We start from the raw sequence: 52,757 nt of genomic DNA on the forward strand, positions 1-52,757 counted from the left end.
TAGTGTCCACAAGATTAGGCTTAACTTCTTTTGGTGGACCCTCTGCACACCTCGGTTACTTTCATACCGAGTATGTCGAGCGTAAAAAGTGGATGGATGAAAAGAGTTATGCTGATCTTGTCGCACTTTCTCAATTTTTACCTGGTCCCGCGTCCAGTCAGGTAGGTATCGGAGTCGGTGTCATGCGAGGTGGCGTTTTAGGTGGTATCATCTCATTTTTAGGATTCACCTTACCTTCAGTCATTGCACTAATTATTTTTGCTAGTCTTTTAACAACCTTCAATATTGCTGATGCAGCTTGGATTCAAGGCTTAAAAATTGTTGCAGTAGTCATCGTCTTACATGCAATACTTGGCATGGCTAAAAATTTAACGCCTGATTTAAGTCGAAAACTGATTGCGCTCTTAGCCGTTGTTATTATACTTATCTTTCCATCAGTTATTACACAAGTTGGCGTCATTCTAATTGCTGCACTGCTTGGATTTTTAATATTTAAGGACCATGAAGCTGATACGAAAAGAACTTTGTTCCCAGTTAACAAAACTTTTTCTATCATCTGTTTAAGTTTATTTTTTATATTGTTATTCTTACTACCCATGTTAAGAGAATTTACGGGAAATTATTGGGTATCTGTTTTTGACAGCTTTTATCGTGCTGGCTCCTTGGTTTTTGGAGGTGGTCACGTTGTTTTACCACTTCTAGAGCAAGAACTTGTACCAATGGGCTGGATTTCACAAGAGGCATTTTTAGCAGGCTATGCGGCAACTCAAGCAGTTCCAGGACCGCTTTTCACCTTCGCTTCATACCTCGGCACTGTTATGAATGGCTGGCTCGGTGGCTTATTTGCAACATTCGCAATATTCCTACCAGCATTTTTACTTATTTTAGGCAGCCTGCCCTTCTGGGATATGATAAGAAATCATGCTAAAACTAAAGGGGCTGTAATGGGGGTTAATGCAGCAGTGGTTGGTATTTTAATTGCTGCACTTTACACACCAATCTCAACTTCTGCCATTAATCAACCAGCAGATTTCGCCTTAGCTGCAATACTATTTGTCATGTTGAATTACTTAAAATCTCCACCTTGGCTCATTGTGGTTAGTGGTGCAATTGGTGGTATATTAATTTCTTTCTTATAAGGTAAGTCCCTGAATACCAATATTGGCATTCAGGGATTTTACATTCACTCTGGTGTCTTTGATTTATTCATACCAATCACAATATTGATATCAGTATGATCCACAATTTTATTTTGACTTCCATCAAAAGCTTCAATGATTCTCATATCAGCACTGTCTAGATTAAAATCGTGGATATCTAGATTTTCAATCATTCTATCTTTATTTACAGACTTAGGAATAATAACGATACCATTATCGAGGTGCCATCTAAGGATGACCTGTGCAACGGTTTTTTTATGCTTCTGTGCGATATCTTGTAATTCTTTTTCTTCTAAAATACCATGTTTAGCTTCTGCTAAAGGGCCCCATGACTCTACTTGAACGCCATATTCTTTCATCACCTTGATTGCTTCTTTTTGTTGTAAAAATGGATGTAGTTCTATTTGATTAATCTGAGGTACAATCTCATTATTCATAATCAAATCAACTAATCGTGCGGAATCAAAGTTTGAAACCCCAATCGCTTTAATTTTTCCTTGCTTATACAATGCTTCCATAGCACGGTATGAACCATAATAATCCCCGAATGGCTGATGAATTAAATATAAATCTAAATAATCGGTCCCTAAACGCTCTAGGGATTTCTCAAATGCCTTTAAAGTTGATTCATAACCTTGATCTTCCACCCATAATTTACTAGTAATAAATAAATCTTTACGATCAATACCTGATTTTTTAATTGCAGTACCAACACCACGTTCATTGCCATAGGTGGCTGCTGTATCAATGTGTCTATATCCAACTTCTATTGCATCTAGTACACACTTCTCAGTTTCTTCCGGTTCAATTTGAAAGACACCAAAACCTTCTATTGGCATCTCAACACCATTATTTAATGTCACGAATTCCATATTTTCTCCCACCTTGCTTATGTTTACTATTATTATACAATATTAAAGACCAAGTACTTTAAATTTTAAGAACTTGGTCATAATTATTTCATCCTATTCGTATATCTCGTCAGGAACAGTTATACCATCATCATCAAATTTTCCATAATCTTTATATATACCAGACATTTCTAAGTGTATTGCACCCTCACCATTCTGAGATGGTGCTGTAGAGATATAGGTTACTTGACTCAATTCATTTGTTTCCTTATCTAAAACACCAACGATGGCATTCACTTGTTCATCTTCAACACCATTATTGATTTCTGCTCCAAATATCTGACCAAATGTATCATGAATTTCCATATCATTTGAGATGTTATAAAGATAATAATAGTCATCATCTACTTTAACATCGAGTAGTTCCTGGTTTTCCATGAAGACATCATACATATTACTATATGTGGGATTATAAACGTCTTCTACATTCCCTTCTGTAGACAGATCATTCCATTTACTTCCATCATATTGGAAATAAATTTCTTCACTTGCATAAACAGATGGTTCTAAGTCCTCGCCATTATTCGCAACTTCAGAGTAAACTTCTAATTCATCTTCGACTTCATAAATTTCAGCAGTTGCTTTAACCGTTTCTTCCCTCTGTTCATCATCAGATTCACCGATTAAGCGTACCATTGCATCAAACTCTGAGTAATAAGAATAAATCTCGCTTTTATCTTTAAAGATTTCATCAATTTCAACATCCGTATCTTCAGCTTCTTCAAGTGCTGTTGATAAGCCTTGGTTATTTTCTTGAACAGAATTAATTTCTGCACCATCTTTACCTGTCAAAGTTTCTCCTTCAACTTTTCCAGTACTCGATGCATCAACACCACTTCGATTTTCGCTACTCTGTTCACCAACTTCAATTTCCTCACCTTCAGTAGGTTCTGTCACACCATCGTCGTAGTCGCCGTAATTATCAAACTTAGCAGCAACTTCGATTTGTAGTTCTATCCCTTCAGCTAAACCTTTGGCATTACTAATGTAGGTGAGGTCACTAACTTCATTTGAGTCTTTATCAACTATTGCAAGTACTGCATTATTTTGTGATTCCTCATCTGCATTTTGGAACTCGACTTCATAAATCGAACCAAATGTCTCATGAAGGACTTCTTCTTGACCGACATTAATTAAATAATAATTATCATCATCTTCAAAAATTTCTATGACATCCTCACTTTCCATTAATGCATCGTAAACGCTTGAATACGTACCGTAATATATTTCTTCTGCTTCAGCTTCACCTGTTATATCCGTCCATTTATCCTCAGTTATATAAAGTAAAGTGTCACTATCTGCATATGCATATGGGTAGATGAACTCATCTTCTTGATACCACTGACCTGAGTAAACTTGAAGTTCATCCTCTTCGTTGATTTCTGCAGTCAAACCAATTAAATCTGTATCAGCTGGCTCATCAGACTCAGCTTCAAATGCGTTAATCAACATGAAAGTTTCAGAATAATAGCTTGTGACTTCATCTTTCGGTTTTAAGACATCTTCAAGGTCTACATCCGCTTCCTCCGCATCTTCAAATGCCTCAATCGGTTCAGCATTATTTTCAAAAAGTGCTGTAATTTCCTTATCATCAGGACCAGTTAAGGTAGTTTCTGTCATTTCACTAGATACTTTTCTTGAACCGACGACTCCAGTTTCTTGGTCGGCTTCATCCTCAGCTTCCTCGTCTTCTTTAGAAGCTTCTGTTTCCTCACTTTCATCATCTTTGTTGTCTAGCTGTTGCACCAAAATGTTTGAAGTGTTATCACTGTCACCCTCTCCACCGAAAAACCAGAAACTAGATAGTAATAGAACCAAGTATTTAATGGCAAACATCCCCTTTTAATATTTTAAAAATACACTTTTATATTAAATAATCCCCTAAATTTCTATCTAACAAACCAGAATTATCACATTTTTGACATATTTCATTCATAATTGATTATATTCATTTAAAAAGACCCGTGTAGATGGTGTTCTACACTGGTCTTTATCCTACCAATTGGATGAATAGTATAATTTATATTTACTGTAGTCTATGAATTTTGCATGATAAAAATCATTAGCTGCTTGGTTTATATAAGAGTGATATAAACGATCGTAAGTCATTCGTCCAAAAAATGGACCAGCATAGGTGGGTAGAATTAAATTTGCTTTTTCTGGTGCATAACGTATTTCGTTTAACCTGATATAGACATCATTAATTATATCCATCGTAAGTTCTATGACCCCAGGATTTTCAATATTATAATTTGATTCAAAGTAACCCTGCAGTGCGTTAAATTTCCTATAATATGCATACTCAATTTGCTCTTTTGTCGTTCGATCTTCTAGTACTAAATACATATCTAATCCCATAGTATACTCCTTATATATAAGACATTTCTTTTAAGGAGATGTATTTACCATCTCCAATTATAATATGATCTAAAAAATCCACACCAATAAGGTCTCCACAATCTTTTAATCTTTTTGTTACTTCAATATCTTCCTTTGATGGAGTCGGATCTCCGCTGGGATGATTGTGCACACAAATAAACGCTGCAGCACTTCTTTTCACTGCTTCACGAAAGATTTCTCTTGGATGTACAATACTTGAATTCAAAGATCCTATAAATAAAGTTTTTTCTTCAATGACCATGTTTTTAGTCGTTAGAAATAGGACGATAAAATGCTCTTGATTATAGAACCTGACTTTTTCCATCAATATATCTGATACATCTTTAGGTGATCGAATAAATTTTTCTTCCTCTCTAGAATGTGTATGCATACGAATAGCAAGTTCTATAAATGAAAGTATTGTAATCGCCTTTACCTTGCCAATTCCTTTAATTGAGGTTAGTTCTTCATAAGTCAGTTCTCTTAATTCTCTAATAGAAGGTAAATCTTTAAGTATTTTTGCAGCTAAAGATAGACTTGATTCATTTTTATTACCTGTTGCAATGAGTATTGCGAGTAATTCCTGGTTAGTAAGTTTATCCGGACCATATAAGAGCAATCGCTCACGAGGTTTATCGGAATCATGCATTTCTCTAATCATTAATTCGCTGGTCATAGGTGTCCTCCAAAGTAAATATCATTGTAGTCAATATATAGGAAGAAAGTAATGATAAGGCTCGTCGCAATAAAAGGAACTAAAGGCACTTTTACAAGGCGTTTTTTAGAGATTAAATCTAATACAATAACGGCAATCCCACCGATAATATAGGTAAACAAAAAGGAAAAGATAAAAAAATCTAGAGGGGTAATTACAGTCAAGACAGAGAACAGCTGTATGTCACCATACCCAATCTTATCTTTTAAAATGAAATAAAAGATATGGAGTAAGCCAACGATTATCAAGTCAAGGAAAGGATCAAAGTTTATAAAATTCGTGAGGAACAAACCGGTAACTAACAATATTAAAAGCATGTGCAAGGGAATTAACATCGTTTCATAATCATATATTGAGAGTGGTATTAATATACTGACGAGTAAGTAATATAGAACTAAATTATCATAGGCTAATGGCGTAATAGTCGGCAATAAAAACAAACTGATCATTATAAGCTCAACAAAGAAATAGTTGATTGATATTTTTGTATTACATGCTTTACATCTCCCTCTGTTTATTAAAAAGCCGACAACTGGAATAAGATCTATTACGTTTAAAGTTCTGTCACATGAATCACATGAACTCCGTCTAGTTAAAAAGTTGATATGACTATTTTGAGTTAAAGCATACATAAAAGAAGCTAACACACCACCCATTGTCATGATTAAAAGCATAAATGTCCTCCTCTAATTGATTTAAATCCAATATATTCTCTATTTAAATTGTTGTAAAAAAGCAGTAATTCCAAAATTGTATGAAAAACACTACAGTTTCATTGTTTTATCTAAAAATCACGACAATTTTCTTAAAATTACAGACAAAAATAGAAATATTGTTATTTTTAAATATATTATTCAAATATAAAGAATTATTTGTCTATTCTAAAATCCAGTGATAGACTAAATTCATAAATATAAAGGAGGATATACAAATGAGTTTGAAAGACAAATTATTTAAAAAATTAGAAGAAAGTGAAGCAGCTATGATTGAAACAAGACGTCATCTGCATGCTAACCCAGAACTTTCTTTTAAAGAGGAAAACACTGCCAAGTATATTGAAGATTTTTATAAGGGTGAAGATGTTAAAGTTACGACCCATGTTGGAAACGGTTACGGCATCATCGTTGAAATAGAGGGTAATGGCCCTGGACAAACAATTGGACTACGTGCAGATTTTGACGCGCTACCTATACAAGAAGAAGCAGATGTTGAATTTAAATCGACAAATGATGGTGTCATGCATGCGTGTGGCCATGATGTACATACTGCTTACCTACTCTATTTAGGTAAGGCGTTAATCGAATTAAAAGATGAGTGGAAAGGCAAAATTAAGCTTATTCATCAACATGCTGAAGAAGTGCCACCAGGTGGTGCCAAAAGTATTGTGGAATCAGGTATTTTAGATGATCTAGATGAAGTTTACGGCATTCATATCTTCCCAATGTTAGAACTTGGTGAAATTGGTCTTATATCTGGTAATGCTATGGCAGGCCGCTCAAACTATGATCTTAAAATTCAAGGTTATGGTGGTCACGGTGCCATGCCACACACAACACATGATGCACTCGTTGCTGGTGCATATTTTGTCGCTGAGGCACAGACTATTGTCTCTAGACGCATGGATCCGATGGATAGTGTCGTCGTTTCTGTCACTGCCTTTGATGCACCAGGTGGTTATAATGTGATTCAAGATTCAGTCACCTTAAGAGGAACAGTCCGTTATCTAGATGAAAAGAATAAGGTACCTGCTTATGAGGCAATGAAGAAAATTGCTACAGGTATTGAAAGTTCATTTGATGTTACTTGTGAATTAGATTATGTCTATGACTATCCAGTGACTTATAATCATCCAAAAGAGACAGAGCAAGTCGAAGAAATTTTAAGTGAAAACGTCGGTGACTATTTCGATACAATTTCTCATCCTAAACCTTCAAGTGGTTCAGAAGACTTTTCATTCTATACTCAAAAAATACCAGGCACTTTCATCCAAGTCGGTGCCAAACCAGATGGTGTTGAACTAGAGGATGTTTATCCGAACCACCACCCTAAATTTAAGGTGCACGAGGGCTCACTCTTAATCAGTGCAAAAGTACTTGGTCAAGTTGTCTTAGATCGCTTAGAAAAATAAAACATATAGATAAACAAAGGGGCGTCTTAAATGACAGGAATGGATTTCGCTAATTCACCAGTTGTATGGACTTTTGCTGGTGCAATAATAGTCTTGGTAATATTTCAGGCAATCAAATTTTTATCCTTATCGAAAAAAGCAGCTCGAGATGTTGGTATTTCTGAAACAGATATTAAACGTGCAGTAAAGACTGGAAGTATAACAGCTATCGGACCTTCTATTGGTATTATTATCGTTGCTGTTTCCTTAATATCACTCATAGGTAATCCATTAACGATGATGAGAATTGGTGTGATTGGCTCTGCACCAATCGAAAGTATGGGTGCGCAGCTATCCGCGCAATCTGCAGGTGTGACCTTAGCAGGTGATGGTTTCTCTCCCGAGATTTTTAACCTTGTAGTATGGACCTTATGTATCGGTGGCGCCGGTTGGATGATCTTTACTTTCTTTGCGACACCATACTTAAGTAGGATTCAGACTAAGTTAACTTCAAAACCCAAAGGGGAATATCTGATGGGGATTGTGGCAAGTGGTGCAATGATTGCAGTTTTCGGTTCTCTAACAGGAGCTGAAATGATTAAAGGCGCACCATATATATTCACTGCAATTGTAGCAATTATCTCATCGTTAACATTTAACTATATTGCCAATAAAAAAGGAATTAACTGGCTAAAAGAATGGTCATTAGGATTCTCTATCCTCATTAGTTTAGTCGCAGTTTACTTCTTTATATAAATGGAGGTTAATCATGCAGGAATTTAGAAATGCCTCACATAAATGGGGAAAAATCACATTAGGCATTGCAATTTTAATATCATTTGCATTGCCTATATATATATCTTTTGTGATGGGTTATCATCCAGGTTTCTCATTAATATTAAATAGTTTTCTTGCCTATGCTGCGGTCGTTGCAATTGTATGGTTCCTAGAACCAATTATGTACTTCCCTGTTCTCGGGGTTTCTGGTACCTACGTTGCTTTCTTTACAGGTAATATTTCAAATATGTGTTTACCTGCAGTTGCATCATGTCAGGAAGCTGTCGGTGTAAAACCAGGTACAGATGAAGGAGAGATTATTGGTACTCTAGGTATAAGTGCCGCCTCTCTTGTAAATAAGATTATTTTGATTCCAGTTATACTAGGTGGACTTTGGCTACTAACTGTCATTCCAGAAAGTGTTCAAGAAGTCTTTCCATTTGTCCTACCAGCAATTTTCGGGGCTGTACTTGCTCAATTCGCTGGTAAGTTTCCACTCTATGGTGTACTCGCATTAGTTATTGGAATTCTTATTAATGCGGCCCCCATTCCACTATTTACGAAAAATGTACTCTGCATTATTATATTAGTCGGGATCATGCTCTTAATAGGGAAAATTAGGAACAAAGATAACACTGCAAGTGAATAAATAAATAATAGATGGTGATAAGTGATCTGACTAGTGCTCACTTATCACCACTTTTGTTTGTTTTGGTGATAAGTCCTTTGAATTGTGCTCATTTATCACCGCTTTAATCCTTTTCGGTGATAAGTCTTTTAAAAAGTCCCCCTTTATATTCATTCCTATAATTTTTGTTACATCTGCACAAAAAATATTGTTATTTTTTTCACATAAAGTCTTTCCAAAAAGTATAATCCAGTATAGAATACTAAGTGAATTAAACATTGTGAAAAAAATAACAATATGAGGAGGAAACACAATGAACCTTTGGGAAGTTATCGTCTTAACATTTACTGATATGGGCTTCTTAAGTGCCATCGCATCAACTATTCTTATTATTTTACTTGGATTTTTCTGTAGAAAGCGAGGCATTTTCAATGAGAATGTCGGTAAGACGTTATCAAAAATTGTCTTAACTGTTGGTCTACCTACCCTAGCCTTTACGGCATTTATGACAGACATTGATGGCGAGCAACTCGCACAAGGCTTAAACGTTTTAATCTGGGGAATATTAATGTATATCGTATTAATGTTTGCAATGAAACCATTCTATGCAAAATTTACTGGAGACCGTAAAACGACTTTAGAAGTATTATCTATTTTTGGATCAACAACATTCTTCGGGATTCCGATTGTCAGTGCAATACTCGGTCCTATCGGTGTAATCTATGCAAATATCTTTAACATTGGATACCGTATTTTCCTATATTCTTATGCATATATCCGTATGAGCGGCTTAAAAATGGAGCTTAGAAACTTAAAAACAATGTTCTTAAACCCAATTGTTATTGCAACATTCTTAGGTCTTGCAATCTGGCTTTTACAAGACTACTTACCACAAGTTACAGTTGCAGCAACTGAAACTGCAAGGGAAGTTGCATTCTTAAGAATTGACCAAACACTACCTTGGTTGTATGCACCAATGGAATACTTAGCACGTCTCGCATCACCACTCGCCTGGTTATCAATCGGGGCAACTTTAGCTGAAATTAATATTTCACAAGCTGCAAAATCTAAAGCTTCTTGGTACTACGCAGGTGTTAAAACAATTGCAGTGCCTGCCATTAACTTAGCAGTATTCTTTTTAACAACTCTAACTGGCATTTTAGTGTTCGATATTGATGCAGTTACAACAATGATTGTAATGATGGCAACCCCTGCTGCTACAGTAGCAGTCGCCTATGCAATTAACTTTGAAAAAGAAGCAATACTCGCATCTAACGCTTCACTTTTATCTACACTAGCGGCAGTTATAATGATACCAACTTGGTTGGTAGTATTAAACATCATTGGTAACTTAGGCATATTTTAAAATCTAAAATTAGAAAGGAATTTATATAATGATAAAACTAATCGCATACGGTGTTAGACCGAATGAAGTTGAATATTTTAAGCAATTAAATAAATATAATTTCGAATTAACTCTAATCGAGGCGCTATTAACTGATGATAACTTAGACACAGTAAAGGGACACGATTCTGTACTCCTAAGAGCAAACTGTAAAGGTGACCGTCAAGCCCTAGAATTTATGAAAAACAAAGGCATCAACTACGTCTTCACAAGAACTGTTGGGTACTCTCACATAGATTTAGATGCTGCAAGAGACTTAAATATCAAGGTCGCAAGAGTACCGAGATATTCACCTAATGCTATTGCAGAACTTGCTGTTATGTTAGCGATGAATTTACTTAGAAATCTTCCGTTCACACTAGATCGTACCAAAGAAAAAGACTTAAGAGTCGTACCAGAAATGTTTAGTAGAGAAATTAGAAACTGTACAGTTGGCGTATATGGAACTGGAAAAATAGGTCTAACAGAAGCAAAATTATTCAAGGGCTTAGGGGCTAAAGTCTTCGGTTTTGATCTATATCCTAGTGAAGCAGCAAAAGAAGTCGTCGAATTTGTTTCAGCTGAAGAATTGCTTAAAAATAACGATATCGTCAGTATGCACATTCCACATATTCCAAATGAAAATGATGGTATGATTAATGAAGATTTCATCAGTCAGATGAAAGACGATGCAATCTTAATTAATACAGCACGCGGGGAACTCCAGGATAATGAAGCGATTATAAAAGCAATTAAAAATGATACACTTCGTGGGTTCGGAACAGATGTTATGCCAAATGAACAAGATGTCTTCTTTAAGAAATTCACTGATGAAAATCCGCTTCCTGATAAAAGCGTTGAGGATTTACTTGCACTCTTCCCTAGAGTACTCGTCACACCACATATCGGTTCAAACACTGACGAAGCCCTATCTAATATGATTGAAACTAGCTTTGAAAACTTCTATGAAGTCATAGAAACAGGACAATGTGATAACTTAGTTTAATATTTAAGAAAAGAGTGGCTAGATTCTTAATGAACCTAGCCACTCTTTATCTTTACAGATTTTAATTTTCACTGTTGTAGTCAACTAATTTTTCAACATCTGAAACAATTTCTTCTAATGGGAATTGATTATCTCCAGAATCAACACCAGCGTAGTCTTTAAGTATCGTTCCATCTTCATCGATTAAGTAAAATGATGTACCGTGTGTAACTTGGTTACTACCTTCTGGTGGTGGTGCAACGATAGTCTTAAAGTTATCTTCAGCAAAACCTCTGATGAAGTCGTAATCATAATCCGTTAAAAATTGCCATTCTGTACTTTCTGGTATATCGTACCAGCTCGAATACTCTGTTAATACATCAGGTTGATCGGTTTCAGGATCTACCGTAAAGCTCATTACTCCATAGTCTTCAATGCCTTTTTCTTCAAGTGCATTTGTTACATCTGTCATATTTTGAGTCATCGGCGGACATACTGTAGCACAGTTTGTGAACATAAAATTCATCAGCCAAACTTTTCCATCCATGTCTTCACGTGTGAAGGTCTCATCGTCCTGATTCGTCACTTCAAAATCCTGAATTTCATCGCCATAGCGGCTCATTGGTTCAATCGCACCTGAAGTACAAGCCGATAAGATTAATAAGACCGGTAAGATGACTAGTAACCACTTTTTCAAGTGACTCCCTCCTCAGTTTCATATCTAAATTAATTTTATCAGAATTCTAGAATACAAGAGGGTCAATTTTACTATATTTATGACTTTTCATTGACTATAAGCTTGTGATAGATACTGTACTCTTCCCATTTTCCGGACTGACCGTTAAAATGTTCTCCATTCTATCTTTAAGTTCTTCAACATGTGAAATAATACCGATTGTTTTGCCTGACGTTTGGAGGTCTATTAATGTTGTTATCGCAACCTCTAAAGTTTCCTGGTCTAAAGTACCAAAGCCTTCATCAATGAGCATAGTGTCCAGTTGAATACCACCAGACTCTTGTTGGAGTGCTTCGTTTAGAGCAAGTGCAAGAACAAGAGATGCTTGGAAAGTTTCCCCGCCAGAAAGTGTGTTTATATTACGTTCTTGGTTATTGTAGTAATCAAACACTTCAATATCTAAGCCACTATAACGATTCGTCCGCTTCGTACTTCTTTGTAATTTATAACGATGATTGGTCATCTTCAGTAAACGAATATTGGCAATATCTAGAATACGATCTAGGTAATAAATTAAGACATAACGCTCTAATGACACCTTCTGGCCTTTTTTTCCTTGAATTGCTTCTGTCAGTTCTACTAATTTCATATAGAACTCATAAGATTGACGATGTTCAGTGATTAAGTCAGACAGTTTCACTTTAATATCTTCGTTTTGCTGACGCTTGGTCCTGACTTCTGCATAAAATTCTCTTGCCCGACTTAAGGAATCATCCGCTTCTTTTAAGGCGGCCTGATCTCCTTCAATATTGATAGAATCCTTACTTGTCAGTACGCTTTCAACTTCTTTGATGTAGGCTTGTAAGGTCATTTTCTGATCGTCATACTGCTTGACCTCTCGCCTTTTATCTTCAATATTTGGATTATGAACAAGGTCGTATAATTCCTCTTCTTCGTTAAAATCACTTGAGGTTAGGAAATTATTAATAGTGGTGGAGAGTTTATCTTGTTCGATTTGGTACTTCACTTTTTCTTTTTCATTTGATTCAATCTTAGACTTAGCTAATTTTAAACTTGAAGAAAGCTGGTTGACCTCATCCTTCACCTCAGCGTAATTTTTCTGATAGGCATTTAGCGTTTCATACTCACTATCCATATGATTTTTAAAGGATTCATAGTCTTCAAAATCTGTGACTTCAGTGAATTCAGCTTTCTTATTTTGTTCGTTTTTTAAGTCAGCTTCTTTTTGAGAAAGAGATTTTGTCAATTGATCTTCCTCTTCTTTTAAGCCGGCAACTTCTTGACTTAAGGCTTCTTTCTCTTTAAGTTTCTCTTCAATCGTTTCCACTTGATTGACTAGCTTCTCTTTGTCAGCACTTAATTTATCTCTTTCTTCTTTAAACACACTTGAATCATGGTATTCACTTGAATTTAATAATTCTTCAATGACATCGAGACGATTAACGAAAGACTGATTCTCTTTTTCTATCGCCTTTAAGCGTTCGCTGAGTGCATTAAACTCTTCCTTATGCTGCTGAGTGAACTCACCGTGCTCAGGCAATTCGATGACGGTCTGCTCACAGACTGGGCAAGTCAATCCAACTTCTAAGTGACTAACCAGGTGATTGATGACAGACAAGGTGTCTTCATCATAATTTTCAAGCTTTGCTGAAAAACTTGCGAGCTCATTTTTACGCTCCTCAATTTCCTTATTATTATCACTTAGTTTGGCTTCAATATCTTGCCTCTCTTTAACCAAGGCTTCAGATTTTTCAGCCTGTCTCACCTTATTCTCTATAGCTTCAAGTTTATGACCATTGTCAGTCAACACACTCTTAGATTCAAAAAAGTCAGCTTCTTTATAGCTAATCTGTTCTATCACATCATTTTTCTTTCTAATTTTCTCTTGATGAATTTTAATCTCTTCGTATCTTGCCTGAACATCTTTAGTCAACCGCTCTATAACATCGTTTAGGTTTCGGTAGGTATCAGTTAAAAACCTTTCATGCTTATAATAGACCTTTTCTCTATCATTAATTTCAGGTCTTTCTCGTTCTATACTTTCAAGCGTCTCAGTCTTAGTATTCAATGTATCCGTAATATTCGCTTGAACACTAACCGCTTCATTCAATGCTTCCTTATTTTCACTTATCGCTGTCTCAAGCTCTTTTTTTCTTAATAGTTCATATTTGATTTTAGACGTCTCATCAAACTGTTTAACTGTCTGACGATTTTTTTCGATAAAGTCCGACTGTTCAACTAAAGTAGTCAATTGTCCTTTATAATTGTTTAGACGGTCAATTTGTTCATTATGTTTAATTTTTTCTTGCAGACGTCTTGATAGCTCATCTGCCTCTTCTTTTCTTTTAGTACCGAGTGTTCTTAATTCTTCGAGTTTTTTATCGTATGAATAGATGACCCCGTCGACATAGTCCACAACCATATCGTAATTCGGAAATTCAGTGACCTCATCAATATCAATTTCTTCAGTGTTTATATATTTAATCAGCTCAGAAATTCGAGTATCAAGGTGGGCTGCTGCACTCGAGCGTTCCTTTAACTCATCTCTAAGATTATTCTCAAAATCTAAGAAGCGTTCTGTTTGAAAGAGTGTTCTTAATATGTCTTGTTTTTCCTGACTTGTTGAGACCAGTAGTTCCTTAAATTCACCTTGAGGTAAAATTAAGATTTTTCTAAACTGAGCTTTTGTTAATTTTACAATATCTTCGATTGCATCCCTCACATCAGTTAAGGATGATGCGATGATTTGCCCTTGGTCATCATATAAGACAGCCTTCGGTGGTGTGGCTGATTTGTTACCTGGTTTTTGATACTTAAGGACACGCTCTACTGTATAGGCGCGGTCTTTAACTTCAAATTTCAGACTTACTTCACACGGCGCATCGTCTGGTGCGAATTGGCTTCTTAGAGATTCCTCATCCCGACCTGTCGTTGATGCTGAACCATAGAGGGCCGTAACAATCGCATCAAAGATCATCGTTTTACCAGAACCTGTTCGTCCGCTGATTAAAAACAACCTATCGTTTAGACTATGAAAATCGACAACTTCTTTTTCAAAAGGGCCGAAATATTTCATTGATAATTTACTCAGTTTCATTGTCTTCACCTGCAAAGTGTTGATCGAACATGTCCTTATCAAAGTCAGTCATTGTTCGGTCTAATGTGTGTTCTATAAATGATTCATAAATTTCAATATCAGAAGTTGTAGAAATATCCACCGCTTCAAGGTCACTTGCCACGTCTTCAATTAATGGTTTTAACTCTAAAGTGTTCGGATATAGTAGCTTAATTTTACTCATCGGCTCATTGACATAAGACATATTGGATAGCTCAAACTTAAAATAGGCTTGGTCATCGTCGAAAGTCACTTTTTGCTTGATTAAATCCTCATAATCTCCACTGTAAACCTTCACTTCATGTAGCGGTTTTATGGGTGCGAAGGTCACTTCTTTTTTCTTAGTGTCAATAATTCTATAGCCCTTCGGCTGATTCGTTTCAGAAAATGAGTACTTCAGTAAAGACCCACTATAAAATGCAGTCCCATGATCCACTGCAAAAGGATGGTGTAAGTGACCGAGTAAGGTGTAGTCAAAATCACTAAAGACATCCGCACTCACTGCCTCACTCAGCCCCATAGATAAAGGTCTCTCAGAGTCACTTTCTATACTTCCATTTAGATATAAATGGCCAACTAAAACATTTGTCTGTTCTTTATTCATATGTTTATTAATTTCTTTTACGATATTTTCATATGCATCTTGATGAGTTTGGATCGTATCATCATTAAAATACACTCGTGCTTCTAGCACTTCAACATGCGGTACAAGATAAAAATCAACATCGTCAATTGTCACAGGCTCAGCAACCTTAGAAAGGTCTGTATTTATATAAAAATCAGTTGCTTTAAACCACTCACTACCGTAATTGATTCTTTCACGGCTGTCATGATTTCCTGATATAACGATAAGATTTTTGCCGAGTTCTATATTTATTTTATATAGCGTATCGTTAGCTAGCTTTAAAGCACTTTGTGAAGGGTTTACACGATCAAATATATCACCAGCAACGACAACAGTATCAATTTGATTGTCTTCGATTGCTACTTGTAGTTGGTCTAATATATAACGCTGGTCATCTATTAAATCTAAACCATTCATTTTTCTACCGATATGCCAGTCCCCAGTATGTAATATTCGCATGATGGTCACCTCTTACAGTCATTATACATATTTATATGTTTAAACGATATGAAGATATATAAAAAACCACACTCAATATATTATTGAGTGTGGCGTCGTTTATTTGAGACTTTGAATCGTAATAATTAAATCATCCAATTTGTTTTCCACTCTGTGGAGTAAAAAGAATGTAATGACCGCAGGGAAGCCCAAATCACTGACGAATGGTAACCAATCCATTATTTAAGGACTGTTGTTGCAGTGTTTACAATTTTAGCTGAATATAGAGAAACTGGAATGCCTTGATTTGGACGTAGGATATCTTCATCAATAATCTTTTGTGCCTCAGCTTCAACCTCTGCAGCCGTAATACCTTCTTTAGGGTTATTAATCGTTAATGTAAAACGTTTGTCTTCGTTAGTGGTAAATACTAATACTAATTTTTCAGTCATTTTAATTTCTCCTTTTTATTTTTTAGACTACATGTGTGATAACTTTTTCAATGTTGTAATAAGATTCTCCTGTTAAACTTTCATAGACTGCAGCTAAGGCATTCAAATTCGCATCTGTACCATCAGTGTTCAGGTTGTTCAAACTTCTTGATTTTGTCACATCTTTACCCGACTCATCTGTGACAAAATGAAACATTTTAAGGCTCATGTTCTTTATCATGTCTTCACCTCCCTTCACTCTATATATCGTCACAAATTATTAAATGGACAAAAAGATTTTAAAGACGGTATAATGTGAGATAAGTGAGAGGTGAAGAAGATGTCATTTGATGTTTTTATGATTCTAATCGCAATCTGGACCTTTATCATGTTGGGTTTAATGACCATTGGTGGATTTTTCATGTTCCGAAAGTTTCTTCGCAGAATGCCAAAAGGTGACGGATACTCAGAATTAGATTGGCAGGACTATTATATTGAACAGGCGCTTCCCTTATGGAATGAAGATGCTAAAGCCTTGTTGAATGAATTAGTCAGTCCAGTTCCAGAGCTCTTTAGAGATGTCGCTAAAGAAAGAATTGCGGGTAGGATTTCTAAGATTGCACTAGATGAGAAAGTTAAAACAATAGAACTCGATCAGATCATGAAGGGTTATATTATTGCAACACCTAAAAAAGACCATAAGTTCATGAAGAAAAAATTAAAGCAACTTGATATAGATTACACACCGTACTTAGATCTCTTTGAATATGCAGATGATGAGAAACAGAAGTTCTCTATATTCGAACAGACAGAAAAAATTAACAGCAGACCCTCATAGGGCCTGCTGTTTTTTGAATTTCATTAATTTCATTAACATGGATAACCGCCACAATAGAATCATTACAAAGGCAAGTAAGAAAAACATGCCGCCCATTTCTCCTGGTGTCGTGGACAGTGAAAATATATATTTTAAAGCAATTCTTAGAATTAATAATGACATTAAAATAATTGGAAAAGCTTTTGTCGTTCTCACATATAGATCATCAGCCTTAACTTCATACTTCGTCGTCCATATAATAACAATAGAAAATAAGAGACCGATTAAAACTGACTCAAAGATATGAAGTGGTGATAATCTAAAGTATGGGAAGACAAACATTAATGCACCAGTTGACATTGCAACAGGTGGAATCAGTATCTTCTTCATTGTCAATGGCGTCTTACTTGCCTTTTGGCGAATGACAATGACTAAGATACCCATCACGACTGCACCTAACGATGCAATCATGAACAATGTATCTTCAATTGATTTTAAAAATTCTAGCATCTTAGAATCCTTGGAATTCTCCAAAGAATGGCTGTAACCAAATGATAATTTGAGTTAGACCATCAAAATATAACAAGATTCCCATTAAGATCATGATGACGCCACCAATTTTCATAATCTTACCAGAATACTTGAGCATCCATCTCGTCTTAGATACAAAGAAACTTAAGACAAAGAATGGAATACCAAAACCAACACAATAAACGAGCATTAACATCAAAGCATTGTTAGGCTCAGTTGCACTCATGGCGAATATTGCACCAATAATTGGACCATTACATGGTGTCCAACCTGCACCAAAAGCCATACCAATTAATATAGACCCGATAAATCCTGACGGTCTATTTTTAAATTCCACCTTGTGGTTTTTCATTAGGAAATCAAACTTTAAGACGCCGGTAATCACTAGACCGAAAACGACGATAAGTATTGCGCCAATTTGTCTAATGAGATTTCCGTACTCAACTAAGTATCCACCTAAAAATGATGTTCCAAATCCTAAGGCAATATAGATTAAGCTAAATCCTATTAAGAAAAACAATGTATGTAAAATGGCTCTTCCATTGAATTGCTGTTTCTCAACCTCGTTATAGCTCATTCCGGTAATATACGACACAAATGCAGGAAATACCGGCAGTACACAAGGGGACACAAAGCTTAGCACACCAGCACCAAAGGCGAGGAAGAATGTTACTTCTGAACCCATTAAAAATACCCCCATTCAGAAATATTATATCAAATCTAAAGGGGGTGATGAATGCTTATTCGAGCTTATTTATGACAAATTATTGTTGACTGTTTTGTAATTGATACATTTTAAAGTAAATACCATTTAATTTCACCAGTTCATCATGGTTGCCTCTTTCAACTATTTCCCCCTTGTTTAAAACAAGTATCTCATCAGCATCTTGAATTGTAGAAAGTCGGTGGGCAATCGCCAAGGTCGTTCGTCCCGTGCGCATCTTTTGAAGAGATGTTTGTATGACGGTTTCTGTCGTTGAGTCAATGTTCGCTGTTGCTTCATCCAATATTAATATTTTTGGTTCCTTAGCCATGGTACGTGCAAAGGCCAGTAATTGACGTTCCCCACTAGAAAAGTCAGTACCTTTCTCCGTGACCTTTTCATCATAGCGGTTCGGTAGCTTATTAATGAAACTATCAGCATTAACAAAATCTGCTGCCCATTGAACTTTATCTATAGTCATTTGACTATCATACAATTCTATATTTGAACGTACTGTCCCGTAAAAGATAAAGGGATCTTGTAAGACGAGACCGATGTTATTCTTCATGTCTTGTTTGTCGAATGATTTAATCGATGTGCCATCAATTGAAATTTCACCTTGATTAAATTCATAAAAGCGCATGATTAAATTAATAATCGAACTTTTACCAGAGCCCGTATGACCGACGAGTGCAGTTGTCGTCCCTTTTGGAACGGTGAAAGTTATATCTTTTAACACATCATTCTTACCATCATAAGAGAATGTCACATTTTTAAACTCGACCACGCCATCAGTAATTTGTCCTGTTCCCTCATTATTTTGAGCGGGTTCTAGTCTGTCATCATCCATTAAGGTAAATACCCTACTCGCTGCAACAAGTGCCTGCTGGAAAATATTTAAACTCATACTCACCTGATTAATCGGTTCAAAAAAGCGTTCCATATACTGAATAAAGGCAAATATTACACCAGCTGTAACAGATGTTTCAAAACTTAGAAAACCAAAATAAGTCAAAATGACAATGATTGATAGAATATAAATCATATCGATGGCTGGTCTTAATAGAAGCCCATCGAGCTTTATGTTTTGCATATTATATTTATAGTGAGATTCATTGATTGCTTCAAACTCCTGTTGTAAACGTGCTTCCTGATTAAATACTTGAATGATCTTCATACCTTCTATTGATTCTGCAATCTTCGCATTCATATCACTTAAAAGTGCTCTAGCATGCGAGAAATATTTAGCAGAATATTTTCTATAGACGAGTAAAATCAAGATGATTAATGGCATAAAAATTAGTGCAATAAATGCGAGCTTTACATCTAATATAAACATCATCACAAAAGATGAAACGACCATAAACAATGCCATTAGGAATGTTCCAAGTACATTGGTAAACATATCAACGATGGCCTGGGTATCGTTGGTTAATCTAGAAACCACACTACCTGACGGCACTTTATCGAAATACTTCATACCAAGGTTACCGACCTTTTCAAACGTATCAATTCTCAGTTGTTGTATAACTTTTAAGGCCAGTTTTTGCAAATAGTAGATTTGAGCGTAGGTTGTGACGATTGCAATGAGGTTTACCATAATAAAGGCAATAATCAGCCACATTATATCCGCTTCAGGAAAATATGATAATGTTAAATAATTATCAATAAAAATCATGACCAAATAAGGGGTCATTACACCCATGACTGTGGATGTCACGAGCATTAATACACAAAGTGCGATTAATCCTTTAAATGGAAGTGTATACTTTAGTAGTCTTAACAAGACTCTCAGCTGATCTTTGAGTGTTAATGTAAGGATTTCAGTTTGTGCTTCCATTAATCTCTCCCCCCTTCTAGAGAGTCATTTAGCGCATCATTTAAACTTTCTTTTAATGACTGGGCACGGAAGGTTTCTTGATACCAACCATTGTTCTGCATCAGAGCTTCATGATTGCCGCGTTCAGCAATGTGTCCATCCTCCATGACTAATATTAAATCTGCATCTCTGACTGCACTCATCCGGTGGGCAGTAATAATATTTGTCTTATCACTTCTTACCTTCTTAATATTAGCTAAAATCGCCTTTTCAGTTTCCGCATCGACTGCAGATAAGGAATCATCAAGGATTAAAATATCAGGTGATTGAATCAGTGCTCTCGCAATTGAAATTCTTTGTTTCTGACCTCCGGACAAGGACACACCACGTTCACCAACGATGGTTTCGTAACCGTTGTGAAAATCCATAATATCATTGTGAATATATGCTAAATCTGCTGCCTTATGGATCGTCTTATCGTTTAATGTTGGATCAGTAAAGGCAATATTATTTCTTATGGTTGTTGAGAATAAGAAATTATCTTGTGGTACATAACCAAACTTCTCTCTTAAGCTAGAAATCTCAATATCTTTAATATTGACGCCACCTATAGAAATAAGACTATCTGAGTCGGTATCATATTCTCTTAGTAAAAGTCTGATAATCGCACTCTTTCCAGACCCCGTTCTACCGACTATCCCTAAAGTTTGACCCGGCTTTAATGTGAAGGATATATCCGTTAAAGCACTGTCATCAGACCCATCGAACTTAAATTGATCAATATCAAATACGATGTCGCCCTTAGGTAGCTGACGCGTAGTAAAATTCGTTCCTATGCCACTTTTTGTTTGAAGCACCTCTTCGATTCTGTCGTAAGAAGCTTTTCCACGTTCCATTAGATTAAAGAACCAACCGAGTGCTAAAAGCGGCCAAATCATCATACCTAAGTAAGTTGTAAAAGTGACTAATTGACCGAGACTAATTTCTTCATTGATTACCATCCTCGCCCCGAAAAATATGGATAGGAAATAAGAAATTGCAATAATTAAAGTAATCGTTGGATCAAATAATGCATCTACTTTCGCAACTTTTAAGTTTTTATTTACCACATCTTCAGATAAGTCTTCAAAGTCTTTCAAATCATCTTTTTCATATCCGAATGTTTTAATCACTTTGACACCCGCGACAGATTCCTGACTTTTATCGTTCAGTGAAGAAAAAGCAGCTTGTGCCACTCTGAATAAACGGCTTAATACTGAACCATAGTAACTCGTTAGTATGACCATAAAGGGAAGTGGAATCAAAGCAATTAAGGTCAATTTAGGACTCACTGTCACTGCCATTGTGACTAAGACTGCAGTGCCCATAATAATTGAGTCCGCTATGGTTAATATGCCTTGACCTGCGGTCATTTGAACAGCATTAATATCATTTGTTGCATGTGCCATTAAGTCACCCGTACGTCTTTTACCAAAAAATGTCGGAGACATATCAGAATACTTTTTGAATAAGGTCTTTCTTAACAATTTTCCCAGTCTATTTGCCGCACCAAAAATCATGACCCGCCAGAAAAATCTAAATATGTATGCGAGTATTGCAACTAACAGCAATATACCGGAGAACATGAACAATGTATTTACTGTGAGCGTCTCCATTGTAATACCATCTATAAAGCGACCGATAATCTGAGGTGGTACCAGTTCTAATAAAGCGACTAAAATCAGCATCAATAAGCCTATCAAATAACTTTTTTTCTCACTTGAAAAAAACCACCATAAATCCTTGAATACTCTCATGAAAACCATCCCCTTTTTAACCCCAATATCACTTCAAATTTTACCATATATTTCGGATTATGAAATAATACTTGAGATGGATATTCTGTATTTTGCCAACCTTATTAAAGTGGACCTTCGTCAAGGTCACTAAATCAGAATACGTGCCGTCGTTTCTCTATCCCAGCACAGCTAATGCTTGAAACAAAAAATCCCACCTGGTAATCACCAAGTGGGAAAAACTTTAATATGAAATGCTTGCACCTGGTCCAAATGGAATACCAAATAGATACCAAACAACAAACAAGATAATCCAAGTAATTAAGAAAATAATTGAGTATGGAAGCATGAGCGACACAACTGTACCAATACCGTTGTTCTTACCATATCGTTGTGCGAAAGCGACAATTAATGGGAAGAACGGCATGAGTGGTGAAACAACATTCGTAGTTGAGTCTCCAATTCTATATGCGGCTTGACTCACTTCCGGAGCGATACCAAGCTGCATAAACATCGGCACAAAAATCGGCGCCATAATTGCCCATTTAGCAGAGTCTGCAGCGATTACGATGTCAATAATTGCAGAGACCAAGATAAATGTAACAAGCACAGGAATCACACCAATATCCATGCTTTCTAAAAGTTGTGCACCATTAACAGCAATAACTGTACCTAAATTCGAATAAGTAAAGAGTGCAACAAACTGTGCGGCAAAAAATATCAAGACAATAAAGCCTGCCATAGTCGAAATAGATGAATCCATTAGCTGTACTGCGTCTTTATCGTTTCTAATCGTCTTATTAATAAAACCGTAAACCAAACCTGGTATTAAGAATACTAACATCATAATGAAAATGATACTTGATATGAACGGTGAACCGATTATGCCGCCGTCATCACCACGTAAAGGTGAATTAGGGAAGGCAACAAGTGCAAGTATTCCGATTATAGTTAACACTGCAGCTACATTCGCCCATCTTAATGCTTTAGTTTCTCTACTTGTAAGATAATCATCTGGGCTATTTTGATCTTTATCAAAATTATAAGCACCTAATCTTGGTTCAATTACTTTATCTGTAATAATTGTACCTAAAATTACAACTAAGAAAGTCGATGCAAACATAAAATACCAGTTATCAGTCGCTTCAACAATATATGAAGTATCTAAAATTGCTGCCGCTTCTGTTGTAATTCCTGCTAAAAGCGGATCATTTGTACCGATGAGTAAGTTTGCTGAATAGCCGCCTGCAACACCTGCAAAGGCTGCTGCAAGTCCTGCTAATGGATGACGTCTAAACCCTAGGAAGATGATTGCTCCAAGTGGCACTAAAACAACATAACCTACACTTGCTGCAACGTTGGACATTACACCCATAAAAACAACAATTGGTGTGATAAATATCTTAGGTGCTTTCGTTACGACATTAGTCATTAAGGCACTTATGTAACCACTTTTCTCAGCTACTCCAACACCTAACATAGCCACAAGTACAGGACCTAAAGCGACGAAAGTCGTAAAGTTCTCAACAACACTAGTAAAAATATAGCGAATGCCATCAGTGGTTAGTAGACTAACGACTTCAACATTAAGTTTCTCTTGATTTCCAGTTTCAGGATTTACACCTGTATACGATACAGTGACTCCAAATAGATAAGCAATATGAGAAATAATAATTACGAGTAATGTAAAAATTAAAAATATAGTAACAGGATGCGGTAACTTATTTCCCCCATATTCAATCCAATCTAAAATAGAGCGTTTTTCTTTAAGTGAATTATTCATAGAAAGCTCCTCATTATTAGAATACTAAATTATTATACACAGGGCACTTACTTTTCGCTACTAAGTAATACTATGTTAATTGTTGAATACGTTTTCTAGAGTTAAATAGGTATACTATTCTCAATAACAAAAACTCTCGACGACCTGTTCGGTTATCGAGAGTCTTGTTACACTTTTTAATTAAATGATACATTATCAAAGTGAATTCGACCTGTCGGATCAATCTCCACCCCACTCACTTCTGTGCTATTATAACCAACAGCAAATTGAGCATGGAAAAGATATGATGCTGGAACTTCTTCGACTAAGATTTCTTCGACTTCAGTATAAACTTCTTGGCGGGCAGCTTCATCGACTTCAGCACGGCCAGCGTCTAATAATTCATCGACCTCATCGTTTGCATAGAATGAACGGTTCCCTGCAGCACCAATATTCTTAGAGTGGAACAAGGCATATAGACCATAGTCCGCATCCCCTGTAACAGTCGTCCATCCTAGGATGAACATATCGTGATCACCATTTGCTAAGGTCTCAAGATATGCACCCCACTCAAATTGCTCAACTTGAACATCGATATTGAGCTCTGAAAGTTTGTTTTGGATATAAACAGCTGTATCAATAATTTGCTGATCATCATTTACCCAAAGCGTTGTTGAGAATCCATCTGCCACATCTGTTTCAGCTAGTAGTTCTTTCGCTTTTTCTAAATCAAATTCAACACCTTCAAGGTCTTCATTATAGCCCCATACATCAGGCGCCAATGGTCCTTTCGCTGGAATTCCCATACCATCATACACACCGGCTACGATTTCTTCACGGTCAATAGCGTATGAAATTGCTTGTCTTACTTTTGGATCATTGAAAGGCTCTTTCTCTGTATTAAATCCTAAGTATGACATACGTACTGAATCTTTAATTTCTAAAGCTGTGTCTGATCCATTTTCAACACGGTCTACGTTTGAAGAATCAATATCTGTCGCTATTTGAATACCACCTGTTTCTAATTCTGCAATTCTAGAACCAGTTTCAGGAATGACTCTAAACTCAACAGTTTCAAAGTAACGATCGCCACCTTGGAAGTCGTCAAAGCGCTCAAGTGTTACTGAATCTCCTGCACTACGTGATACAAATTGCATATGGTTAGTACCGTTAGGTTCAGAACCAATTACAGTACCTAAGTGCTCACCTAAGTCATCCTTAATTTCTTCATATGCGTCACTTCCACTATCACGTGCTTCATAATACTCTTCTAAACTCATATCATTTCCAGCCGCATCTAGGGCTGCTTGATAATCACTATCGATTAATTCTTTAGGCATAATTCCCGCAGTACTATGTGCTAAGTGGCTAGCTAATGGTGCAAATGGAATTGTGGTATGTATATTGATTTCATAATCATTGACTACTTCAATTTCATCAATCATTTCATACAAGAATAAAACCGGTGAAGCAAGTGCTTCATCCCTCACTCTGTCAAAAGTAGCAACTACATCTTCAGCAGTAAAGTCTTCACCACCATGGAAAGTTGTCCCTTCACGTAATTTGAAATTCCATGTTGTTTCATCGACTTGTTCAAATTCTGTTGCGAGCCCTGGTTGTAATTCCATATTCACATCTTGATTTAATAATCTTTCATAGATATTTGTTCTTACCTGACTTGATGCAGAGTCGTTAGAACCATGTAAATCTAGCGATACAACATCCGCCAATGTCCCTACAGTTAAATCACCCGTGTTTCCACCTTCAGCCCCTTCTTCACCGCTTGCTGCTTCATCTACATTTTCATCACTCGAACATGCTGATAAAATAAACAAGAAAGCGATTACAAAAAACGCCAAAAACTTTTGCTTATTCATTGCTGTTTTCCCCCTTTTGCTTGATAATCTATTATATGCATGTTTATTACCAATTTTCAATATATTTGTAAAATTCACAGAAGTAAATATAATAGAATGAAAGAAGCCCTGAAATCCATACGGATTTCAGGGCTTCTTTTACTCATGAGCCTACTCACTCATTTTAATTTACTTTTTTGTGCCTTTTTTTGCTTGTTCAGATGATTTATTCATCATGCTCAACATCTGATTAATTTTCTTCTGAGATGGTTTTTGTCCCATTTGCATCATCATGATTCTGAGCATGTCTTCATTAATAGGAGGGTTCTTCTCCAAATAATCCATCATGTATTTTCTAGAGATCCAAAATCCTAATGCAAAACCACCAATGAGGGCTACAATTACAATTAGTATCCATATCCAAGTCGCCAAAATGCTCACCTCTTTCCCGTGTAAACCACTATTTAGTTTACAATATCAAACATCTAAATTCAATGTTTATTTGTCACGGATAATGCGAGCTAAGTTATCGACTGTGAATCCGTAACGTTCTACAACTTCACCGCCAGGTGCACTCGCACCAAAAGTATCAATCGTCAGTAGTTTTCCTTTGATACCAACAAATCTATGCCAACCATGACTTGCAGCCATTTCAACTGCTGTACGATTTTCAATATTTGTATTTAGAACTGACTCAATATAAGCTTCGTCTTGTTGTAAGAATGCTTGAACATTAGGTATAGATGCTACTTTAATATTCATGCCTTCTTCTTTAAGTTGTTTCGCTGTATTAACAGCTAAGGCCACTTCACTACCAGTCGCAAAGACAATCCCATCATCTCCACCATCATAGACGAGATAGCCACCTTTTTGAACACCTTCAGATACAGCTTCACTTGATACATCTAACACTTCGATATCTTGACGTGTTAACACCAATGCTGTCGGTGTATCTTCTGATTCCAATGCAACTTTCCATGCTTCACGTGTTTCATTGCCATCAGCTGGACGAATCACGTTTAAGTTTGGAATTGCACGTAAGCCTGCCAACTGTTCGATAGGTTCATGGGTTGGTCCATCTTCCCCTACAGCAATTGAATCATGTGTTAATACATAAGTTACAGGTAATTTCATTAAGGCACTTAAACGTACCGCTGGTTTTAAGTAATCAGAAAATACGAAGAATGTACCGCCGTATGGATAAACGCCACCATGCGCAGCCATACCATTTAAGGCAGCCGCCATTGCAAACTCTCTCACACCAAACCAAACATTACGCCCAGCGTAATTGTCTTTTGAGTAGTCTGTTGCATCCTTAACATTTGTTTTGTTACTACCTGCTAAGTCCGCTGCACCACCGAAGAAAGTTGGGATTGATTTAGACAATGCTTGAATCATATCTCCAGAATTACCACGTGTTGCCTTTTTACTTCCTGCTTCATAAGTTGGTAGTTCATCACTGTAGCCTTCTGGAAGCTTACGGTGAATTGCATCCATAAATTGTTGATGAAGATCACTATTTTCATTCTTAAAGTTATCCACTAATGAATTCCATGCGTCTTCTTTTTCCTGACCTCGAGCAGCTAACGTCTCCTTGAAACGTTCGTAAACACTGTCATCAGCGACAAATGTTTGTGTGTGATCTAGGCCGTATGCTTCAAATGCACCACGACGCTCATCTTCACCAAGTGGCGCCCCGTGTGAATCTGACTTACCAGACTTCGTCGGTGCCCCGTAGCCAATGACAGTTTTCACTTCAATTAATGAAGGTTGATTTGTTGTTTTAGCCTGTTCAATAGCACGGTCAATTTCATCTAAATCATTACCATCATTGACTCGGATATAGTCCCAGTTGTAAGCTTTGAAACGCTCAGCTACGTTCTCTGAGAAACTCTTGTCTAAATCACCATCTAAGGAAATATCATTAGAATCATAAAGGACGATTAATTTACCTAAACCTAGGTGACCAGCTAGAGAAGCAGCCTCATGAGAGATCCCTTCCATTAAATCACCATCAGATGCAAGTACATATGTATAGTGATCAACAAGTCCATTATTATCCTCAGAATTAAATGTTGCAGCTAAATGAGTTTCTGCCATCGCCATACCGACACTCATTGCAAAACCTTGACCAAGTGGGCCAGTCGTTACCTCAACACCTTCTGTATGTTTAAATTCAGGGTGTCCTGGCGTTTTAGATTCATACTGTCTGAACTCTTTTAAGTCATCCATTTCTAGAATACCCGATAAGTGTAATAAGCTGTAAATCAACATTGAACCATGACCAGCACTTAACACAAAGCGGTCTCTGTTAAACCAATTTACATTTTTAGGGTTGAAGTTCAAGTGCTTCTGCCATAATACGTAAGCCATTGGTGCCGCACCCATAGGTAAACCGGGGTGACCTGAATTTGCCTTCTCAATTGCATCAATGCTTAAAGATCTAATGGTATTTATTGCGAGTAAATCCGTCTTATCAAATGACATATCATTTGTCTCCTTTATCACTATCATTGTTTTTTTGTGCTTTTATATCTTTGACCTTTTGGGGCGTAACATCATTACCCTCAGGATCAATGACCTTAGTACTTTCAATGTGATTTCTAAAAGAATTTCTAAAGTTTGATAGATATTCTTTTCTCAATTTAGTCAGCTCTCGCATTTCAGATTCAGAAATATTATTTTCCTTTTTCTTTCTTGCAAGTGAATTGAGGTTTTTAATCTTGTCATCATCTAACATAAGCGTCATCCTTTCTCATATAATTTACCACAAAAAGAGTGCAGAAACCAAACGGTCCTGCACTCTTTTTGAGAATAAACTCACAATATATCTATTTTACACTCGAAACCTCATAATTCATGAAGTGTTCTGTCATTCGATTTGCCAATAGACCTGTATGAACCACACCACTCACGAGTTCTTCCTCTAAGATATTTTCATTTGCTTCAGACACCAAAGTGTTCGCTTCTTGTTCGCTATCCATTTCATTTACAACTTCTGTACTCGCTGTAGTTTCAGAAGAATAAACGTTCTCTCCCTCTACTTGTTCCGTATTAGTAAAACTATATAAAAGCACTAGACTCAACGTCACGGTAAACAATCCCATCAATGATTTCAATTCTTTAATTGTCATTTACATTCTCTCCTTCGAACAAATGTTTGTATTAATAATATAACAGAACACTTGTTCTTAGTCAACAATTATACGAACAAATGTTTGTAAGCGTACTTACAATATGGTAAAATTTAATTAACATAAGGTTGGAGGTAAAATGATGAAAGATTTAACAGAGAGACAAAAAGATATATTTCAGTTTATAAAAAGAAACGTTAACGATAAGGGATATCCACCAAGCGTTAGAGAGATTGGTAATGCAGTAGGTCTACAATCCAGCTCAACCGTGCATGGCCATCTCGCTAAACTAGAAAGTAAGGGCTACATTAAACGTGATCCTACCAAACCACGTGCGATTGAAATCGTGCAAGAATCAGATGTAAATGAATCTCCGGTTATTCACGTGCCTGTCCTTGGTAAGGTCACAGCTGGTTTACCGATAACAGCCGTGGAAAATGTTGAAGAATACTTCCCCCTCCCAGAACATTTTACTGCCAACCATAATAGTGAAATCTTCTTATTAAATGTTGTTGGTGATAGTATGATTGAAGCTGGCATACATGATGGTGACAGAGTCATTGTTCGCAAGCAAAACATTGCACATAACGGTGAAATTATTGTTGCCATGACTGATGAAGATGAAGCAACAGTTAAACGTTTCTATAAGGAAAAAGGGTACTATCGTTTACAACCTGAAAATTCTACAATGGAACCAATATTCCTTGATAATGTGAGTGTCTTAGGCAAAGTGGTTGGTTTATTTAGAGAATTTATTTAACAAAAAACACTCAGAATCTTAAAGAAAAGATTCTGAGTGTTTCTCTATACATTATTTATTATTGTAAAAAGTTTTCAGTATAAAAAGGCACTTGTTCCTGATCATACTCAATCCCTATGCCCACTGATGTGAACTTATCATTTAAAATATTCACTCTGTGAGATGGTGAGTTTAAAAGACTGTGGTGAGCGAATATTGGAGAAGTATGTCCTGTTGCGATATTTTCACCAGCATAGGTATACCTCACATTTTCTCTTTCCAACCTTTCCTTTAGACCATTTCCATCAGGATTATCATGATCAAAGAACTTACGTTCCGCCATGTCTACACTGTGATAGTAAGCAACATTATCCACTTCGGCATTTCTATCTAACATGCCATAGCCGTATTCATAACGTGTAGCATTTAAGAGATAATAGTGCATGAGTTCATTATCTTCTATTGATGGATGGTTATACAGTTCACTGATATCAATAATCTCGTCCTTATGTAAGACAAGCATACCATTGGCTTGATAGCCTTCATGAATATCATAAAAGAAGTAGACATAGTAATTTCCGACATCAAAGACATCATATTCTTCATTTTCTACTTTCAGTCGTTTCCACTGCTTTCTAACATACTCCACCGGTTCACCGTAAGTTTCTCTGGCCTTTTCTCGAGTCATCTTGTCTATACTCATCTTGCCGAGTGATACGTTTGGTGAATTAGTATATCCACCAGTCAGTTCTCCGTCTCTTACGAGTAACATGTGAAAAGCACCAGGCTCATTTTTAATCACAAAAACACCTTCGTACTCGGAGTTTAAAACAGTTTCCCCTTCTGTCGTCACTGAAGAACCTAAGGAATAATCAATGTTGGTTTCTTGACTACCATAAACCTTTTCAATCTTCGTCGTATCATAACTGGGTATGAAGTGGCCTTCAAACCAATGACTGAAGTAATCTTCGTTCAACCCATTTCTAAAATCATAAGATTGAATGACTGGTACGATAAAAACCACTACCAAATATAAAATTACTAATCCAAGTGCGCGTCGTATCCAATTCATTCAAACTATTCCCCTCTAAATACTGACGTATAAATTATCGATGAGACGTGCTTTAGAAAATTGTACCGCTATGAATATGATAACATCACTGTCAATTTCATTAAGTTCACCAAGATTATCAGCCCTGTAGATTGCTAAATCATCAATTGACCCACTCGTATTTTGTTCGATATGGATCTTAATCAATGATTGGATTTTATCGACATTGGTTTCACCGTCTTTAATTTTCAGACTCGCCATCTTTAATGCTTGGTAAATGTTCGGTGCTTCTTGATATTCCGTTGCTGTTAAATTCACATTTCTTGAACTTCTTGCAAGTCCACTCTCTTCTCTTTTTGTTGGAACGTCTTGAATTTTAACTGGCACATTAAAATCTTGAACATAACGTTTGATAATCATAAGTTGCTGGCGGTCCTTCTCTCCAAAAAACGCCATAGCTGGTTGAATAATATTAAACAACTTACTCACTACAGTGACGACACCTTCAAAATGACCCGGACGTTTTACACCATCAAGTAGATTTGCCATTGATTTAATACCGATGTTAAATTCCATTTCACATGGGTACATCACCTTTTCACTAGGTGCAAAGACAAGATCCACGCCGTAGCTTTCACATAAAGCTAAGTCTCCTTTTAAATCTTTGGGATAGCTTTCAAAATCTTCATCTGGTCCAAACTGTAAAGGATTTAAAAAGATACTGACGACAACGATATCACAAGCTTCTTTGGCAGCTTGGATTAAGGCTCCGTGTCCTTCATGTAGTGCGCCCATTGTCGGAACAAGGCCAACAGTCTGACCCTTATATTCACTTAAAATTTCTCTAGTTTCGTCAATCATTACACTGTGTTTCACGCTTCGTACACCCGCTTCTTATAAGTGGTTTCTTCATCTGGGAAAGTGCCATTCTTTACTTCATCTCGGTAGGCTTTTAAGCCGGACACCGCTGGTTCTGTTAGATTACCAAATTTTTTAACAAACTTCGGTAATCTGTCTGACCCATACTGAAGTAAGTCATGGTAGACAAGTACTTGTCCATCTGTGTCAACACCTGCACCGATACCAATAGTCGGTATTCTGACTGCCTCTGTCACTCTTTTAGCAAGATCGCTCGGAATCGCTTCTAAAACCATCATTGATACACCAATTGACTCTAAAGTTTTCGCATCTTCTATTAATTGTTCAGCCTGATCTGTATCTCCAGCCTGCATTTTAAAGCCAGTAATACCGACATGTTGCGGCGTTAAACCTAGGTGTCCACATACCGGTATGCCTGCCTTAATTAGACCTTCAATAACATCAACACGCGCCGAACCTTCTAATTTAAGCATGTTCGCATTCGATTCCTGGTATAGCTGTATACCATTACTAATCGCTTGATTAACATCACCATGATAAGATCCAAAAGGCATGTCTGCAATAATATATGTGTCATTTGCACCACGGCGTGCTGCCTTAGTATGGTGAATCATGTCAGCTAAGGTCACCTTAACAGGAGAATCATAACCAAGCACTACCATGCCTAGTGAATCTCCAACAAGTATAATATCGACACCAGCCGCCTCACAAGACTTAGCTGAAGGATAGTCATAGGCAGTTACCATGACAATTTTGTCATCGTGCTTCATGTTGATTAAGTCCGCAGTCGATTTCATAGTTTCCCTACTTTCTGAAATTAGTTATACTTAATTTTACCACATAATCACCGGAAACAAAGAACGGAGTGACCGTATGAAAATAGGTATAATCGGTGCTGGCGCTGTCGGAGCTATCATCGCAACTGAGCTATCAAATCTAGATGTCGAATTAAAACTAATGGCAAGATCTAACCGTGATGGCTTAACTATAAAAACTGGTGAAACCGTGCAGTATCACAAGATACCAGTTTATGATATTGACACAGTCGACGACAAATTCGATTTAATATTTATTGCCTCAAAGACCCCCGCCTTAAAAGATTTACAAGATAAAATCCCGACGCTCATGCATGAGGATACTGAGATTGTGTTCGCCTTGAATGGTATGGGTTATGACAATATGTTTTCACATGGTGCTCCAGCTGTTGTGTATATTAGCGGCCAACAAAAAGAAGATTACATCGAACACTTCTTAAATAAAAAGTTGCTTATTGAAAATAAACAATATAAAGCGCTTGATACACTCATTGAACAGATGCAGGAGAATCCTTCAGTCGAACTTCAAATAGTAAAGACTGAAGACTTTAAGCGAATAAGATATGAAAAACTCATTGTCAATACAGGCGTTAACACTGTCACTGCACTCAGTCAAAACACTGCTCGTATATTTAAAGACCAGTCTGTCGTTATGTTTACAAGACAACTCTTAAATGAAGCAATCGATATTGTTAACAATTGTAATCCGGATGGTGTCACCATTGATGAGAATTTTATCGACACGGCAATGAATATGTATTTAGGCTATCCAGCTCATATGGGCACGAGTATGTATTACGATGTCATCCAAGACAAGCCAACTGAATTTCAATATATTCAAGGATTTTTAATGACACTAAAGGGAAATTGTCCAATCCATACACCTATTTTAGATACTGTAACATTGTTACTAAAAGCTTATGAAATTAGGGACAATTAAAAAGTACACTTGGCTATGTCAAACCAAGTGTACTCTATTTAACTTCTCGCTTTTTTCTTCGGTCTATAATAAAAGAACCAGATTAAGAAGGAGATACCTGCTACAGCTATAATGACATATGCGATATTTGAATACACATCCATTACGCTAACGATGTCCTCCCAGTTTTCACCCACTGAAGCACCGAGATATACAAGAACGGTATTCCAAATCAGCGTCCCAACTGTTGTCAAAATTAGAAAAAGTGGCATAGACATTTTACTCATCCCTGCAGGAATGGAAATGAGGCTTCTTATCAGTGGAACGAAGCGACAGAAAAATACAGTCCAACCACCATACTTACCGAACCAATTATAAGATTTTTCAATGTCATTTTCTGTCACACGTAGCCACTTACCATATCTTAGGACAATACGCTTCATTCGGTCTTTGCCGAGGATACTCCCTAGATAGTAAAGGACAATAGCCCCACCAACTGAACCCACAGTCGAGGCGATGATGACGCCAAAAATCGACATTTCGGTATGCGCTGTCATAAAGCCACCAAAAGTCAGGATGACTTCTGATGGGATTGGTGGAAAAATATTCTCTAGAGCAATCAAAAAGACAATCGCAAAATAGCCAAACTGATTAATTAAATCTTCTAAAATACTCTGCATTTATTTAATGTCCTCATTCTTTATTTAATCATGTCCCGCAATATGTTTTAAAGTTCGGATCGATATCATCATCACCAGGTGCATCTGTATATTTGCCCCCGATTTTATCATTATAAGGTTTAGACACTGCCTTAAGCAATTGCTTAACCTCACCGTAATGTCCTTCTATTGCTTGATCTAATGCTTCTTGAACGATGTGATTTCTAGGTACCATACTCGGGTTTCTTTTATTCATTACTAGCTCGATCTCATCTTGCTTAGCAGTTTGACTTTTCTTTCTAGCCTGATATTTTTCAAACCATAAAATAAAGTCACTATCATCAAACATAGGTAAAAGATGATAATTTGTAAGATAAAAATCACGAAACGTTCGAGTATAATCTGCCTTATGTTTAAACATAAGCTCTAGAAAATCATTGATTAGACTCTGATCATAAACATCCTCATGGTTCATATCCAAAATCCCTAACTTCTCACCCATTAAAGAAATATACTTTCTATTGTAGTACTGTGGGAAATGATTTAAGGCATTTTGTGCAAGCTTAACCGCTTCTTCTTGTTCATCTGCTAATACCGGAATTAAAGATTCCCCGAGCTTACTTAAATTCCACTGAGCAATTGAAGGTTGGTTTTTATAACGATAGCGACCGTTTGTATCAATAGATGAGAAATAGGTATCTGGATCATAAGTGTCTAAAAAGGCACAGGGACCGTAATCTAAAGTCTCACCTGCTATCGACATATTGTCAGTGTTCATCACACCATGAATAAAGCCGAGCGCTTGCCATTCTGCTACGAGTTCCGCTTGTTTTCTTATGACATGATCATAGAACAACACGTAGCGTTTAGGTGCTTCAATATCTTTTAAATATGGGTAATGACGATCAATGGCAAAATCAATTAAAGTCGTCAACTTATCTCTAGACTGATGGTATGCAAACTCAAAAGTTCCGACCCTTAAATGAGATTCTGCGACCCGAGTCAAAATTCCGCTTTTAACGATGGACTGACGTTGTAAATATTCTCCTGTTTCAACGACGGCAAGTGCACGCGTTGTTGAAACACCAACATTCGCCATGTATTCACTGATGATATATTCTCTTAGCATTGAATCGACGGGTGCACGTCCGTCCCCATTCCTAGAGAACTTGGTCGCCCCAGATCCCTTTAGAACAATATCCATTTTTTCATCTTCAGGTGTATTATGCTCACCTAAGAGGACGTTTCTGCCGTCACCCAACATATTCAGTACACCAAATTGGTGGCCCATGTAACTTTGAGCAATCGGTGTTGTTTCATCAGGTAGATGGTTGCCAGAGAAAAATTCTGCATCATCACTTAAAGCCTCATCCTCAAGCTTTAATAGCTTGGCAAGGTGTTTATTAAATAAGATCATTTTAGGCGCTTCACATTCTTCAGGTTCATAAGGTGCCCAAAAGGTACGTGGTAATGTTTTGTAGTCATTGCTAAAGTTCAAGCCTTTATACATAGGAAACCTCCTAATATTTCTATAGTAGACAAGTATACTATAAAATGATTTTATTTTTGTAAAATTCAGCTACGGATAATTGAATTTTGTTATAATATATGTGTAATAATATAGTAACATTTTAAATTATATTGGAGTTGGAATCATGTCAAACGGATTAAGAAGAGCGTCTTGGAAGTATGCTTTTGCCTATACTGGTATCGTTGTTGGTGCTGGTTTTGCAACTGGCCAAGAAGTACTTCAGTTTTTTTCAAGCTATGGCTTAATTAGTATTATCGGCGTCATACTAACAGGACTCATTGTAATGTTTATTGGACGCCAAGCAGCAAAACTTGGTTATTCTACAAATGCTGAATCACACGTCCTACCGCTTAACACCTTATTTGGTGTCAAACTTGGTAAGGTCGTAGACATCATCCTTGCATTCTTTCTCTATGGTTTAGCCGTTGTAATGATTGCAGGTAGTGGTGCAACTTTCAATGAAGGTTTTGGCCTCAACCCGCAAGTGGGTGCGATTTTCTTAATTATTGTTGCCTTCGTCACCTTACTAATGGATTTCGATAAGATTATCTCAATTATCGGTTCTATTACTCCTGTATTAGTCATCGCTTTATTTATTATTGCAATCTACAATATATTTAACCCTATGGTGCCTTTTTCTGAAGTGAATCAATATAATGATACTAGCCACACACCAACACGTAGCTGGTGGTTTGATGCAATAACTTATTCAGGCTTTACACTAGCGACAGCCTTCAGTTTTTTATCCATAATGGGTTCAGAAAGTGCACGTCAATCCATCGTAAGACGCGGCGCAATATACGGTGGACTCTTAATCACTTTCATTATGCTCTTGATTAATTTTGGTATATTATCTATTATGCCAGCAGCATATGATGTTTCCTTACCGACAATGCAGATGGCGAATAATCTATCACCGTGGATCGGTACAGCATATTCTATTATTATTATCTTACTAATCTTTAACTCAGTAGTCGGTTTCTTATATCCATTCTTAAGTCGATTTACTAAACCACAATCTGGGAAATATAAGATACTCTTGATATCATCGTTAGTAATTGGTTATCTAGCGACATATGTGGGATTCGTAGAACTTGTTAATATCATCTATCCATTGTTTGGTTACGTTGGATTGACCATTGGAATTATGTTAACTGTAAGATGGATCTTCTTAAAACGTAAAGCTTATCATTTAGCTGAAAAAATCTCAGATGAAGACTAAAATAAATCACTCTATAGTTTGTATATTCGTAAACTATAGAGTGATATTTATATATATATGTATTTTTACAACTATACTATGTTTATTAGTCGCTTAGTTGTTTATATAAGTTATGTAAACAAGATAATAGGAGTTGTGAGAATGTCAAACGGAAAGAACAGAGCGTCATGGCGAATTGGATTCGCCTATGCCGGTATCGTTGTCGGTGCCGGATTTTCAACAGGACAAGAAGTCCTGCAATTCTTCGCCAGCCATGGATTGATCAGTATTGTCAGTATCATCATGGCTGCATTTATATTAATGTTTGTCAGCCGTCAGGCTGCAAAACTTGGCTATAGACTCGATGCAGAGTCACATGAAGGGCCAGTTAAAGCTTTATTCGGTAGGCGATTCGGATTAATTATCGACTACACTTTAGTCTTCTTTTTATATGGAATTGCAGTCGTAATGATTGCCGGTAGTGGTGCTACCTTTAATCAAGCATTTGGTATCTCACCTGATATCGGAGTCTTAATATTGATCGTCATAACTGCAGGAACCTTACTTCTTAATTTCGACAAGATCGTCAATATAATCGGAGGTATTACGCCCCTATTGATCATCGCTGTCGTTATTATTACAACCTATAATATTTTAAATCCAACAGTACCTTATTCTGAAGTTAATAATTATGTTGATCCAACACGTGCACCGTCAAAATTTTGGTGGTTCGATTCAATCACATACGCTGGATTAGCTTTCGCAGTCGCGTTTAGCTTTTTATCGATTATGGGCGCTGGTGCTGCCAAACACGCTATCGCAAGACGTGGGGCAATCTATGGCGGTCTGATCACCCTCTTATTAATGGTACTCGTTAATGTTGGTGTACTCTCCATTATGCCAGATGCCAATGAAGTCCCATTACCAGCAATGTTAATGGCAGAAAATATGGCACCCTGGTTAGGAACAGTATACTCCATCATAATCATACTGTTGATATTTAATTCAGTCGTAGGTTTAATGTACCCGTTCCTTTCAAGATTCACCGAGCCCTACTCAGGCAAGTACAAAATGCTCCTAGTTGTGTCACTCATTGGAGCCTTCTTAATTTCTAAAGTCGGTTTCGTCGAGCTCGTCAACATCGTTTACCCAATACTCGGCTACATCGGGCTCGCCATTTCGCTTGCCCTGTTGATTCGCTGGCTTATCAACAAGAACACTAAGAAAAAACTACTCTAATGATTTTCTGGCTTGGTGCCGACCCGAGGAGGGTCGGTTTTTTGTTGTGTTTTTTGGGGGGTGAACGATGCTCCGCTTCGTTTTTATTTCGAAGCGGAGCTACAGCCATACATTAAGCCACCACCTCAACACCAGCCATATACCTACACAAAAAAGCCAACGACCAAGCGGTCGTTGGCAATCAACTAATAATATTATAGTTTAATTCTTGTACCTGCTTTACCTTCTAGGGCAAGGACAGCTTCATCTAGTGAGCAGATGATACCTTCTTTACCTTCGTGTTTAGCGAAGGCAATAGCTGCTTCAATTTTAGGAAGCATTGAACCGGCAGGGAATTGTCCTTCTGCAACGTATTGTTCTGCTTCTGCAACTGTGATTTCTACTAGTTTTTGTTCGTTTTCTTTGCCGAAGTTGATGTAGACGTTTGGTACGTCTGTAAGCATCATGAATACGTCAGCATCAGTTTGTTCTGAAAGTTTTAAACCAGAACGGTCTTTATCGATTACGGCTTCAACACCGTTGATTTGACCTTTTTCGTCACGGTAGATTGGAATACCGCCACCGCCTGATGATACGACGATTGATGTTTCAATAAGAGATTTAATTTCGTCCACACCATGGATGACTTTAGGTTCTGGTGAAGGTACAACACGACGGAATCCGCGTCCAGCATCTTCTGCCATTTGGTAACCTTTTTCTTCTGTTAAGCGTTTAGCTTCTTCTTCGTCGAAGAATACACCTACTGGTTTTGTTGGGTTTTCAAATGCTGGATCATCTTTGTCTACTTCTACCATAGTCAGTAGAGTCACAACGTTTGTATTGTCTCCACCTTGGATTAAACGGTTTTTCAATGCTGATTCCATCATATAACCGATCATACCTTGAGATTCAGCGTTGTTAACGAAGATTGGCATTGCAGGAATTTCTTCTTTTGCCGCTTCGTTTTGAGCGATGATGTTTCCGACTTGTGGTCCGTTACCGTGAGTGACTACGATTTTGTGACCTGCTTCTGAAATTTCAACCATACGGTTTGCCGCATTAATTACGTTTTGGTATTGGTTTTCAAATGTTGCTTCTTGTTTTGGTTGTAAGATGGCGTTACCACCTAAAGCTAAAACTACTTTTTTACCCATTATTTCATCTCCTATTTAATGTCATATAGATTCCGTAGAGTGTGTCATGGCCAGAAGAAGATCCTAAAGCCACTAACGCCTCAACGGCTTCCTTACTTGGGTTCTCACCAAGTGCGGTAATCTTCGAAGAAAATATACCTTTTAGAGCGAGCTTAATAAAATTTTCACTGACTATAGTCGTCACCGTCTCCGATAGATATGAAGCTAAGGAATTTTTATGCACTTCACTGATAAAGGGATCAAGTGCATCCACGTATAAAATACCTGTAATCATATCATCACCAGATGGTGTTAATCCAGATCCTCTTCCCACTAAGTATTTAAGGGGGAAGCTTGAGTTTTCATCAGCCAATGCGTCTAATATCTCACTCATTTTTTCAGGATAAAAATCACTATCATTAAATTTTTCAAAATCAAAGTCGATCACTACTTTTTTTATAGCAGTAGTGTCTCCGGCTTCAACCTTGTCATATTTAACTAAGTCAGTCTGATTCAACATAATCATAAAATCTTTATGGTCAATACCACGTTGGCTCACCTTGACTATATGACCAACAGACAAAAATTCCTTAGCATAATGCATGGTGTTTTTATCGATTGTGACACCGAATGGAAAATATCCATTTTTAGTCGTTCCAACGAAGATTAAGTCGTTAGATTCATTAACAATATTAAAACCATTGTTGAAAATACTATGCACACGCATGTGATTGTTCTGATTTAATAAGTCAAGTGCGATCGATCCGACCGCACTTGCTTGGTATATCATTAAGCTTCAAAACCTAATTTCTTGGCATAAGCTGTGATTGCTTTTTCGAAACATTCGATTGGAGGGTTTACTGTACCCGCACCAATTTGTCCAAAACCAGCAACTTTGTGTGCAATACCTGTGTTGATTACAGGAAGGATTCCACTTTCAACAACTTTACGTGCATCGATTCCGGTTGGTGCACCTTTGAAGTCCCAAGTAGGAATGATGAAGTTAGGGTTTTCTTGTTGAGTGATCTCAGCCATGTTGTTTGAAGTTTCAAGTGCGTCATTGAAACCACCTGAACCGACGAAACGTGTAACTGCTGGAGCAGCGATCATTGACATACCACCAACACCGATTGTTTCAGTAATTGCTGAGTCACCGATATCTGTGTTTGCATCTTCAGCTGAGTAACCAGTGAAGTATAGACCTTGTGGTGTGTTTACTGGCGCAGTGAACCACTCGTCACCCATACCAGCGATACGGATACCGAAGTTTTCACCGTTACGGCACATTGCTGTAACGATTGTTCCGTGTTCGATTGTACGTGCAGCATCTGTCATTGCTTTACCCGTAGCCATCGCAATGTTTAAGAAGAATTGATCAGTATCAGCTAAGAACTGCATAACTGCTTCTCTGTCTTCTAGAGATACATCTTCTAATGATGTGATTGCTGGTGCAACTTCTTTTAAGAATGCTAATGAAGCTGCAATGTTTCTTTGGTGGAATTCGTCACCCATTGCAATTGCTTTAGAAACTAGAACGTTAACGTTAAGTCCTTCGTCCATAGTTTTAAGTGCTTTAGATAAAACTGGAGCTAGGACATCTTTCATCCAGTGTAAACGGCTGATAACTTGGTCGTTGAACGCACCGAAGCGTAGTACCGCACCGATACCTTCGTTCATTGTGCAGTATGCTTCGTTACCGTGTTCTTTGTTTACAACGACTACAAGTGGCATGTTCATTGAAGTGATACCACCCATTGGACCAACAGCGTTTACATGGTGACACGGAATGAAAGTGATTTTGTCATTTTCTAATAATTCACGTGCACCTGCTTCGTCTTTTGCCCATCCTTCAAAAAGGATTGCACCGACACAAGAACCTTGCATAGGATCAGTCATGTTTTCATACTTGATTGGTGGTCCAGCGTGTAAAAGAACGTGTTCTTTTAATTCTGGGATTACCGTGTGTGCAGGCACAACATCAGTTAAGAAAGGTGCTGCACCAATCATTTTTTGAACGACTGCTTTATTTGCTTCTTCGATACTTTGGTAAGCCATTATACATTCTCTCCTTCATAATTGTTTAAGAATTGAAGTACTTTCATAAGCTTCTCATCTCCACCAGCAACTGGGCGCCAGTTGAATTGAACAACTTCTGCTCCACTGTTTTCAACAGCTTCTGTAAAGCTTTTCAGACCGATGTTGATTACGCTTGGGTTGTTTGAAATTAGGCTCATCATTTTTTCATCTACTGATAAGTCTTCTGAACCTTTGTCAAAGTTCTTAGTTTCAAGTATTGGCTGTTCAACTTTACCACCAACAAGTTCAATAGCAGTACGAACCATTTGGTCGTTAGTATCACAAAGAACTGCACCAGCTTCTTCTAAGATTTGACGTTGTTTATCGTAACCTTGAGCATCTTTGTCAGTACCTACAACAGTTGCAAGTACTACAAGTGAACGCTCTTCTGATTTAGCTTTGTCAGTGATACGTTTAATAGTCGGAGCAAGTTCAGAAGCCATGTCAGCATGAGAACCATAACCAATAACGTTGTCTAACATAATAACAGCTGTATCTTCACTGTCAGCAGATGTTTCTAATTTTTCAATACGTTTTTCAGGGTCGATCATTGGGTGAGGTTTACCTTGAGTGTACATATCATCACCTAGGTCAATCACCTCGTGTGAAGTAGATTTATAAGTGAATCCTTCATCTTTAACTTCTTCTTCACCAAGTGAATGTCTAATCATCATTGCCGCTTCACTTGCTAGCGTACCACCTGAGTAGTATGCTTTGATTCCTTTTTGGTTCGCATCAAAGTCTACAGATAAGCCTTCAATTATAGATGGTTTGAAGTCAACTGTTTCACCATTTGAAAGTTGTACAGACGCAACTGCCGCTTCTTCAAGTGTATAAGCATGATAAATTGCATCCTCTTGATATTCTGGTTTCGCACCTAAGAATAGAGCAACAACTGGTTTGTCGATTGAACGTAATACGCTCTCAACTTTTTCTTGTACTTCTTTAGCTGGTGGCTTAGAAATTACAGTAATGACCTTAACTTTAGGGTCTTGGTTAAGTGCTTTAATGCTATCTAGCATAGTAATCGCACCAACTTCTGTTGAAAGGTCACGTCCACCAGTACCGATCGCATTTGTAACACCTTTGCCCATACGGTCAACGATTGTTGTTACTTCTTGGATACCTGTACCAGATGCACCAACAACACCAATGTCACCTTGTGCAACAGTGTTTGTAAATGCTAATGGCACGCTATGGATAATACCAGTACCACAGTCAGGACCCATTACAAAAAGACCTTTTTCATGAGCGAGTTCTTTAAGACGAACTTCGTCTTCTTTAGGTACGTTATCTGAGAACATGAATACGTGAAGACCGTTACGTAAAGCATTTTCTGCTTCCATCGCAGCGTATGTACCAGGGATGGAAATTAATGCAAGGTTAGGATTGTTTGCAAGTTCTAAAGCACGTTTCCAGTTATGAGCTTCTGAAGATTTTTGACTGTCGTCAGAACCGCTACCACCAGCAAGTTCAGTTTCAACTTCTTGGTCAACTTCATCAACTTTAGACTCATCGTCAGTATCGATAACAATAACAATGTCATTTGCACTTGCATCTTCTAATTCAGGTGTACCTAAACCAGATCCTTTGAAAATGTCTTTGTTAGCAGGTGTCCCCATCATTACTGATGCTTTGTTGACACCTTCCATAGCACTAAGTTTTTGACTTAAAAGCATAAGCACGATGGAATCTTGATAAGTGTTTCCCTTAATAATTGTATATAACATCATAAACCTCCATTAATATTTATTCTGCAAATCTATTTTTACCGTGATAACGATCAAAGTGAATGTTGTCACTCACGAGATAATCATATATATCATCAACAATTTCAATGCCATCTTCATCATATTTTTCGGCACGTTGTTTTCCGCGTTCTCCTGGGAAGTTAACTTCAGAGAATCCTGGTGCAGGTGACTGCTCTTTTAGTTCATCTAGCATTGTAGATAATTGTTTTTTGAAAGCTGTCACATCTGTGAAGTACGCCGGATTAATGACAACATGTAGCTGCCCTAATTGACGACCAGCAGTCAAGTCCTTGTACATACTTGAGACATGCACACCGTGCGGTAAACCAAGTAAGGAACCAGAAAGAATATCGACCATCATCATCAGCCCATAACCTTTAGGTCCAGCAACTGGAACTAATGCATGAACATCACGAGAGTTTGTTGTTGGTTCACCTTTAGCATTTACTGCCCAAGTATCTGGAATATCCTGCCCTTTAGAACGGGCATCTAAAACTTTACCCCATGCCTGTACAGTAGTCGCCATATCAAAAGTGATGATTCGTTCATCATTTGTCGGTGCTGCAAAAGCGATTGGATTTGTACCAAAGTAAGGTTCAGTACCGCCAAATGGTACAACCATAGGATCCGACTGACACATTGATAAAGCAACCATATCTTGTTCTGCTGCTTTTTCAACGAAATAGCCGAGTGCACCTGAGTGTGAAATGTTAGTCACTCCAACGACAGCTACACCATTCTCTTTAGCCATTTCAATGGCTTTGTCCATGCCAAGTTTAGCAACTTGGTGACCGACACCATTATCTCCGTCAAGTAATGCAGTTGATGGTCCTGTTTTTTCAAATTTAAATTCTGGGTTATTAGTTATGCCGCCCTTAGCGATACGTTCAGCGTAGTATTCTACACGTACCGCACCGTGAGAGTGGATACCGCGGTGGTCAGCGAAAGTAAGTACATCGCTGACAGCATCCGCAGCCTCTTCTGTAAGACCAGCTTTAGCTAATTTAGTTTTCATGAGTTGAAATAGTTCATCTTTTGAAACACGCATTTCTTACATCCCACCTTTTAGTATGGTGTATTTGATTTTAAGAATTCCATGATGTCTTTAGGAATTGGAATACCTGATTTTTCGTACTCAGCCTTTGTAACTTCCATTAACTCACCTGGGTAGTACACTTGATCGAAACCTGTTGCAGGTTTGTTAGCATGTAACTCTTCAATCATCGTTTCCATCTTCTCTTCCATTGCTTCTCTAGTTGAGAAGAAATCAGGGTTGATGACTAAATGGAACTGTCCTAGACGACGATATTCACTTAAGTCTTTGTACATACTTGTTACATGTTTACCGTGATTTAATCCCATCAGACTACCTGATAAGATATCAACCATCATCATCAAGCCGTAACCTTTAGGTCCAGCAACTGGTAAGAGTGCGTTTACTGCGTAAGGGTCCGTCGTTGGGTTACCGTCTTTATCGACTGCCCAAGTATCTGGAATATCCTTATTCTTACTTCTTGCATCGAGGATTTTACCCCAAGCTTGAACGGTTGTCGCCATGTCGAAAACGATTGGAGACTGTCCATCTTTTCTTGGTGCAGCGAAAGCAATTGGGTTTGTACCAAAGTAAGGATCCGAGCCACCAAATGGTACAACCATTGGATCTGATTGACACATTGATAGAGCAACCATGCCTTGTTCTGCAGCATGTTGTACGAAGTAACCAATCGCACCAGAGTGACTCATTTCACTTACACCAACTGCACCAATACCAGATTCCTTAGCAAGTTTGATTGCTTCTTCCATCGCTTCAAAAGCGACGTAATGACCGACAGAGTTATCACCGTGGTAAACACCAGTTGACGTACCAGTTTTTTCAAATTTAAGCTCTGGCTCTAGGTTAAAACCACCTTTTGCACAGCGCTCTGAGTAGTACTGCATACGAACTGAGCCGTGTGAATGAATACCGCGTGCATCTGCCCAAACCAGAACATCTGCAGCACGATCTGCAAATGTTTCAGGCATACCATTAAGGACAAATTTGGCTTTAAATAGTTCACGCAGTTCTTCTGAATTAGAAATGACTAATTCTTCTGACATGCCATAACCTCCTATCTCTTTATGAATGTTTTATAGTTCAACGTCTCTGTTTGCATCTTTAGAATAGATGTAAGCAAATGGCTCATCTAGGCCGACTGCATAAGTTGCTTGTAATGCATAAGCACCCATGAAGATATAATCACCTTTATCAACTGGCATCCAGTTGTTATCAAGGTTGTACATGCCGCGACCACTTAAGATATAAGCACCGTGTTCTTGTACGTGTGTTTCAACATAACCATGTGACGCACCTGGTTTGAATGATAAGATGTGGAAGTTCATGTCATAAGCAATATCTGCTGGTAAAAGGTCTTGTACAAGTACTTCATCCATACCTTCGTAAGCTTTTTGTTCGATATCGTTAACATTACCTGTCACAACTTCAGGTTTACCTACACCTTTAGCTTCTTGATAGCGTTTCTTGTAAAGGAAGAGGCGGCTATCTTCACCGTTGTTGTTGTTTTCAAATGTAAGTTCTAAGTGTGGTGGCACATAGATGTATCCACCCTGTGAAAGATTATAAGATTGTCCATCTGCAGTTGCAGTCACATTTCCGTAAACAACATATAAGAAAGTTTGAATACCTTCTCCGCCGAATCCTTGTTTGTTACCACCATTGTTTTTAACTGTAACTAGGTAGTCAACAAAACGTGCACCCATTCTTGGTGAACCTAAGATTGACATATCGCAATCTTCAAACCCAGGAACAACGTTATTAACGAGTCCGTCTGGAGTTAATACTGCAAAATCATCCTTCTTAACGATTGAACGTGTTTCTAATAAGCCTTCTCTATATCCTTGTTGATGGTTTAAGTAACCCATTTATATATCTCCCTTTCTCTTAAATTAAGTCTATTTATATTAATAAGCTAATTTATAAAGTGTCTCAGCAAGTACTTCAATACCGTTAACTAAATCTTCGATTTTTGTTTCTTCTTCAACGTTGTGTGAAATCCCACCGATTGATGGTACGAACACCATACCTGTTGGCATGTAATTAGAGAATATTTGAGCATCATGTCCTGCACCAGATGGCATTACTTTATATGAATCTCCGACAACTTTGTCTGCAGATTCTTGAATCATGTTGACAATACTTTCATCCATCAAGGCTGGAGATTGTTCCATCCATAAGTTGATGTCCGCAGTCATACCGTACTTGTCAGCAACTTCGTTGATTGTGCCTTCAACAGTTTTCGCAAAATCGTTTAATTCCGCTTCATCGATGTGACGTGTATCAACTGAGAATTCAACCTCACCAGGTACAACGTTAACAACACCAGGAACTGGTTTAACACTTCCGAATGTTACAACAAGTGGATCACCAATCTCTTGTGCTTTTTGTACAAGTGTTTGTGCGATTTCAGTAAAGGCTACAACCGTATCTTTACGGTAACCCATAGGTGTTGTTCCCGCATGGTTTGCTTCACCTTTTAGGTTGATAGTGTAACGTTTTTGACCAACGATACCTGTAACAACACCGATTTTCTTCTCTTCTTTTTCAAGGATTTGACCTTGTTCAATGTGCACTTCGATAAAGGCCTTGATGTCATCACGAACCTTATCATCTGTTCTAAAGTCAAAACCAGATTCTCTCATTGCATCAACGAATTTAACACCTTCACCATCAGTGATGTCTTTTACGTCATCATTGTTTTGAAGGTTGAAGAAGTTTTTAACACCCCAGAATGTGTATGGGAAGCGAGAACCTTCTTCTTCTGCAATAGATAGTACTTCTAATGTACGTTTTGGTTGACCATATTTTTCTTTCAAGTAAAGTGTTGCAATTAATGCACTTAAAATACCGAACTGTCCATCAAGGTGTCCACCTTCTACAACAGTATCGATGTGTGATCCTGACATAATTGTTTCTTCAGGCTTTTCTGAACCAATTAGTCGCCCTGAAACGTTACCTACAGCATCACTTGATACTTCTAGTCCGTTTTCTTCAAAGATTTCTTTCAAAGCGTCAACTGCTTTGCGCCATTCTTCTGAATAAAGTAGGCGTGTAATTCCACGAGGGTCTAAACCGCCATAACTTGTAAACTGTTTGTCCAGTTTTTCAAAAGTTTCAAGAATATCCATTATAAATCCACTCCACTCATTATTTTTCAATTACAATTATAAAATTAGTACCATCAACTAGCATTGACAGTTTCAACAATCATGTCTATTCAAATTATTCACTTTAGACAAATACACTAAAATTGCTTAGTCTGTATAATGATTAATGTAAAGGAGACATGCTTATGGAAACTGTAACAATTAAGATTGCTGACTCATATACGCTTTTAGGCGATTATTACAAAAGTACTGCTGTGAATAGCCGAGATGTTTTAGGTACTTTAATCTACTTACATGGTGGTGGTTTAGTTTTTGGTGAACGCACAGACCTCCCTAATGAGTATATTGAAATACTACGTAAACGCTTCGAAGTCCTTTGTGCCGACTATCGTCTCGCACCTGAATCTACTATCGATGATATTTTCATCGATTTACAAGACATATATCACTTCGCTACAACTTTGAAACACGAAAAAATATATATTATGGGACGCTCTGCCGGTGGTTACTTAAGCTTAATGATGGCACGCGATTTTAATATTGAAGGCATCATCAATTTTTACGGTTACTTTAATTTCAGTCATAGTGACTTCAATTACCTACCACACGATCAAAAGCACCTAGCTTCAATGCTGACTGAAGATATTGTCACACCAAACATACGTGACTATGTGACCGTCAAAGAAAATCCAGATCCAAGATATCTTTTATATCTTTACTATAGGCATATTGATGAATGGGCAAAAACCCTTGGCATCGATTTAGAGAACGATAAATACCGATTAACCAATGAGGATATAAAAGCATTGCCACCTATCTTTGTCGCCCATGGGAAGGGAGATCCTGATGTACCTGTTTTCTTCAGTCGAAAGTTAAATAAAAATGCACCAGTTGTAAAATTTGTTGAGGTCGATACAAATACTCACAATTTTGATCAAACAGTCAATGAAAACAATATCAAACTCTATGAAACAGCAGTTACTTTTATGAATGACCAGCATACATAAGAAAAGTCAGGGAGGCACCTCCCTGACTTTTTATTTATTTATAGAATTGTCCAATTTTAAGATTACTTACACCTTGATCTAGTGAATAAATTTCTTCACCACGTAAAATAGTACCGGCAACTTGCGCACCAATTTCACGTCCAATATAAGGACTGATCTTATTGCGATATTCTAATGCTTCTTTTTCTACAGTATAAGGTGAATCACCTTTAATTAATACGAAATCTGCGTCGTAACCGACTTCAATACGTCCTTTTCCTTTGAGCTCAAAACGGTCTGCGACATTTGATGCAATGATATCTGCAAACTGCGTCAATGACATACCACGTTTTTGTACAGCTTCATCAAATAAAAGATCGACATTATTTTGGATACCGGAAATTCCACCCCAAGCTTTAAAGGCATCATCTGTATCTTTAAGATCTGGTGTACATGGAGAGTGGTCACTCGTAACGAACATCACTTTACCGTCAAAGACGCGTTCCCACATACCTTCTAAACGTGATTTTTCACGGATTGGTGGTGAACATTTAACCACTGGTCCGATGTCATCAAGTTCTTCTTTATAGAAGTATAGGTAATGCGTACATGTTTCACATGTAATATCTACACCTTCATTTGCAGCTTCATTGATTAAATCAATTGCTTCAGCATTGGCAACATGTACGATATGCACACGACAACCTGTTTCTTTAGCAAATAAAATAATCTTTTGAATCGGTTCAACTTCAGTAAATACAGGTCTTGTATCCACATAAGCTGCTAGTGATTTTTCACCACGTTCTTGTGCTAATTGACCAAGTTTATCTGTTATTGGACCATTTTCAGCATGGATTGATAAAATTTTACCTGTCTTAGCAATCTGACGCATACCTTCATATAAAGAGTAGTCATCAACATTCATAAAGTCTCCTTCGATTGAACGGTCACCAGCTGTTGCAACAAATGCCTTATAAGCAACTACACCGTCTTCATCCAATTCTTGAATGCCGCCGTCTAAATTAAAAGGTACTAGACCGCCATAACTATATACATCAACTGATAACTTATCGTCACCGGCTTTGAATTTTTCTTGAATTGAATCGTGATCGACTGTAGCTGGAATCTGGTTTAAAGGCATTTCGATAAATGATGTTACCCCACCTTTTGCTGCTGCACGCGTACCTGTATCATAGCCTTCCCAGTGGTCACGAATGCCTCCACCTGGTTCACTAATGTGAACATGTGCATCAATCATACCTGGGGAAACAACTAAACCTTTAGCATCAACAACGCGAGCGTCACCTATTTCAATATCAGTACCAATTTGAGCGATTTTTCCATCAGTAACAGCGATATCAACTTCTTGTTCACCGCCAGGAAGTATAACCAAACCATTCTTAATTACTAAATCATAAGCCATTTTTAAGTCCTCCTACACTAGGTGTATAATAACGCAAAACAAGATAATAGCATACTTTAGGCAATACCCATGTTGCACGCTCTAAAACATACTATTAGTCAAATATATTTACGTTTATTTTGTTATTAGTGTACTATTAAGTGGAGAAATATAAATTGTCTAAATTATAATGTTAATAATTTATTTTTGTGCATTTTGTACAAAAACCTATTTTTAAAATACAGGTGATTAATAGATGGTAACAATTAAGGAAATTTTATCTTTGGAGCGCTTTAGTAATTTTAAAGTAATTAATCATAAAGCGGATCTCGAGAGAACCGTCACCAATGTCGATATAACAGAGACTCCAGATGTCAAAGATTACACTACGGAGCACACAATCCTCTTAACGACAGCAATGACTTTTAAGAATGACCCAGATGGACTGATTAAATTCATTAGAGATTTAAACGATGTACCTGTTGCTGCACTGGGAATTAAATTATCACGCTTCATTCATGAGATTGATAAGAGCGTAATCGACTACGCAAATAATCTCGGTTTCCCATTAATTGAAATTCCAAACAACTGGAAACTCGGTCAAGCTACTCATAGTATCGCGACATATATTTCACAAGATGAAACTGAAAAATTGTATTATGCCTTAGAAGTACAACAACGCATGAACTCAATGTTAATCAAGGAGTTTAGTGTTGAGCGTATGGTCAACCAACTCAGTCAGTTTTTAAGATTGCCGATTATATTAATTAACCCTTTTTACAAGGTAGATGTAATGAGTAATAATTTTAAAAACGACCAGAAATTATATAAAGAAAGCATACGATATTTTAATGATGTCTATTTGAATAACCAAGAAGACTTCACCAATGACTTCAATACGAAAACTGCAGTATTTAAAGTGCCTGCCTTCACGTATTTCCCTTACTATTTAATCGTTTCTAATTTGGATAAGATATCTTATCCGTTTAGCCATTTGGCAATTGAACAAGCGATCAATACCTTGTCGTTTGCAATTTATAAGGATTCTAAAATTAGAGCGACAGAACAAGAGGATGTGAACTTACTGTTTAGCTCTATTATCAATTCAACAGATGGTACGCCTATTAATTTAAATTCTCATCCAGAATTTTTTGAACGTTATCATTTAATCGATTCGTCATACTACCAAGTCATGATTTGCGGAATCGATAAAACCGATGAAATAGAAAACTCAGAATATGTAAATGAACGTTATCAACTCACTTTTGAATGGCTACAAAACGCGCTCGTCTCACTCGACCCAAATATCAGTATATTCGGTTTTGGTGACTCCAATCGCTTTGCGATCTTGTTACAAGAACGTCATGAATATTACCAGGCATACTGTCGCCATCTTCAAAAAGAATATAAGAAGTTCTTTAGGGAATCCTTATCGTTTGGTATAGGAAATGAAGTGTCTGACTTCACCCAAATCCATTCATCATTCATCGAGGCAGAAGAGACCTATGATATTAGTCATAATCGAGGTGACAAAGAGTTCTTGGAAGTTTATCGTCCGAGAAATTTTGAGGAACTGTTACAACTGATCAGCCCAGATAAGGTCAGGCCATTTGTAGTGAATACTTTAGGGGACCTCGCTTTTCCAACAAACACCAAGGATAAGGAACTTAAGAAGACCCTGCAAATATACATGGATAATCAGTGTGATATTACGAAGACTTCAAATGAAATTTTCGTACACCGAAATACTGTTAAATATCGTATAAATAAATGTGAAGAAATGTTAAGAGTGAATGTCATGGATCCTGTTCATTCATTAAATATTAGGTTGGCATTGTTCATTTCCCAACATATCCAAGATGCTTAAAACTTGTTCACATCCAATAATTATAAGAAAATTATAGTTGCCTTAGTCTTTGGTTGGGTAGCAATTTGGATATATAGAACAATCTTGACTCCAATTTACCCACAAATCCAAGATGCACTAGGTAATGCATCGAATGCAGAAATCGGTTTAATTGCTTCTGTTTACTTCTTTGCGTATACAGGTATGCAGATTCCTGCAGGTGCCTTGGTCGACAAGTTCGGTCAAAAAACAGTCTTAATTCCAGCATTTATTGGTTTCGCGGTTGGTGCAGTTGTACTTGGTACTTCAACAACTTTACCGCAAGTATATATCGGTTCATTGATTGCAGGTCTAGCAACAGGTTCTTACTACGGTTCGGCTTATAGCTTGTCTGCTAAGCACGTACCTAAAGAAAAGAAAACTTTTGCTAATGCGGTAATCAACTCTGGTTCTGCTGTCGGTATGGTGATCGGTCTAATCGGTTCATCGGTGCTTGTTGGTGGCTTGAACGTTGAGTGGAACTGGATGCTTTACGGTACTGCACTTATCATCTTAGGTGTAACATTTGTATTTTACATCAACATCAAGAGTGATAAGCAACTTGCAGCTATGGAAGATCAAACTGCAAAAACAACAACAGATACAAAAAATGTTGTTAAAGAAGATGATGGTGTGTCATTATTCTCAAGTAAACACCTAACAATTTACTTCGTATACTTCGCTGTTTGTTACGGTTACTACATGATTGTAACTTGGTTACCTTCATTCCTAGTAGCAGAAAAAGGATTCGCACAATCAGACGTTGGTTATGTTTCAGCACTTGTTGCTATCGCAGGTATTCCGGGCGCTTTAATTTTCGCTCGTATTCTAGACAGAAGACAGCAAGATTGTTTGAAATATATCTTAACCCTATTAATCATTGCTGCAGTCATGATTGGATTGACAGTGTACTCTCCATCACCATGGATTCTGTACATCGCATTAATCCTTTACGGACTATTTGGTAAACTAGCAATCGACCCTGTATTAATTACTTATGTTTCAGATTCTGTACCAGAACACAAAACAGCTAAAGCACTTGGCTTGTTTAACTTCTTCGGTATGGCATCATCAGTTGTCGCACCATGGTTAACTGGTTTCATTGGTGATACTACAGGTTCACAAATTATTGGTTTCTATATTGGAAATGTTTTACTATTAGTTGCAGCACTGCTTTTCTTCTTAGTAATCTACCTAAGAGATGGCAAAAATTCACAACACGCATAAGACAATATAAAAATAAGCACTCAAGAATTAAATTTCGGCTCTACGTCAAATAAGGTTGATGAAACAATTTATCTGACTGTCTAACTTGCTTTATGCAAGTTAGACAGTCTTTTTTTGTTCAGGTTGATATAAACGCGTCATCAATAATATTCGATCTCTGAAATGCGCAAAGTTCCGATAACCAAAAGCCATCCGTTTTAATACTTTGATACTGTTATTGATACCTTCTAATGGGCCGTTTGTTAGTGTTGGATAATGTAATGTGTTTTCAATATAGGATTCATACTTCTTAAATGTTCGTAATACTCGACGCATGCCAGGAGATAATGGAACCTGATTAGAAGTTTGAATCAATGTTTTAAACTGGCTCATATG

At 37.2% G+C, this 52,757-nt stretch carries 50 protein-coding genes (1 of these 50 cut by a window edge); 14 read left to right on the forward strand and 36 right to left on the reverse strand.

Annotation, left to right across the window (positions count from 1 at the left end):
- On the forward strand, positions 1-1,139 hold the 3' portion of the coding sequence (gene chrA, locus H624_RS0104260; protein WP_026866505.1) for a chromate efflux transporter. It extends 34 nt beyond the left edge of the window; 1,139 of the gene's 1,173 nt are visible here — the last part of the coding sequence; its start codon lies off the left edge, out of view; the stop codon is at positions 1,137-1,139.
- A 44-nt stretch (positions 1,140-1,183) separates the two neighbouring features.
- Here the strand turns inward: chrA and H624_RS0104265 are convergent, their stop codons facing one another.
- From H624_RS0104265 to H624_RS0104285, 5 genes are all read right to left on the reverse strand, one after another.
- Complete coding sequence (locus H624_RS0104265; RefSeq protein WP_026866506.1) at positions 1,184-2,032, reverse strand: aldo/keto reductase; 849 nt, start codon at positions 2,030-2,032, stop codon at positions 1,184-1,186.
- Positions 2,033-2,125: 93 nt separating this feature from the next.
- On the reverse strand, positions 2,126-3,907 hold the full coding sequence (locus H624_RS0104270; RefSeq protein ID WP_026866507.1) for a hypothetical protein: 1,782 nt from the start codon (positions 3,905-3,907) through the stop codon (positions 2,126-2,128).
- 159 nt (positions 3,908-4,066) lie between these two features.
- A complete protein-coding gene (locus tag H624_RS0104275; protein WP_026866508.1) occupies positions 4,067-4,429 on the reverse strand; it encodes a hypothetical protein in 363 nt (120 codons plus the stop codon).
- Between the two features lie 10 nt (positions 4,430-4,439).
- Positions 4,440-5,126, reverse strand: a complete 687-nt coding sequence (gene radC, locus H624_RS0104280) for a RadC family protein (protein ID WP_035856037.1) — start codon at positions 5,124-5,126, stop codon at positions 4,440-4,442.
- Positions 5,123-5,839, reverse strand: coding sequence for a prepilin peptidase (locus H624_RS0104285; RefSeq protein ID WP_026866510.1), 717 nt, complete (start codon positions 5,837-5,839; stop codon positions 5,123-5,125). The genes radC and H624_RS0104285 overlap by 4 nt, the downstream gene beginning before the upstream one ends.
- Positions 5,840-6,096: 257 nt before the next feature.
- On the opposite strand from H624_RS0104285, the gene H624_RS0104290 reads away from it, so the two are divergent.
- The 5 genes from H624_RS0104290 to H624_RS0104315 all read left to right on the forward strand — a co-directional run bounded on the left by H624_RS0104290 (position 6,097) and on the right by H624_RS0104315 (position 11,067).
- Positions 6,097-7,293 carry an amidohydrolase gene (locus H624_RS0104290; protein WP_026866511.1) on the forward strand — a complete coding sequence of 399 codons (1,197 nt, stop codon included), beginning with the start codon at positions 6,097-6,099 and terminating at the stop codon, positions 7,291-7,293.
- 30 nt (positions 7,294-7,323) lie between these two features.
- Positions 7,324-8,028 carry a DUF5058 family protein gene (locus tag H624_RS0104295; protein ID WP_026866512.1) on the forward strand — a complete coding sequence of 235 codons (705 nt, stop codon included), beginning with the start codon at positions 7,324-7,326 and terminating at the stop codon, positions 8,026-8,028.
- Between the two features lie 13 nt (positions 8,029-8,041).
- Positions 8,042-8,698, forward strand: coding sequence for a hypothetical protein (locus H624_RS11580; RefSeq protein WP_051220473.1), 657 nt, complete (start codon positions 8,042-8,044; stop codon positions 8,696-8,698).
- 292 nt (positions 8,699-8,990) lie between these two features.
- Positions 8,991-10,043, forward strand: coding sequence for an AEC family transporter (locus tag H624_RS0104310; RefSeq protein ID WP_026866514.1), 1,053 nt, complete (start codon positions 8,991-8,993; stop codon positions 10,041-10,043).
- A 28-nt stretch (positions 10,044-10,071) separates the two neighbouring features.
- Positions 10,072-11,067 (forward strand): NAD(P)-dependent oxidoreductase, encoded by a 996-nt coding sequence (locus H624_RS0104315; RefSeq protein ID WP_035856040.1) that lies wholly within the window; start codon positions 10,072-10,074, stop codon positions 11,065-11,067.
- Positions 11,068-11,128: 61 nt separating this feature from the next.
- Here H624_RS0104315 and H624_RS0104320 read toward each other — a convergent pair whose 3' ends face one another.
- From H624_RS0104320 to H624_RS11585, 6 genes are all read right to left on the reverse strand, one after another.
- On the reverse strand, positions 11,129-11,743 hold the full coding sequence (locus tag H624_RS0104320; protein WP_026866516.1) for an SCO family protein: 615 nt from the start codon (positions 11,741-11,743) through the stop codon (positions 11,129-11,131).
- 94 nt (positions 11,744-11,837) lie between these two features.
- Complete coding sequence (locus H624_RS0104325) at positions 11,838-14,819, reverse strand: AAA family ATPase (protein WP_169515934.1); 2,982 nt, start codon at positions 14,817-14,819, stop codon at positions 11,838-11,840.
- 7 nt (positions 14,820-14,826) lie between these two features.
- Positions 14,827-15,942 carry an exonuclease SbcCD subunit D gene (locus H624_RS0104330; protein ID WP_026866518.1) on the reverse strand — a complete coding sequence of 372 codons (1,116 nt, stop codon included), beginning with the start codon at positions 15,940-15,942 and terminating at the stop codon, positions 14,827-14,829.
- A 99-nt stretch (positions 15,943-16,041) separates the two neighbouring features.
- Positions 16,042-16,161 (reverse strand): YvrJ family protein, encoded by a 120-nt coding sequence (locus tag H624_RS12355; protein ID WP_084145719.1) that lies wholly within the window; start codon positions 16,159-16,161, stop codon positions 16,042-16,044.
- A complete protein-coding gene (locus H624_RS0104335; RefSeq protein WP_026866519.1) occupies positions 16,161-16,373 on the reverse strand; it encodes a DUF2922 domain-containing protein in 213 nt (70 codons plus the stop codon). The genes H624_RS12355 and H624_RS0104335 overlap by 1 nt, the downstream gene beginning before the upstream one ends.
- 22 nt (positions 16,374-16,395) lie before the next feature.
- Entirely contained in the window at positions 16,396-16,593 is a 198-nt protein-coding gene (locus tag H624_RS11585; RefSeq protein ID WP_035856043.1) for a DUF1659 domain-containing protein, read from the reverse strand.
- A 99-nt stretch (positions 16,594-16,692) separates the two neighbouring features.
- Between H624_RS11585 and H624_RS0104345 the strand changes: the two genes are divergently transcribed.
- A complete protein-coding gene (locus H624_RS0104345; RefSeq protein ID WP_026866520.1) occupies positions 16,693-17,190 on the forward strand; it encodes a DUF2621 family protein in 498 nt (165 codons plus the stop codon).
- Here the strand turns inward: H624_RS0104345 and H624_RS0104350 are convergent.
- From H624_RS0104350 to H624_RS0104395, 10 genes are all read right to left on the reverse strand, one after another.
- Complete coding sequence (locus tag H624_RS0104350; RefSeq protein WP_035856088.1) at positions 17,185-17,640, reverse strand: CcdC family protein; 456 nt, start codon at positions 17,638-17,640, stop codon at positions 17,185-17,187. The genes H624_RS0104345 and H624_RS0104350 overlap by 6 nt on opposite strands.
- 40 nt (positions 17,641-17,680) lie before the next feature.
- On the reverse strand, positions 17,681-18,385 hold the full coding sequence (locus H624_RS0104355; RefSeq protein ID WP_026866522.1) for a cytochrome c biogenesis CcdA family protein: 705 nt from the start codon (positions 18,383-18,385) through the stop codon (positions 17,681-17,683).
- A gap of 79 nt (positions 18,386-18,464) precedes the next feature.
- The gene (locus H624_RS0104360) at positions 18,465-20,243 is read right to left on the reverse strand and encodes an ABC transporter ATP-binding protein (protein WP_026866523.1); all 1,779 of its coding nucleotides are present in this window, start codon (positions 20,241-20,243) and stop codon (positions 18,465-18,467) included.
- Positions 20,243-22,018: an ABC transporter ATP-binding protein gene (locus tag H624_RS0104365; RefSeq protein WP_026866524.1), complete on the reverse strand. Its 1,776-nt coding sequence runs from the start codon at positions 22,016-22,018 to the stop codon at positions 20,243-20,245. Before H624_RS0104365 ends, H624_RS0104360 begins: the two co-directional genes overlap by 1 nt.
- 223 nt (positions 22,019-22,241) lie before the next feature.
- Positions 22,242-23,780 carry an AbgT family transporter gene (locus tag H624_RS0104370; RefSeq protein WP_026866525.1) on the reverse strand — a complete coding sequence of 513 codons (1,539 nt, stop codon included), beginning with the start codon at positions 23,778-23,780 and terminating at the stop codon, positions 22,242-22,244.
- Between the two features lie 176 nt (positions 23,781-23,956).
- Positions 23,957-25,636: a glutathione ABC transporter substrate-binding protein gene (locus tag H624_RS0104375; RefSeq protein WP_026866526.1), complete on the reverse strand. Its 1,680-nt coding sequence runs from the start codon at positions 25,634-25,636 to the stop codon at positions 23,957-23,959.
- Positions 25,637-25,804: 168 nt separating this feature from the next.
- Complete coding sequence (locus tag H624_RS0104380) at positions 25,805-26,047, reverse strand: YneF family protein (protein ID WP_026866527.1); 243 nt, start codon at positions 26,045-26,047, stop codon at positions 25,805-25,807.
- A 66-nt stretch (positions 26,048-26,113) separates the two neighbouring features.
- Positions 26,114-28,102, reverse strand: coding sequence for a transketolase (tkt, locus tag H624_RS0104385; protein ID WP_026866528.1), 1,989 nt, complete (start codon positions 28,100-28,102; stop codon positions 26,114-26,116).
- A gap of 1 nt (position 28,103) precedes the next feature.
- Positions 28,104-28,355: a DUF896 domain-containing protein gene (locus H624_RS0104390; protein WP_026866529.1), complete on the reverse strand. Its 252-nt coding sequence runs from the start codon at positions 28,353-28,355 to the stop codon at positions 28,104-28,106.
- 91 nt (positions 28,356-28,446) lie between these two features.
- On the reverse strand, positions 28,447-28,749 hold the full coding sequence (locus tag H624_RS0104395; RefSeq protein ID WP_026866530.1) for a hypothetical protein: 303 nt from the start codon (positions 28,747-28,749) through the stop codon (positions 28,447-28,449).
- 142 nt (positions 28,750-28,891) lie between these two features.
- Here H624_RS0104395 and lexA point away from each other — a divergent pair, with 142 nt between their 5' ends.
- On the forward strand, positions 28,892-29,509 hold the full coding sequence (gene lexA, locus H624_RS0104400; RefSeq protein WP_026866531.1) for a transcriptional repressor LexA: 618 nt from the start codon (positions 28,892-28,894) through the stop codon (positions 29,507-29,509).
- Positions 29,510-29,567: 58 nt separating this feature from the next.
- Here lexA and H624_RS0104405 read toward each other — a convergent pair whose 3' ends face one another.
- From H624_RS0104405 to panB, 3 genes are read right to left on the reverse strand one after another with little or no spacing between them, the layout of a single operon-like run.
- A complete protein-coding gene (locus tag H624_RS0104405; protein WP_026866532.1) occupies positions 29,568-30,560 on the reverse strand; it encodes a CAP domain-containing protein in 993 nt (330 codons plus the stop codon).
- A 15-nt stretch (positions 30,561-30,575) separates the two neighbouring features.
- Entirely contained in the window at positions 30,576-31,415 is an 840-nt protein-coding gene (panC, locus tag H624_RS0104410) for a pantoate--beta-alanine ligase (protein WP_026866533.1), read from the reverse strand.
- Positions 31,412-32,215 (reverse strand): 3-methyl-2-oxobutanoate hydroxymethyltransferase, encoded by an 804-nt coding sequence (gene panB, locus H624_RS0104415; protein ID WP_026866534.1) that lies wholly within the window; start codon positions 32,213-32,215, stop codon positions 31,412-31,414. Before panB ends, panC begins: the two co-directional genes overlap by 4 nt.
- A 76-nt stretch (positions 32,216-32,291) precedes the next feature.
- Here panB and H624_RS0104420 point away from each other — a divergent pair, with 76 nt between their 5' ends.
- On the forward strand, positions 32,292-33,173 hold the full coding sequence (locus tag H624_RS0104420; RefSeq protein WP_026866535.1) for a ketopantoate reductase C-terminal domain-containing protein: 882 nt from the start codon (positions 32,292-32,294) through the stop codon (positions 33,171-33,173).
- 38 nt (positions 33,174-33,211) lie between these two features.
- On the opposite strand, the gene H624_RS0104425 is transcribed toward H624_RS0104420, so the two are convergent.
- A complete protein-coding gene (locus H624_RS0104425; RefSeq protein WP_026866536.1) occupies positions 33,212-33,832 on the reverse strand; it encodes a DedA family protein in 621 nt (206 codons plus the stop codon).
- A gap of 28 nt (positions 33,833-33,860) precedes the next feature.
- On the reverse strand, positions 33,861-35,321 hold the full coding sequence (locus tag H624_RS0104430; RefSeq protein WP_026866537.1) for a protein adenylyltransferase SelO: 1,461 nt from the start codon (positions 35,319-35,321) through the stop codon (positions 33,861-33,863).
- Between the two features lie 145 nt (positions 35,322-35,466).
- On the opposite strand from H624_RS0104430, the gene H624_RS11590 reads away from it, so the two are divergent.
- A complete protein-coding gene (locus H624_RS11590) occupies positions 35,467-36,564 on the forward strand; it encodes a YkvI family membrane protein (protein WP_035856056.1) in 1,098 nt (365 codons plus the stop codon).
- A gap of 141 nt (positions 36,565-36,705) precedes the next feature.
- Positions 36,706-37,782, forward strand: a complete 1,077-nt coding sequence (locus tag H624_RS0104440) for a YkvI family membrane protein (protein ID WP_026866538.1) — start codon at positions 36,706-36,708, stop codon at positions 37,780-37,782.
- A gap of 194 nt (positions 37,783-37,976) precedes the next feature.
- Here H624_RS0104440 and arcC read toward each other — a convergent pair whose 3' ends face one another.
- From arcC to allC, 8 genes are read right to left on the reverse strand one after another with little or no spacing between them, the layout of a single operon-like run.
- Positions 37,977-38,915, reverse strand: a complete 939-nt coding sequence (arcC, locus tag H624_RS0104450; protein ID WP_026866539.1) for a carbamate kinase — start codon at positions 38,913-38,915, stop codon at positions 37,977-37,979.
- Between the two features lie 4 nt (positions 38,916-38,919).
- A complete protein-coding gene (locus H624_RS0104455; RefSeq protein ID WP_026866540.1) occupies positions 38,920-39,684 on the reverse strand; it encodes an oxamate carbamoyltransferase subunit AllH family protein in 765 nt (254 codons plus the stop codon).
- Positions 39,684-40,949 (reverse strand): YlbE family protein, encoded by a 1,266-nt coding sequence (locus tag H624_RS0104460; protein ID WP_026866541.1) that lies wholly within the window; start codon positions 40,947-40,949, stop codon positions 39,684-39,686. The genes H624_RS0104455 and H624_RS0104460 overlap by 1 nt, the downstream gene beginning before the upstream one ends.
- The gene (gene fdrA / locus H624_RS0104465; protein WP_026866542.1) at positions 40,949-42,700 is read right to left on the reverse strand and encodes an acyl-CoA synthetase FdrA; all 1,752 of its coding nucleotides are present in this window, start codon (positions 42,698-42,700) and stop codon (positions 40,949-40,951) included. The genes H624_RS0104460 and fdrA overlap by 1 nt, the downstream gene beginning before the upstream one ends.
- A gap of 19 nt (positions 42,701-42,719) precedes the next feature.
- Positions 42,720-43,769 carry an ureidoglycolate dehydrogenase gene (gene allD, locus H624_RS0104470; protein ID WP_026866543.1) on the reverse strand — a complete coding sequence of 350 codons (1,050 nt, stop codon included), beginning with the start codon at positions 43,767-43,769 and terminating at the stop codon, positions 42,720-42,722.
- Between the two features lie 17 nt (positions 43,770-43,786).
- Positions 43,787-44,818 (reverse strand): ureidoglycolate dehydrogenase, encoded by a 1,032-nt coding sequence (gene allD / locus H624_RS0104475; RefSeq protein ID WP_026866544.1) that lies wholly within the window; start codon positions 44,816-44,818, stop codon positions 43,787-43,789.
- Between the two features lie 30 nt (positions 44,819-44,848).
- On the reverse strand, positions 44,849-45,640 hold the full coding sequence (gene allE, locus H624_RS0104480) for a (S)-ureidoglycine aminohydrolase (RefSeq protein WP_026866545.1): 792 nt from the start codon (positions 45,638-45,640) through the stop codon (positions 44,849-44,851).
- Between the two features lie 39 nt (positions 45,641-45,679).
- The gene (allC, locus tag H624_RS0104485; RefSeq protein WP_026866546.1) at positions 45,680-46,903 is read right to left on the reverse strand and encodes an allantoate deiminase; all 1,224 of its coding nucleotides are present in this window, start codon (positions 46,901-46,903) and stop codon (positions 45,680-45,682) included.
- 164 nt (positions 46,904-47,067) lie between these two features.
- On the opposite strand from allC, the gene H624_RS0104490 reads away from it, so the two are divergent.
- Positions 47,068-47,889, forward strand: a complete 822-nt coding sequence (locus tag H624_RS0104490) for an alpha/beta hydrolase (RefSeq protein ID WP_026866547.1) — start codon at positions 47,068-47,070, stop codon at positions 47,887-47,889.
- Positions 47,890-47,923: 34 nt separating this feature from the next.
- Here H624_RS0104490 and allB read toward each other — a convergent pair whose 3' ends face one another.
- Complete coding sequence (gene allB, locus H624_RS0104495; RefSeq protein ID WP_026866548.1) at positions 47,924-49,291, reverse strand: allantoinase AllB; 1,368 nt, start codon at positions 49,289-49,291, stop codon at positions 47,924-47,926.
- A gap of 235 nt (positions 49,292-49,526) precedes the next feature.
- On the opposite strand from allB, the gene H624_RS0104500 reads away from it, so the two are divergent.
- Positions 49,527-51,137, forward strand: coding sequence for a PucR family transcriptional regulator (locus H624_RS0104500; RefSeq protein ID WP_026866549.1), 1,611 nt, complete (start codon positions 49,527-49,529; stop codon positions 51,135-51,137).
- 3 nt (positions 51,138-51,140) lie between these two features.
- Positions 51,141-52,382, forward strand: a complete 1,242-nt coding sequence (locus H624_RS0104505) for an MFS transporter (RefSeq protein WP_026866550.1) — start codon at positions 51,141-51,143, stop codon at positions 52,380-52,382.
- 99 nt (positions 52,383-52,481) lie between these two features.
- Here H624_RS0104505 and H624_RS0104510 read toward each other — a convergent pair.
- A partial coding sequence (locus H624_RS0104510) for a transposase (protein ID WP_211220887.1) occupies positions 52,482-52,757 on the reverse strand: 276 nt, incomplete at its 5' end.

Origin of the sequence: Jeotgalicoccus marinus DSM 19772 (genome assembly GCF_000425825.1) — a bacterium.
GTDB lineage: Bacteria > Bacillota > Bacilli > Staphylococcales > Salinicoccaceae > Jeotgalicoccus > Jeotgalicoccus marinus.

Bases quoted from the DNA above. Each gene is read 5' to 3' on its own strand.
- H624_RS0104265 (WP_026866506.1), bottom strand. From the start codon at position 2,032: ATGGAATTCGTGACATTAAATAATGGTGTTGAGATGCCAATAGAAGGT.
- H624_RS0104270 (WP_026866507.1), bottom strand. From the start codon at position 3,907: ATGTTTGCCATTAAATACTTGGTTCTATTACTATCTAGTTTCTGGTTT.
- H624_RS0104275 (WP_026866508.1), bottom strand. From the start codon at position 4,429: ATGGGATTAGATATGTATTTAGTACTAGAAGATCGAACGACAAAAGAG.
- radC (WP_035856037.1), bottom strand. From the start codon at position 5,126: ATGACCAGCGAATTAATGATTAGAGAAATGCATGATTCCGATAAACCT.
- H624_RS0104285 (WP_026866510.1), bottom strand. From the start codon at position 5,839: ATGCTTTTAATCATGACAATGGGTGGTGTGTTAGCTTCTTTTATGTAT.
- H624_RS0104290 (WP_026866511.1), top strand. From the start codon at position 6,097: ATGAGTTTGAAAGACAAATTATTTAAAAAATTAGAAGAAAGTGAAGCA.
- H624_RS0104295 (WP_026866512.1), top strand. From the start codon at position 7,324: ATGACAGGAATGGATTTCGCTAATTCACCAGTTGTATGGACTTTTGCT.
- H624_RS11580 (WP_051220473.1), top strand. From the start codon at position 8,042: ATGCAGGAATTTAGAAATGCCTCACATAAATGGGGAAAAATCACATTA.
- H624_RS0104310 (WP_026866514.1), top strand. From the start codon at position 8,991: ATGAACCTTTGGGAAGTTATCGTCTTAACATTTACTGATATGGGCTTC.
- H624_RS0104315 (WP_035856040.1), top strand. From the start codon at position 10,072: ATGATAAAACTAATCGCATACGGTGTTAGACCGAATGAAGTTGAATAT.
- H624_RS0104325 (WP_169515934.1), bottom strand. From the start codon at position 14,819: ATGAAATATTTCGGCCCTTTTGAAAAAGAAGTTGTCGATTTTCATAGT.
- H624_RS0104330 (WP_026866518.1), bottom strand. From the start codon at position 15,942: ATGCGAATATTACATACTGGGGACTGGCATATCGGTAGAAAAATGAAT.
- H624_RS12355 (WP_084145719.1), bottom strand. From the start codon at position 16,161: ATGGATTGGTTACCATTCGTCAGTGATTTGGGCTTCCCTGCGGTCATT.
- H624_RS0104335 (WP_026866519.1), bottom strand. From the start codon at position 16,373: ATGACTGAAAAATTAGTATTAGTATTTACCACTAACGAAGACAAACGT.
- H624_RS11585 (WP_035856043.1), bottom strand. From the start codon at position 16,593: ATGATAAAGAACATGAGCCTTAAAATGTTTCATTTTGTCACAGATGAG.
- H624_RS0104345 (WP_026866520.1), top strand. From the start codon at position 16,693: ATGTCATTTGATGTTTTTATGATTCTAATCGCAATCTGGACCTTTATC.
- H624_RS0104350 (WP_035856088.1), bottom strand. From the start codon at position 17,640: ATGATTGCATCGTTAGGTGCAGTCGTGATGGGTATCTTAGTCATTGTC.
- H624_RS0104355 (WP_026866522.1), bottom strand. From the start codon at position 18,385: ATGGGTTCAGAAGTAACATTCTTCCTCGCCTTTGGTGCTGGTGTGCTA.
- H624_RS0104360 (WP_026866523.1), bottom strand. From the start codon at position 20,243: ATGGAAGCACAAACTGAAATCCTTACATTAACACTCAAAGATCAGCTG.
- H624_RS0104365 (WP_026866524.1), bottom strand. From the start codon at position 22,018: ATGAGAGTATTCAAGGATTTATGGTGGTTTTTTTCAAGTGAGAAAAAA.
- H624_RS0104370 (WP_026866525.1), bottom strand. From the start codon at position 23,780: ATGAATAATTCACTTAAAGAAAAACGCTCTATTTTAGATTGGATTGAA.
- H624_RS0104375 (WP_026866526.1), bottom strand. From the start codon at position 25,636: ATGAATAAGCAAAAGTTTTTGGCGTTTTTTGTAATCGCTTTCTTGTTT.
- tkt (WP_026866528.1), bottom strand. From the start codon at position 28,102: ATGTCATTTGATAAGACGGATTTACTCGCAATAAATACCATTAGATCT.
- H624_RS0104390 (WP_026866529.1), bottom strand. From the start codon at position 28,355: ATGTTAGATGATGACAAGATTAAAAACCTCAATTCACTTGCAAGAAAG.
- H624_RS0104395 (WP_026866530.1), bottom strand. From the start codon at position 28,749: ATGACAATTAAAGAATTGAAATCATTGATGGGATTGTTTACCGTGACG.
- lexA (WP_026866531.1), top strand. From the start codon at position 28,892: ATGAAAGATTTAACAGAGAGACAAAAAGATATATTTCAGTTTATAAAA.
- H624_RS0104405 (WP_026866532.1), bottom strand. From the start codon at position 30,560: ATGAATTGGATACGACGCGCACTTGGATTAGTAATTTTATATTTGGTA.
- panB (WP_026866534.1), bottom strand. From the start codon at position 32,215: ATGAAATCGACTGCGGACTTAATCAACATGAAGCACGATGACAAAATT.
- H624_RS0104420 (WP_026866535.1), top strand. From the start codon at position 32,292: ATGAAAATAGGTATAATCGGTGCTGGCGCTGTCGGAGCTATCATCGCA.
- H624_RS0104425 (WP_026866536.1), bottom strand. From the start codon at position 33,832: ATGCAGAGTATTTTAGAAGATTTAATTAATCAGTTTGGCTATTTTGCG.
- H624_RS0104430 (WP_026866537.1), bottom strand. From the start codon at position 35,321: ATGTATAAAGGCTTGAACTTTAGCAATGACTACAAAACATTACCACGT.
- H624_RS11590 (WP_035856056.1), top strand. From the start codon at position 35,467: ATGTCAAACGGATTAAGAAGAGCGTCTTGGAAGTATGCTTTTGCCTAT.
- H624_RS0104440 (WP_026866538.1), top strand. From the start codon at position 36,706: ATGTCAAACGGAAAGAACAGAGCGTCATGGCGAATTGGATTCGCCTAT.
- arcC (WP_026866539.1), bottom strand. From the start codon at position 38,915: ATGGGTAAAAAAGTAGTTTTAGCTTTAGGTGGTAACGCCATCTTACAA.
- H624_RS0104455 (WP_026866540.1), bottom strand. From the start codon at position 39,684: ATGATATACCAAGCAAGTGCGGTCGGATCGATCGCACTTGACTTATTA.
- H624_RS0104460 (WP_026866541.1), bottom strand. From the start codon at position 40,949: ATGGCTTACCAAAGTATCGAAGAAGCAAATAAAGCAGTCGTTCAAAAA.
- fdrA (WP_026866542.1), bottom strand. From the start codon at position 42,700: ATGTTATATACAATTATTAAGGGAAACACTTATCAAGATTCCATCGTG.
- allD (WP_026866543.1), bottom strand. From the start codon at position 43,769: ATGCGTGTTTCAAAAGATGAACTATTTCAACTCATGAAAACTAAATTA.
- allD (WP_026866544.1), bottom strand. From the start codon at position 44,818: ATGTCAGAAGAATTAGTCATTTCTAATTCAGAAGAACTGCGTGAACTA.
- allE (WP_026866545.1), bottom strand. From the start codon at position 45,640: ATGGGTTACTTAAACCATCAACAAGGATATAGAGAAGGCTTATTAGAA.
- allC (WP_026866546.1), bottom strand. From the start codon at position 46,903: ATGGATATTCTTGAAACTTTTGAAAAACTGGACAAACAGTTTACAAGT.
- H624_RS0104490 (WP_026866547.1), top strand. From the start codon at position 47,068: ATGGAAACTGTAACAATTAAGATTGCTGACTCATATACGCTTTTAGGC.
- allB (WP_026866548.1), bottom strand. From the start codon at position 49,291: ATGGCTTATGATTTAGTAATTAAGAATGGTTTGGTTATACTTCCTGGC.
- H624_RS0104500 (WP_026866549.1), top strand. From the start codon at position 49,527: ATGGTAACAATTAAGGAAATTTTATCTTTGGAGCGCTTTAGTAATTTT.